The sequence below is a fragment of the Corynebacterium sp. HMSC076D02 genome, from assembly GCF_001813815.1.
GTDB lineage: Bacteria > Actinomycetota > Actinomycetes > Mycobacteriales > Mycobacteriaceae > Corynebacterium > Corynebacterium simulans.
In genome coordinates, this window is record NZ_KV814065.1 from 319,241 (window position 1) to 375,830 (window position 56,590).

The 56,590-nt window shown below is 58.4% G+C and carries 51 protein-coding genes and 1 pseudogene (1 of these 52 only partly in view); 35 read left to right on the plus strand and 17 right to left on the minus strand.

From position 1 onward, the window contains the following. Together glgB and HMPREF2935_RS09385 are read right to left on the minus strand one after the other, a co-directional pair. The coding region (glgB, locus tag HMPREF2935_RS09380; protein ID WP_070732907.1) for a 1,4-alpha-glucan branching protein GlgB at positions 1-1,990 on the minus strand (1,990 nt) is incomplete at its 3' end. A gap of 34 nt (positions 1,991-2,024) precedes the next feature. Continuing rightward, the gene (locus HMPREF2935_RS09385) at positions 2,025-3,992 is read right to left on the minus strand and encodes a maltotransferase domain-containing protein (RefSeq protein ID WP_070732910.1); all 1,968 of its coding nucleotides are present in this window, start codon (positions 3,990-3,992) and stop codon (positions 2,025-2,027) included. A gap of 91 nt (positions 3,993-4,083) precedes the next feature. Here HMPREF2935_RS09385 and HMPREF2935_RS09390 point away from each other — a divergent pair, with 91 nt between their 5' ends. From HMPREF2935_RS09390 to HMPREF2935_RS13725, 9 genes and pseudogenes are all read left to right on the plus strand, one after another. After that, a complete protein-coding gene (locus HMPREF2935_RS09390; protein WP_062041113.1) occupies positions 4,084-4,884 on the plus strand; it encodes an ABC transporter ATP-binding protein in 801 nt (266 codons plus the stop codon). Between the two features lie 12 nt (positions 4,885-4,896). After that, a complete protein-coding gene (locus HMPREF2935_RS09395; protein WP_070732912.1) occupies positions 4,897-5,724 on the plus strand; it encodes an NUDIX hydrolase in 828 nt (275 codons plus the stop codon). Then, positions 5,721-6,860 (plus strand): THUMP-like domain-containing protein, encoded by a 1,140-nt coding sequence (locus tag HMPREF2935_RS09400; protein ID WP_061922025.1) that lies wholly within the window; start codon positions 5,721-5,723, stop codon positions 6,858-6,860. The genes HMPREF2935_RS09395 and HMPREF2935_RS09400 overlap by 4 nt, the downstream gene beginning before the upstream one ends. Before the next feature lie 24 nt (positions 6,861-6,884). Further along, a complete protein-coding gene (locus HMPREF2935_RS09405) occupies positions 6,885-7,661 on the plus strand; it encodes an electron transfer flavoprotein subunit beta/FixA family protein (RefSeq protein WP_062035278.1) in 777 nt (258 codons plus the stop codon). Between the two features lie 9 nt (positions 7,662-7,670). Then, positions 7,671-8,612, plus strand: a complete 942-nt coding sequence (locus tag HMPREF2935_RS09410) for an electron transfer flavoprotein subunit alpha/FixB family protein (RefSeq protein ID WP_070732914.1) — start codon at positions 7,671-7,673, stop codon at positions 8,610-8,612. After that, positions 8,612-9,720, plus strand: a pseudogene (locus HMPREF2935_RS09415) (cysteine desulfurase family protein). The gene HMPREF2935_RS09410 and the pseudogene HMPREF2935_RS09415 overlap by 1 nt, the downstream one beginning before the upstream one ends. A gap of 59 nt (positions 9,721-9,779) precedes the next feature. Further along, entirely contained in the window at positions 9,780-10,982 is a 1,203-nt protein-coding gene (locus HMPREF2935_RS09420) for an alpha/beta hydrolase (protein ID WP_070732916.1), read from the plus strand. Beyond that, entirely contained in the window at positions 10,975-12,963 is a 1,989-nt protein-coding gene (locus HMPREF2935_RS13720; RefSeq protein WP_256380781.1) for a DUF2156 domain-containing protein, read from the plus strand. The genes HMPREF2935_RS09420 and HMPREF2935_RS13720 overlap by 8 nt, the downstream gene beginning before the upstream one ends. Beyond that, complete coding sequence (locus HMPREF2935_RS13725; protein WP_256380782.1) at positions 12,944-13,276, plus strand: phosphatidylglycerol lysyltransferase domain-containing protein; 333 nt, start codon at positions 12,944-12,946, stop codon at positions 13,274-13,276. The genes HMPREF2935_RS13720 and HMPREF2935_RS13725 overlap by 20 nt, the downstream gene beginning before the upstream one ends. Here the strand turns inward: HMPREF2935_RS13725 and HMPREF2935_RS09430 are convergent. Then, entirely contained in the window at positions 13,248-14,429 is a 1,182-nt protein-coding gene (locus HMPREF2935_RS09430) for an HNH endonuclease signature motif containing protein (protein WP_070732918.1), read from the minus strand. The genes HMPREF2935_RS13725 and HMPREF2935_RS09430 overlap by 29 nt on opposite strands. A 194-nt stretch (positions 14,430-14,623) precedes the next feature. On the opposite strand from HMPREF2935_RS09430, the gene HMPREF2935_RS09435 reads away from it, so the two are divergent. After that, positions 14,624-15,724 (plus strand): glycoside hydrolase family 25 protein, encoded by a 1,101-nt coding sequence (locus HMPREF2935_RS09435; protein WP_083313214.1) that lies wholly within the window; start codon positions 14,624-14,626, stop codon positions 15,722-15,724. Here the strand turns inward: HMPREF2935_RS09435 and HMPREF2935_RS09440 are convergent. After that, positions 15,705-16,526, minus strand: a complete 822-nt coding sequence (locus HMPREF2935_RS09440; RefSeq protein WP_070732921.1) for a spermidine synthase — start codon at positions 16,524-16,526, stop codon at positions 15,705-15,707. The two genes, HMPREF2935_RS09435 and HMPREF2935_RS09440, sit on opposite strands and share 20 nt — an antisense overlap. Positions 16,527-16,584: 58 nt before the next feature. On the opposite strand from HMPREF2935_RS09440, the gene mnmA reads away from it, so the two are divergent. Both mnmA and HMPREF2935_RS09450 read left to right on the plus strand, forming a co-directional pair. Beyond that, entirely contained in the window at positions 16,585-17,670 is a 1,086-nt protein-coding gene (gene mnmA, locus HMPREF2935_RS09445; RefSeq protein WP_061922052.1) for a tRNA 2-thiouridine(34) synthase MnmA, read from the plus strand. A 23-nt stretch (positions 17,671-17,693) separates the two neighbouring features. Then, positions 17,694-18,581 carry a uroporphyrinogen decarboxylase/cobalamine-independent methonine synthase family protein gene (locus tag HMPREF2935_RS09450; RefSeq protein WP_070518698.1) on the plus strand — a complete coding sequence of 296 codons (888 nt, stop codon included), beginning with the start codon at positions 17,694-17,696 and terminating at the stop codon, positions 18,579-18,581. On the opposite strand, the gene HMPREF2935_RS09455 is transcribed toward HMPREF2935_RS09450, so the two are convergent. The 4 genes from HMPREF2935_RS09455 to HMPREF2935_RS09470 all read right to left on the minus strand — a co-directional run bounded on the left by HMPREF2935_RS09455 (position 18,582) and on the right by HMPREF2935_RS09470 (position 22,243). Further along, positions 18,582-19,712, minus strand: a complete 1,131-nt coding sequence (locus HMPREF2935_RS09455; protein ID WP_070732923.1) for an ATP-binding protein — start codon at positions 19,710-19,712, stop codon at positions 18,582-18,584. A 301-nt stretch (positions 19,713-20,013) separates the two neighbouring features. Further along, a complete protein-coding gene (locus tag HMPREF2935_RS09460) occupies positions 20,014-21,024 on the minus strand; it encodes a serine hydrolase domain-containing protein (protein WP_141744852.1) in 1,011 nt (336 codons plus the stop codon). After that, positions 21,024-21,533: an ArsR/SmtB family transcription factor gene (locus tag HMPREF2935_RS09465; RefSeq protein WP_061922059.1), complete on the minus strand. Its 510-nt coding sequence runs from the start codon at positions 21,531-21,533 to the stop codon at positions 21,024-21,026. Before HMPREF2935_RS09465 ends, HMPREF2935_RS09460 begins: the two co-directional genes overlap by 1 nt. 38 nt (positions 21,534-21,571) lie before the next feature. Beyond that, positions 21,572-22,243 carry a 3'-5' exonuclease gene (locus HMPREF2935_RS09470; protein WP_061922062.1) on the minus strand — a complete coding sequence of 224 codons (672 nt, stop codon included), beginning with the start codon at positions 22,241-22,243 and terminating at the stop codon, positions 21,572-21,574. A 54-nt stretch (positions 22,244-22,297) separates the two neighbouring features. On the opposite strand from HMPREF2935_RS09470, the gene ligA reads away from it, so the two are divergent. The 3 genes from ligA (at position 22,298) to HMPREF2935_RS09485 (ending at position 25,149) form a co-directional block, all read left to right on the plus strand. After that, a complete protein-coding gene (ligA, locus tag HMPREF2935_RS09475) occupies positions 22,298-24,319 on the plus strand; it encodes an NAD-dependent DNA ligase LigA (RefSeq protein ID WP_070732925.1) in 2,022 nt (673 codons plus the stop codon). A gap of 71 nt (positions 24,320-24,390) precedes the next feature. Continuing rightward, the gene (locus tag HMPREF2935_RS09480; RefSeq protein ID WP_070732928.1) at positions 24,391-24,816 is read left to right on the plus strand and encodes a hypothetical protein; all 426 of its coding nucleotides are present in this window, start codon (positions 24,391-24,393) and stop codon (positions 24,814-24,816) included. Positions 24,817-24,828: 12 nt separating this feature from the next. Further along, complete coding sequence (locus HMPREF2935_RS09485; protein ID WP_070732930.1) at positions 24,829-25,149, plus strand: winged helix-turn-helix domain-containing protein; 321 nt, start codon at positions 24,829-24,831, stop codon at positions 25,147-25,149. Here HMPREF2935_RS09485 and HMPREF2935_RS09490 read toward each other — a convergent pair. Next, positions 25,146-25,805: an ACT domain-containing protein gene (locus HMPREF2935_RS09490; protein ID WP_070732932.1), complete on the minus strand. Its 660-nt coding sequence runs from the start codon at positions 25,803-25,805 to the stop codon at positions 25,146-25,148. The genes HMPREF2935_RS09485 and HMPREF2935_RS09490 overlap by 4 nt on opposite strands. 209 nt (positions 25,806-26,014) lie before the next feature. Here HMPREF2935_RS09490 and gatC point away from each other — a divergent pair, with 209 nt between their 5' ends. Further along, positions 26,015-26,317: an Asp-tRNA(Asn)/Glu-tRNA(Gln) amidotransferase subunit GatC gene (gene gatC / locus HMPREF2935_RS09495; protein ID WP_061922076.1), complete on the plus strand. Its 303-nt coding sequence runs from the start codon at positions 26,015-26,017 to the stop codon at positions 26,315-26,317. Beyond that, positions 26,317-27,801 carry an Asp-tRNA(Asn)/Glu-tRNA(Gln) amidotransferase subunit GatA gene (gene gatA / locus HMPREF2935_RS09500; RefSeq protein WP_070732934.1) on the plus strand — a complete coding sequence of 495 codons (1,485 nt, stop codon included), beginning with the start codon at positions 26,317-26,319 and terminating at the stop codon, positions 27,799-27,801. Before gatC ends, gatA begins: the two co-directional genes overlap by 1 nt. Positions 27,802-27,808: 7 nt before the next feature. Here gatA and HMPREF2935_RS09505 read toward each other — a convergent pair whose 3' ends face one another. Beyond that, on the minus strand, positions 27,809-28,132 hold the full coding sequence (locus HMPREF2935_RS09505; protein WP_062038997.1) for a hypothetical protein: 324 nt from the start codon (positions 28,130-28,132) through the stop codon (positions 27,809-27,811). A gap of 49 nt (positions 28,133-28,181) precedes the next feature. Here HMPREF2935_RS09505 and HMPREF2935_RS09510 point away from each other — a divergent pair, with 49 nt between their 5' ends. Together HMPREF2935_RS09510 and HMPREF2935_RS09515 are read left to right on the plus strand one after the other, a co-directional pair. Then, a complete protein-coding gene (locus tag HMPREF2935_RS09510) occupies positions 28,182-29,570 on the plus strand; it encodes a DHA2 family efflux MFS transporter permease subunit (RefSeq protein ID WP_070732936.1) in 1,389 nt (462 codons plus the stop codon). A gap of 10 nt (positions 29,571-29,580) precedes the next feature. Then, positions 29,581-30,612, plus strand: a complete 1,032-nt coding sequence (locus HMPREF2935_RS09515; RefSeq protein WP_061922085.1) for an ATP-dependent 6-phosphofructokinase — start codon at positions 29,581-29,583, stop codon at positions 30,610-30,612. Positions 30,613-30,668: 56 nt separating this feature from the next. Here HMPREF2935_RS09515 and HMPREF2935_RS09520 read toward each other — a convergent pair whose 3' ends face one another. Next, positions 30,669-31,478: a DUF4261 domain-containing protein gene (locus HMPREF2935_RS09520; protein ID WP_061922088.1), complete on the minus strand. Its 810-nt coding sequence runs from the start codon at positions 31,476-31,478 to the stop codon at positions 30,669-30,671. A gap of 144 nt (positions 31,479-31,622) precedes the next feature. Here HMPREF2935_RS09520 and gatB point away from each other — a divergent pair, with 144 nt between their 5' ends. From gatB to HMPREF2935_RS09535, 3 genes are all read left to right on the plus strand, one after another. Continuing rightward, on the plus strand, positions 31,623-33,131 hold the full coding sequence (gatB, locus tag HMPREF2935_RS09525; RefSeq protein ID WP_061922090.1) for an Asp-tRNA(Asn)/Glu-tRNA(Gln) amidotransferase subunit GatB: 1,509 nt from the start codon (positions 31,623-31,625) through the stop codon (positions 33,129-33,131). A 62-nt stretch (positions 33,132-33,193) separates the two neighbouring features. Then, positions 33,194-34,246 (plus strand): NAD(P)-dependent alcohol dehydrogenase, encoded by a 1,053-nt coding sequence (locus HMPREF2935_RS09530; RefSeq protein ID WP_070456147.1) that lies wholly within the window; start codon positions 33,194-33,196, stop codon positions 34,244-34,246. 166 nt (positions 34,247-34,412) lie between these two features. Next, entirely contained in the window at positions 34,413-35,861 is a 1,449-nt protein-coding gene (locus HMPREF2935_RS09535) for a YkvI family membrane protein (protein ID WP_070732939.1), read from the plus strand. A 9-nt stretch (positions 35,862-35,870) separates the two neighbouring features. Here HMPREF2935_RS09535 and HMPREF2935_RS09540 read toward each other — a convergent pair whose 3' ends face one another. Further along, positions 35,871-36,536, minus strand: a complete 666-nt coding sequence (locus HMPREF2935_RS09540) for a LysE/ArgO family amino acid transporter (protein WP_070456143.1) — start codon at positions 36,534-36,536, stop codon at positions 35,871-35,873. Positions 36,537-36,606: 70 nt separating this feature from the next. Between HMPREF2935_RS09540 and HMPREF2935_RS09545 the strand changes: the two genes are divergently transcribed. Further along, positions 36,607-37,491: a LysR family transcriptional regulator ArgP gene (locus tag HMPREF2935_RS09545; RefSeq protein WP_061922099.1), complete on the plus strand. Its 885-nt coding sequence runs from the start codon at positions 36,607-36,609 to the stop codon at positions 37,489-37,491. Here the strand turns inward: HMPREF2935_RS09545 and HMPREF2935_RS09550 are convergent. Further along, positions 37,445-38,536, minus strand: coding sequence for a glutathione S-transferase family protein (locus tag HMPREF2935_RS09550; protein WP_070732941.1), 1,092 nt, complete (start codon positions 38,534-38,536; stop codon positions 37,445-37,447). The genes HMPREF2935_RS09545 and HMPREF2935_RS09550 overlap by 47 nt on opposite strands. 176 nt (positions 38,537-38,712) lie before the next feature. Between HMPREF2935_RS09550 and HMPREF2935_RS09555 the strand changes: the two genes are divergently transcribed. The 3 genes from HMPREF2935_RS09555 to HMPREF2935_RS09565 all read left to right on the plus strand — a co-directional run bounded on the left by HMPREF2935_RS09555 (position 38,713) and on the right by HMPREF2935_RS09565 (position 40,532). Next, a complete protein-coding gene (locus HMPREF2935_RS09555) occupies positions 38,713-39,666 on the plus strand; it encodes a DoxX family protein (RefSeq protein WP_062041052.1) in 954 nt (317 codons plus the stop codon). A 97-nt stretch (positions 39,667-39,763) separates the two neighbouring features. Next, positions 39,764-40,219, plus strand: a complete 456-nt coding sequence (locus HMPREF2935_RS09560) for a hypothetical protein (protein ID WP_062035225.1) — start codon at positions 39,764-39,766, stop codon at positions 40,217-40,219. Continuing rightward, positions 40,212-40,532: a transcriptional regulator gene (locus HMPREF2935_RS09565; protein WP_062035223.1), complete on the plus strand. Its 321-nt coding sequence runs from the start codon at positions 40,212-40,214 to the stop codon at positions 40,530-40,532. Before HMPREF2935_RS09560 ends, HMPREF2935_RS09565 begins: the two co-directional genes overlap by 8 nt. On the opposite strand, the gene HMPREF2935_RS09570 is transcribed toward HMPREF2935_RS09565, so the two are convergent. The 3 genes from HMPREF2935_RS09570 to HMPREF2935_RS09580 all read right to left on the minus strand — a co-directional run bounded on the left by HMPREF2935_RS09570 (position 40,487) and on the right by HMPREF2935_RS09580 (position 44,277). Beyond that, positions 40,487-41,755, minus strand: a complete 1,269-nt coding sequence (locus HMPREF2935_RS09570) for a glycosyltransferase family 87 protein (RefSeq protein ID WP_062035221.1) — start codon at positions 41,753-41,755, stop codon at positions 40,487-40,489. The two genes, HMPREF2935_RS09565 and HMPREF2935_RS09570, sit on opposite strands and share 46 nt — an antisense overlap. 79 nt (positions 41,756-41,834) lie before the next feature. After that, the gene (gene ilvD / locus HMPREF2935_RS09575) at positions 41,835-43,688 is read right to left on the minus strand and encodes a dihydroxy-acid dehydratase (protein WP_070732943.1); all 1,854 of its coding nucleotides are present in this window, start codon (positions 43,686-43,688) and stop codon (positions 41,835-41,837) included. 16 nt (positions 43,689-43,704) lie between these two features. Beyond that, complete coding sequence (locus tag HMPREF2935_RS09580) at positions 43,705-44,277, minus strand: PH domain-containing protein (protein WP_062041035.1); 573 nt, start codon at positions 44,275-44,277, stop codon at positions 43,705-43,707. Between the two features lie 413 nt (positions 44,278-44,690). Between HMPREF2935_RS09580 and HMPREF2935_RS09585 the strand changes: the two genes are divergently transcribed. The 8 genes from HMPREF2935_RS09585 to HMPREF2935_RS09620 all read left to right on the plus strand — a co-directional run bounded on the left by HMPREF2935_RS09585 (position 44,691) and on the right by HMPREF2935_RS09620 (position 54,546). Further along, the gene (locus HMPREF2935_RS09585) at positions 44,691-46,484 is read left to right on the plus strand and encodes an acetolactate synthase large subunit (RefSeq protein WP_070732945.1); all 1,794 of its coding nucleotides are present in this window, start codon (positions 44,691-44,693) and stop codon (positions 46,482-46,484) included. Beyond that, positions 46,481-47,005 (plus strand): acetolactate synthase small subunit, encoded by a 525-nt coding sequence (gene ilvN / locus HMPREF2935_RS09590; RefSeq protein ID WP_070732947.1) that lies wholly within the window; start codon positions 46,481-46,483, stop codon positions 47,003-47,005. The genes HMPREF2935_RS09585 and ilvN overlap by 4 nt, the downstream gene beginning before the upstream one ends. A 91-nt stretch (positions 47,006-47,096) precedes the next feature. Further along, the gene (gene ilvC, locus HMPREF2935_RS09595; protein ID WP_062041026.1) at positions 47,097-48,110 is read left to right on the plus strand and encodes a ketol-acid reductoisomerase; all 1,014 of its coding nucleotides are present in this window, start codon (positions 47,097-47,099) and stop codon (positions 48,108-48,110) included. 98 nt (positions 48,111-48,208) lie between these two features. Continuing rightward, positions 48,209-50,002 (plus strand): GmrSD restriction endonuclease domain-containing protein, encoded by a 1,794-nt coding sequence (locus tag HMPREF2935_RS09600; protein ID WP_062041023.1) that lies wholly within the window; start codon positions 48,209-48,211, stop codon positions 50,000-50,002. Further along, positions 49,950-50,906 carry a hypothetical protein gene (locus HMPREF2935_RS09605; protein ID WP_061922132.1) on the plus strand — a complete coding sequence of 319 codons (957 nt, stop codon included), beginning with the start codon at positions 49,950-49,952 and terminating at the stop codon, positions 50,904-50,906. Before HMPREF2935_RS09600 ends, HMPREF2935_RS09605 begins: the two co-directional genes overlap by 53 nt. Positions 50,907-50,972: 66 nt before the next feature. Continuing rightward, positions 50,973-52,559 carry a phosphoglycerate dehydrogenase gene (serA, locus tag HMPREF2935_RS09610; RefSeq protein WP_070732949.1) on the plus strand — a complete coding sequence of 529 codons (1,587 nt, stop codon included), beginning with the start codon at positions 50,973-50,975 and terminating at the stop codon, positions 52,557-52,559. Positions 52,560-52,646: 87 nt separating this feature from the next. Next, the gene (locus tag HMPREF2935_RS09615) at positions 52,647-53,663 is read left to right on the plus strand and encodes a 3-isopropylmalate dehydrogenase (RefSeq protein ID WP_070732951.1); all 1,017 of its coding nucleotides are present in this window, start codon (positions 52,647-52,649) and stop codon (positions 53,661-53,663) included. A 73-nt stretch (positions 53,664-53,736) separates the two neighbouring features. Next, entirely contained in the window at positions 53,737-54,546 is an 810-nt protein-coding gene (locus HMPREF2935_RS09620; RefSeq protein ID WP_201040690.1) for a fumarylacetoacetate hydrolase family protein, read from the plus strand. A gap of 67 nt (positions 54,547-54,613) precedes the next feature. Here the strand turns inward: HMPREF2935_RS09620 and HMPREF2935_RS09625 are convergent, their stop codons facing one another. Further along, complete coding sequence (locus HMPREF2935_RS09625) at positions 54,614-55,717, minus strand: isochorismate synthase (RefSeq protein WP_070732953.1); 1,104 nt, start codon at positions 55,715-55,717, stop codon at positions 54,614-54,616. Between the two features lie 118 nt (positions 55,718-55,835). Here HMPREF2935_RS09625 and HMPREF2935_RS09630 point away from each other — a divergent pair, with 118 nt between their 5' ends. After that, on the plus strand, positions 55,836-56,590 hold the 5' portion of the coding sequence (locus HMPREF2935_RS09630; RefSeq protein WP_246817817.1) for a CE1 family esterase. 364 nt of this gene lie beyond the right edge of the window; only the first 755 of its 1,119 coding nucleotides appear in the window; its start codon is at positions 55,836-55,838; the stop codon falls past the right edge of the window.

Below are 56,590 nucleotides of genomic sequence, written 5' to 3' on the forward strand. Positions count from 1 at the left end.
CCATCTCCCACGCGCCATCCCGGGGCAGCCACAAGTGGTAATTCGGAATGGAGTTGCCTGAGAAATTGCACACGGCGAGCAGCGCCGAGCCATCGTTGCCGTAGCGCACGTAACCCAAGACGTTATTGTTCGAGTCATCGGCCTTGACCCACTGGAAACCATCCTGCGTGAAGTCCTGGGACCACAGGGCAGGGGTGTTCTTGTAGACGGCATTGATATCGCGCACCAAGCGCTTGATGCCGCGATGCCATTCACCGCCCCAGCCTTCGAGGTTGGCCCAGTCCACAGAGCTGGATTCGTTCCACTCCGCGACCTGGCCAAACTCTTGCCCCATAAACAGCAGGTTCTTGCCCGGATGCGAGAACATATATCCGTACAGCGCACGCAAGCCTGCGGCCTTGTTCCAATCGTCGCCAGGCATGCGCGTCCACAGCGAGCCCTTGCCATGGACGACCTCGTCGTGACTAAACGGCAGCACGTAGCGTTCCGAATAGGCATAGACCATGGAGAAAGTCAGCTCGCCATGATGATGCTGGCGGTAGATGGGCTCGTGCTTGAAGTACTCGAGGGTGTCATTCATCCAGCCCATATTCCACTTCAGGGAAAAGCCGAGGCCGTCCTCCGAGGTGGGAGCAGTAACGCCCGGCCAAGAGGTCGATTCCTCGGCGATGGTCAGCACGCCGGGATGCAGGCGTTGCAGGGTAGCGTTTGTCTCCTGCAAGAACTGTACCGCTTCCAGGTTTTCGCGTCCGCCGTACTGGTTGGGCAGCCATACTTCACGTGAGTAGTCCAAGTAAAGCATCGAGGCCACCGCATCCACGCGCAGGCCGTCGACGTGGAATTCTTCGGCCCAATACAGCGCATTTGCTACCAAGAAGTTGCGCACCTCGTTGCGGCCAAAGTCAAAGACGTAGGTTCCCCAGTCGGCCTGCTCGCCGCGGCGGGGGTCGGGGTGCTCGTAGAGTGCCTGGCCGTCAAAGCGTCCCAGTGCAAATTCGTCTTTGGGAAAGTGCGCTGGGACCCAGTCGATGAGGACGCCGATGCCGGCGTTATGCAGGGCGTCGATAAGCGCACGCAACTCATCCGGGCAGCCCCAGCGTGCCGACGGAGCGTAGTAGCCCGAGACCTGGTAGCCCCAAGAACCGCCGAAGGGGTGCTCTGCCACCGGAAGCAGCTCGACGTGGGTGAAGCCATGCTCGAGGACGTAATCGATGAGCTCAGCGCGCAGTCTGTTGTAGTCGGCGCCTTGCTTCCAAGAACCCACATGCAGCTCGTAGATGCTCATCGGTACATCGAGATTGCCGTTACGAGCATCCATCCATGCGGAGTCATTCCATTCGTAATCGTTTGCCATGACTACCGAGACTGTCTCCGGCGGAGCAATCGTTTGCTTCGCCATCGGATCAGCCTTATCGATGCGCCGGCCGTCCGCGGTTTGAATCGCGAACTTATAGCGCTCGCCGGGACCGATGCCGGGGACGAAGAGCTCCCAGACCCCGGTTGCGCCCAAACAGCGCATCGGCGACTGCGCGGGATTCCAGCCGTTGAAGTCGCCTACTACGGCAACGCCTTTGGCATTCGGCGCCCACACCGCAAACGAAACACCTTCAACCCGGCCCAAATGCGTGTCGTAGCTGTGCAGATTCGCGCCAAGTACCTCCCAAAGCCGCTCGTGGCGACCTTCCGAAATCAGGTGCAGATCGAAAGTGCTGGCAGTGGGCAAGAACCGGTAGCCGTCGGCCACCTCGACCGGAGCCTGGCCTGGGTAAGTCACCCGGAAACGGTAATCCTGCTCCTGGTCTAGTGCGCTCTCCCATAGGTCGTGGCCTACAGCATTCATCTCGTGCACGGCAGTTTCGGTGACCAGCTCCACCTTCTCGGCGCCGGGGCGACGAGTTAAAACCGTGCCGTCGTGCCAGCCATAAAAGTCATGTGGGGCATGGTGGCGACACTCGTTGAGGCGGGCGAGATCTGCTTCCGGAATGTTCATGTGTTCACGTTACCTAAATCGAAGGAGACAGGACTTAAGGTCGATAATCGTTGACGTCGCGCCAGGCAAGGCGGTCCAAGGAATGCGGGTCAGCCTGCGGCAGCACGAACAGATGGGCGACGTCGCGCATTGGTTCGAGTCGCACGAAGTTGCGGTTGGACCAGTTATAGGCGGCGCCGGTAATGGCATCGTGGACGGTGTAGACGTCACCGTCGGCTCTGCCGATCGCTTCCATTTCTACGGTAACGGTGGCTTCTTGGGCATTGCGCGGATCCAGGTTGATCACGGCCAGGATCACGTTGCCCGTCGCAGGATCTGCCTTGGAGTAGGCAATGATTTTTTCGTTATCGACGTCGTGGAATTTGAGGTTGCGCAGTTGCTGCAGCGCGGGGTTCTCACGGCGGATGAGATTGAGAAGGCGAATATAGGATTCCAGCGATGCGCCACGGGTAGCCGCCTCCTGGAAGTTGCGCGGGCGCAGCTCGTACTTCTCAGAGTCCATGTACTCCTCACTGCCCGGCGCCACGGCCTCGTGCTCATAAAGCTCATAGCCGGAGTACACGCCCCATAGCGGAGACAGAGTCGCGGCCAAAGCCGCGCGGATAGCGAACATGGCCCGCCCGCCGGTCTGCAAAGACTCGTGCAGGATGTCAGGCGTATTCACAAAGAGGTTGGGGCGGCAAATATCCGCCTGCTCCACGTGCATCTTGGCAAACTCGGTCAGCTCGCGCTTCGAGGTTTGCCAGGTGAAATAGGTATAGGACTGGGTAAAGCCTGCCTTCGCCAAGCCGAACAGCCGTGGCGCGCGGGTAAAGGCCTCCGCAAGGAAGATGACCTCCGGATGGGTCACGTGCACCTTGTCTATGAGCCAGGTCCAAAAGTTTGCCGGCTTGGTGTGCGGGTTATCCACGCGGAAGGTGGTTACGCCCGCCTCGATCCAGATCATCACGATGCGGAAGATCTCGTTGTAGATCGCGTCTGGGTTGTTGTCGAAGTTCAGGGGATAGATGTCCTGGTACTTTTTCGGCGGATTCTCCGCATAAGCGATGGTGCCGTCAGCCAAGACAGTGAAAAACTCTGGGTTCGTCTTGGCCCACGGATGATCCGGTGCGGCCTGGAGCGCCAGATCCAGCGCTACCTCGAGCCCCAGGTCCTGCGCGCGAGAAACCAGCTTTTTGAAATCGTCCATCGTGCCCAAGTCTGGGTGAGTGGTGGAATGATCTTGAATTGCCCACGGCGAGCCGACGTCGCCCGGTTCAGCCACCACCGAGTTGTTCTTGCCCTTGCGGTGAACCTTTCCGATGGGGTGAATCGGCGGGAAATACACTGTGTCGAAGCCCATGTCTGCGACTCGCTCCAACGCTTTGGCCGTGGTCTTGAAAGTGCCGTGGACTGGGTTGCCTTCTTCATCCCAACCGCCCGTAGAACGCGGGAAGAGCTCATACCAAGAGTTATAAAGCGCTTCTCGGCGCTCGACCAGTACCTCGTGGACCTCGCCTTCCACGAGCAAATCCCGCAAGGGGTGCGCATGCAGTTTCTTTGCCACGGCGTCGGAAAGCGCTGCCTCGACGCGCGAGGACAGGTCCAAAGACTCATTCGCTAGCGACTTAGCAACATCGGGCATTCCCGCCCGCTCAAAAAGCTCCGCGCCATGGAGGAGATCGTTGGAAAGCTCGGCGGCCGTCTGCCCCGCAGCCATCTTCTTTTCCACCGCATTGCGCCACGTTGCCATCGGGTCTGACCACGCATCGATACGGAAGAACCAGCGCCCACAGGTAAGCGGAGTAAACACACCATGCCTACGGTCAGGGTCAATTGGGTCTTGGTCCATGGTCACCGAGGAAACCGAAGGGGATTCGGTATTCCACACCGAAAGGGTTGCCGACACCGCATCATGGCCTTCCCGCCAGACCAACGCGGTTACCGGAACCACCTCATTAACCACGGCCTTAGTGGGAGAGAAGCTAGGACGGACATCATCGATGGCGAGGCGTGTAGTCATGCCCTTTAGAGTAGTGCAGCTGTGTCAGTTTCACCGGGCAACCAGAATTTCCGCCACAATATAAGACGTGAATGCTGTGAATAACGAAACAATGCCCGTAACCGACGAAGATTGGCTCATCGACTTTCGCGGCGTCGAGCTGCGCCGTGGCGGAAAAACCTTGGTGGGCCCAGTCGATTGGCAAGTAGAGCTCGACGAGCGTTGGGTCATCATCGGCCCAAACGGCGCCGGCAAGACCAGCTTGGTCCGCATGGCTTCTGCGGAAGAGTTTCCTTCTAAAGGAACCGCCTTTTTGATGGGCGAGCAGATCGGCAAGACCGACATGCGCGATCTGCGTGCCGCAATCGGCATTTCTTCCGCCGCAGTACAGCACCGCATTCCCGACGGCGAGCGAGTCGACGACCTCGTTATCTCCGCCGGCTATGCAGTCTTGGGACGCTTCCGCGAGGAATACCAAGACATGGACTTTAGCCGCGCCTTCGAAATTCTTGACCAGGTGGGCGCCCGCCACTTGGCCGAACGCACCTGGGGAACCCTATCGGAGGGTGAGAAGAAGCGTGTCATCTTGGCTCGTGCCCTTATGTCCAACCCTGAGCTACTCATTCTCGACGAGCCTTCCGCTGGCATGGACTTAGGAGGCCGCGAGGATCTCGTGGGCTACTTGGGCGATCTGGCAATGGATGCCGATGCACCGGCAATCGTCATGATTACCCACCACGTTGAGGAAATCCCTTATGGATTTACCCATGCGATGATCCTCGATGAGGGTAAGGTCGTGGCGAAGGGACTAATCAATACGGTCCTTACCTCAGAAAACCTTACGCAGGCTTTCCACCAACCAATTCAGGTGGATCGAATCGGTGAACGTTACTTCGCTCGCCGCATACGCTAAACGGAACTTTGCATGACCCGACCCATTCACGAGAGCCTTGACGCGATCGACCACAGCGAAACCACCGGTTTTAACGGTGGACGCTTGGCCGCTACCGTCCTGCTGCTGCGCGACGGTCAAGAAGGGCTCGAGGTTTGGCTCCAGGAACGGGTCTCCACGATGCGCAATTACCCGGGGCACGCAGTGTTTCCGGGCGGGGGAGTAGACCCCCGCGATTTCCCGCCAAGAATGTGGAGTTCCGGCGATCTCTGGGCGGGCCGCTCCGTTATTTCCTTGGCCCGTCGCATGGGCGTTACCAAATACAAGACCCATGCCTTGGTCTTCGCCGCCATCCGAGAACTCTTCGAGGAATCCGGTACCTTGCTCGCCGTTCGCGATGACGGAATCGTCTCCGACGCCTCGCGCTATCACCGCGAACGCGTCATGCTGGAAACTCACGAGATTTCCTTTACCGAATTCCTCATGAACAACGGCATGCGCGCCGACGCCGACATGCTCATGCCGTGGTCTCGGTGGGCGGGCGAAGACTGCGGACAATGGTTCGATACCTTCTTCTTCATCGCCGTTCTACCGGAAGGCCAAGAGCCCGACGGCGATACCACGGAGGCAGACGACGCCGGATGGTTCCCGCCCCGCCTCGTCCTTGACGGGTGGCGCGCCGGGCTGGTCCGCCTGGCCCTTCCCACCTGGGCGCAAATGCTGCGCCTGAGCAATTACTCCACGGTGCGAGAAGCGCTTGACGACGCCTCCTTCTCCGACCTTCGCCCCATCATCGGCGACCCCGAGCACGACCCGCGCTACCGCGAATTCTTCAGCACTCAACCCGTAGACAGAATATGAGTTATACCCTCGCCGAGATCGACTTCTTAGTCCAGCACCAACCGGAGATAGCGGGCCTTGACCTTGAATTCAGCAAGGCTTCCCAATTAGGCGACGTCGCCAAGCTCCAGCAACAATTCGGTGAGCACGCCCGTGCCGTAGCCGAACTCATCAAAGCCCGAAACAGTAAAAAGCTGCCCAGCGACTGGCTTATGGACTCCGATTCCGTGCAGCAGGCCACCCCGCTCGAGGTAGCCAAACATCGTGCCGCTTTCTTGACAAGCCTGGGGGTCGAACTCGTCCACGATGTCACCTGTTCCATCGGTACCGAAGGGGCTGCGTGGGCTCCAGGAAAATATGTAGGCTCTGACCTCGACCGTTCGCGCATCAAGATGGCGCAGCACAACACCCCGCATCCCTTCTTCTGCGCAGACGCTTTGACGCAGAGCTCAACGGCACCCGTTATCATCGCCGATCCAGCGCGCCGAAGCGGCGGCAAACGCATTACCGATCCCGCAAAGCTCCTGCCGCCGTTGCCCGATCTTCTGGCGGCACACGAGTGCGAACTCGCCGTCAAGTGTGCCCCCGGCCTCGACTTTTCAGATTGGCAAGGTTTGGTATCCGTCGCCAGCGTCGACGGCAACGTCAAAGAGGCCTGCCTGTATACACCTGGTCTGGGCGTTGGCCGCAGCGCAGTCATGATCAAAGGTGGAAAGGCTGATGTTCTCTCCAGCACCGACTTCGACGAGGCCGACCTGCCCGAAGCCGGCGACATTGGCACCTACATCATGGACCCAGACGGCGCGGTTGTACGCGCGGGGCTTGTGCGCCACTACGCCAAGCGCGAAGGCCTCCATCAGCTGGACCCGCGCATCGCTTACCTGACAGGGCAACGCATCCCGGCAGGCACGTCCGGATTTGAATTCATCGAGGCGGTGCCAGTCAAGAAACTCAAAGCCGCACTGCAGTCACACGATGCTGGCTCCCTCGAGATACTGGTCCGCGGTCTAGACGTCGACCCCGATCAGCTGCGGAAGAAGCTTAAGCTCAAGGGAAGCCGTTCCATGGCCGTCATCATGACACGCATCGGAACTAAGGGAATCGCGTTGCTGTGCGGACCACGAGTAGTATCGTCCGAGGATAATTACGCAACATAAATCTATCGGAAAGGGAAGTGTCCAATGCCCGCAATCGTGGCTCTGGTCAAACACGTACCGGATACCTGGTCCACCAAGTCCCTCGAGGAAGACCACACCCTCGACCGCACGAGCGTCGACAACGTCATCGACGAGGTCAACGAGTATTCCGTCGAGCAGGCACTGCGCATCAAGGAAGCAAACCCAGACTTCCGCGTCGTCGCAGTGACCATGGGCCCTGCCGGCGCTGACGAAGCTTTGCGCAAGGCCCTCGCGATGGGCGCAGACGACGCAGTACACGTGCTTGACGACGCCCTTTCCGGCGCCGATGCACTCTCTACCGCCTGGACGCTCAACGCGGCCATCAACACCATCGAGGACGTCCAGATCATCACCCTGGGCAACTACTCTTCGGATGCTTCCACCGGCCTGCTGGCTGGCCTGCTCGCTGAGTACCGCCAGCTTCCGGCGATGACCGAGCTGAAGTCCCTGAGCCTCGAGGGCGGCGTCCTGCGCGGTGTGCGCGAGGACGCTCACGGCCACTGGGAGCTGGAGGCAGCCCTGCCTGCTATCGCGACCTTCACCGATAAGGCCGATAAGCCGCGCTTCCCGAACTTCAAGGGACTCATGGCGGCCAAAAAGGCCGAGATCACCACCCTCGACGTGGCCTCCCTTGGCATCGATGCCGTGGCACCAACCACCACGGTGACAGCCGCCGCCCAGCGTCCTGCCCGCACCGCGGGTGAGGTCATCACCGAGCCGAATCCGCAGGAAGCCGCAAAGCAGATTGCCGACTTCCTCGCCGCGAAGAACCTTATCTAGGAGCCGAAAATGTCTCACGTATACGTACTTGTAGAGCACGAAGATAACGCCCTTAGCCCTGTTACCGGTGAGCTGATTACCGCAGCGCGTGCGCTGGGTACCGTTTCCGCAGTCGTCGTCGGCAAGCAAGCAGATGCCTTCGATTCCGAGCTGGCAGCCCTTGGCGCCGCACAGATCGTGCAGGCAAGCGCTGAGGACTACGAGCACCGCATCATCCTGCCCGAGGTCGATGCCCTGCACGCCCTCGCCGCCGCGAACCCAGCCCCAATCGTGCTAGCTGCGACCCCGACCAACAACGAGATTGCCGGCCGCCTTTCCGCGCGTCTGGCTTCCGGCGCCCTCGTCAACGTCGACGAGATTAATGCCGACGGCTCCGCACACCTGACCATCTTCGGCGGTTCCTACGAGACCACTGCTACAGCGTCTGGCGCGAGCCCGATCTACACCCTGCGCCCAGGCGCAGTCGCCGCGGATCCGCAGCCGGTGGCCGTCGCTCCGGCGCCGATGCCCCTGCCGGCCGCAACTGCCAAGGACGTCACCGTCACCTCCTTTACCCCGCATGAGAAGTCTGCTCGTCCGGAGCTGACTGCCGCGAAGGTAGTTGTCTCTGGTGGCCGCGGCGTCGACGACAACTTCTCCACCATCGTGGAACCGCTTGCCGACGCCCTCGGCGGCGCCGTCGGTGCCACCCGCGATGCAGTCGATCAGGGCTTCTACGACCCAGCACACCAGGTGGGCCAGACCGGCGTCACGGTTTCCCCGGATTTGTACATCGCGCTTGGCATCTCCGGTGCTATCCAGCACACCTCCGGCATGCAGACCTCCGGCACCATCGTTGTGGTTAACCAGGATCAGGACGAGCCTTTCTTCCAGATCGCTGACCTCGGCGTCGTCGGTGACGTCCATGAGATTTCCCCGGCTTTGGTCGCTGAGCTGGAGTCCCGTAAGTAATGTCGCACTACTTTGACTATGCGGCTACTCAGCCGATGCGCCAGGTGGCCATCGATGCGTGGGTGGCCGCCTCTGGCGCGGTAAACTCCGGCGCGCAGTATGCCTCTGGCCGAAAGCCCGTTCCGTGCTTGACGACGCCCGCGAGAAAGTCGCGGAAATTCTTGGCTGCGAGCCGATCGAGGTTATCTTCACCTCTTCCGGCACCGAAGCCGACAACATCGCCATCCAAGGCTTGTACCGTCTGGGCACCACCAACCGCGTGGTTTCGACTCCTATCGAGCACCCAGCCGTGCGCGATAGCGTTGCCCAGCTGCCGGATGCACAGGTCGATCTTCTGCCCGTCGATCGTTATTCCCACGTCAGCGACTTCTCCGCGCTAGATACGCCTGCCGACGTTGCCACCTGCATGTGGGCAAACAACGAGACCGGTGCCATCCAGCCAGTTGCCGAGATCGTGCGCCGCGCAACTTTAGTTGGCACCCCCGTTCACATCGACGCAGTGCAGGTCACAGGCAAGCTGCCCATCGACTTCCACGAGCTCGGTGCTACCACGCTCGCGGCGAGCGCCCACAAGTTCGGCGGCCCACGTGGCATCGGCTTGCTGCTTGCAAAACGCAGCCCAGCCCCGCAGCCCATCGCTTTCGGAGGCGGCCAGGAGCGCGGCATCCGCCCGGGCACCGTGGACGTCGCCAGTGCCTCTGCTCTTGCGGCAGCGCTCGAGGAGTCTGTTTCCGAGATCGATTCCGAGACCAAGCGCGTCGGTGCGCTGCGTGACCAACTGCGTGCCGGCATTCTCTCCAGCATCGACAACGTCATCCTCAATTGCGAGGAACCTATGTTGGCTTCGCACCTGCATGTGTCCTTCCCCGGCACCGATGGCGACAGCCTCATCATGTTGCTCGATTCCTTGGGCATCGAGGCCTCGACCGGCAGCGCCTGCCACTCGGGCGTCAACCGCATGTCGCACGTCCTTGAGGCGATGAATGTGTCCGACTCTGATGGAATCGGTTCGCTGCGTTTTACCCTTGGTAGGAACACAACGCCTGCCGACGTCGAGTACGTCCTGGCGCAGCTTCCCGACGTCGTCAAGCGCGCCCGCAGCGTATAAGTACCGACCTCCCAGGTACTTAACAGCCTATTTGGCCAGCGCAGGCCTATGATTTAGGAGTGAATTTCCTCCTTGGCCTGCCGCTGGCCGAACCCGTAAATGGGGCGATATATGCGGTCATCGTGGTTCTTTCCGCGATAGTTGTTGCATGGGCGCGCAAGATTGTGCCTGTTGTTTTGGCTTTGTTTATATCGGTTGGTGCCTGGTATTTCCTCCAGCATTGGGATATCCCTGCTCATGTCTTCGTCGCCTCTGGTATCTGCCTCGCCGCACTGCTGCGTAAGCCGAAACTTTCCACGTCGCTCGCGGGCATCGCATCACTCGTTGCGGTCGTCGGGCTAGTCAACCTCGAGTACCAGACCTATCCCACGGTCGGTTCCCTCGATCCGCGACCGGTGGCCCAAACTATTCCCGCCTCCGAACTAGCCTCGCACGCGGGCAATTCTGCCGGTCTGGTTCATCTCGACTTACCAAGCCAGGGATTCAAAGCCCGCGAAGCTATTGCCTATTTGCCGCCGGCCTATTGGAGCGGAAAGCGCCTGCCGGTGCTCGTATTGCTCCATGGCAATCCCGGTGGCCCAACCCAGTGGTTTGGATCTGGCGAAGCCGCACAGACCGCCGATGAATTTCAGAAGGCAAACGGGGGAGTATCGCCCATCGTCGTAGCAGTTGATGCCACCGGTTCTGAAACCGCCAACCCTGTTTGCGCGGACTCTCAATCCACCAAGGTAATGACCTATCTGACCAAAGACGTTCCAGCCCAGATCAAAAAGCAATTGCGCGTTGACGAAGACCAGTCGCATTGGACGCTCGGCGGCCTTTCCTACGGCGGTACCTGTACTTTGCAGGTCGCCACCAACCATCCCGAGGCCTTCGGAACTTATTTGGACTTCTCCGGTGAGGCGGAGCCGACCATCGGCAAGCATGCCGATACCGTCCAGAAGTTCTTTGGCGGAAACGAGCAAGCCTTCCAGGCGCAAAATCCGGCCTTCTTGCTGAAGAAAAATCGCTATCCCGGGCTCAGTGTCGTCTTCTTTGCCGGCGACAAGGACAAGCCCGCGATTGCTGCTCAAAACCAACTTGCTGAGCTCGTTCGCGGGGCAGGCGGAAAGACTTATGTCGGTGCTCTAAGCGGTGGCCACTCCTTCGGGGTGTGGCGCCCAGCATTGCGTCAATCCTTCGCTTTTGCTGCGCGCCGCGGGGGACTTACAGCCGTCCATGACCCATTCCGTGGAATCGAGGACAACGATGTTCATGCTTAAGCGATTTCCCGTAACTCTGCTCTTGATTGTGCTCATGTGGGTTCTCCACTTCGTGGACAATGATTGGGTTGAGGCAACCGGTTTGACCACCGTCACAATTGGCGGATCCGTCGTTGTAACCTTCTTCGCCATTCTTTTCGGTGGCCCTGCCGAGCGGGTCTTGGGCAGCAGGAAATACCTCGTCGTTGGCCTTTTCCTTCAGCTTCTTTCGTTACCGATTGCCTTTTTCATCGCGCGAGGCGTCGAAGTATCGGGCCTGAACCGATGGGGCGACGATCTCCTCAACAGCTACCTCTTTACACCAATCGGCTGGATTTTCGGCTCTGCGATGTATGCCTCCGCGAAGATGCCGCGCCTGTGGAAGCGCCGTTTTCGGGTTATCATCCTCGTTCTTGCGTTCACGAACGTCTTTTATGCCGGCTCGATGGCCGACATCTTGGGACTTACTGCCGCGGTATTCGGCCTCTTTTTAGGCCTGTGGCGTCATCCGCGGGAGACCGCAAAGCCCTCGTTGCGCGAGCGGCGCGTGCTCGTAGCTTTCATCCTCATCGCGGTTGCCATTAGCCCGGTGCTGGTTGCTATCAATCCAATCGCCGAAGGCCCATTTTCCCTTCTCACCGAGCTGATGTGGGGGCCTGCGCTTTCCGACGTCGCGGTTGCGGTTCTCTGCACTCTCGACGAAACGTCCAGGGACTGTATATCCGCGGCTGACGTCGCACGCATGCATGGTGTCGGTCCCTTGCTTGCCAACCTCATGCCGCTGCTTATCCAACTTGTATTGTGTTTCGGGCTCGTGCGTGGCCGCCATGCTGCGTGGGTACTTTCGTGCCTCATCCAAGTTGCTTCCTTGGCCTTCCTGCTCGTTCAGCTGTGGGACCTAGACCAAGACGGTTTCTTCATCTACGGGCTTAACCTGTTTGAAGCCCTGTTGCCCTGGTTGTTCTGCCTCGCTGTGCTCATGTACTCCCGCCGGCTCTTCCAAGTTCGTGAAGCGCCGCAGATTATTAAAAAGCACGCGGCTTGGCTGGGCGGGGTATTCCTTATTTGTTCTGCCACCTGGTTGCTTTCTACCTTGTTGTTGAAGTCTGCCTTTGTGGGCGGGGCGTCGCTAAGCGCAGCGTTGGCGGAGTGGCCGTTGCGCTTCTTGCCTGTAGTAATAACGCTCGTCTCTCCCCATGAATTGGTGCCGGCAAGTGGATTTGGCTGGTTTGTCTATTCGTGGGTCGGCAACGTGTGGTGGCTGTGCGTCATTTGGGCGCTGTGGCGGTGCTTCTCCGCGCCCTCGGACCCGCAACGGGAATCGGACCGCTCGCGGGCACGGGAAATCCTGCAGCGCCGAACTGGCGATCACCTATCCTTCATGACCTTGTGGGAGGGAAACAGATATTTCTTCGCTGGCGATTCCTTCGTGGCATATCGCGCTTCCAATGGCGTTGCTTTGACATTGGGTGGACCGGTTGGCGATGACATCTCTCGCGAGTTCGAGGAGTTCGTCAAATCTCAGGGACTAACTCCTGCGTGGTATTCGGTGGCAAGCGATTTCGCGGTTTCTCATCCTGGATTGAAGCGGCTTCAGGTCGCGGACGAGGCGGTGTTGAGCTGTGAAAACACGGAGTTCAAGGGCAAGAAGTTCCAGAATATCCGCACCGCGCGAAATAAGGCAGCAAAAGAAGGCGTGAGAACCGTGTGGACCACGTGGGATCAACTCGATGTTGCTGTTGCCGCCGCTTTGGTCACGCTAAGCGAAGAATGGGTCGGCGAGAAGGCCCTTCCGGAGATGGGCTTTACTCTGGGAGGTATCGACGAGATGCAGGTTTCAGGTACTCGTCTCCTTTTGGCTCTAGACGATGATGGTCTGGTGCACGGCATGACCAGCTGGCTGCCGGTGCGGCGTGATGGGCAGTTGGTGGGCTACACCCTCGATGTGATGCGCCGTAATGAGCGAGGTTTCAAAGGGGGTCATGGAGCTTTTGATTTCTGAGGCACTGGTTATCGCGGCGGGTGAGGGCTGTGAATGGATTTCGCTTTCGGGCGCTCCGTTGGCAGGGACGACCGAAAATCCTTCGACCTTAGATTCACTGCTGATGAAACTCGGCGAGCAGATGGAACCGCTTTACGGCTTTCGGTCTTTAGCCGCAAGCAAGCGCAAGTTCCAGCCGGAGGAGCACAAGTGGTTCCTGTGTTATGAGGATGAGTTATCCCTCCCAGCGATTGGCCTCGCGGTGGTCCATGCTTACCTTCCGAATCTGAAGGCCACCGAGGCGCTTAAGGCACTTCGTCATTCAAACACTTAGCGTGCGCCTCCCTTCGCCGGGATTCAATGGCTTGGGCAAACGTTTGTACCCAGTTGCGCTTCTTGGGCGCTAGCGGGCCGGTCGGTTCGTCATACTCCCAGTGCCCATCGTCGAAGAGCCAGACGATGTCCCCGGTGAGTGGGTCCATGATGTAGTTGGCTCGGCCATCGGTCTTGATGTTGTGATGGTGCTGGCAGAGGCTCGCGAGATTCGAGCCTGCGGTTGGTCCGCCTTCGGCAAAGTTGATGCGGTGATCCTTCTGGCAGTCCTGCGCGGGTCTGTCGCAGTGTGGCATGCGGCAAGTGCCATCGCGGCCTTCGATGAAAGCGCCGATGGTAGAAGGTGTGGTGTAGCTAGGGCTCTCCGCGGTAGCGGCCTTGGCCATGTCACGTACGACCTTTGGCTCGAAGGAATCTGCGATCTCGGGAGAGACCCAGCCGGCACCCTGGATGAAAGCGGGTGCATTGGGAATATCCGAGGCGCGGTACATATTCAGGATGACGATGGTCTCGGAGTTAGCCTCTCCACGGATGAGTTTTTCGAGCGCTTCTGCAGGAGTTATCTCCAGTTTCTCGGCGGTGTCCTTTATGCGTTGGTCGAGCTCATAGGCAGTTGCTGGTTCGTATTCGGCGCTAATGGCTTCTTTTCCACCGGGCACAGGGTAAGTGGAGTAAGAGTTGTTGGCTTCTTCCTCGCCCTTTTCAGGATCTACTTCTGGAGCGAGGAGTTTGATGAGGTCATGGATAAAGGTGCGGATGGCACGGCTAGAGGGCAAGACTTCTGCTGGGCTGGTGGGAGTGAAGAACTCACAAAGGGCTTCATCGACGCGTTGGAGAATCTCGGGAGTGGGTGCGCCTAGCTTGTTAAGGGCGGAGTCGATAGTGCACAGGCGTGTCATATCGAGGAAGTAGGAATCGAGCTGCATCGTACGCAGGCGTGGAAGTTCGCGTAGGCGATAGAGCGCGAAGGCGATGTTTTTAATTTTGGTTTTCCCAAGGCCGGTATGTGTGGCCAAACTATGGATAACTAGTTCGATGTCAGAATCGAGATCGGGGAGGTTATTTTCCCATTGTTCGAACTCGAGCTTACGGATGTTGCGGGCTGAGGTTGCTAATGTGCTGGAAGGGTCATTTACAAGGTAATATGCTTCCAATTTTCCATACCCCCGTTGGAATAAACTGCCTTGAAATCTTCATGCCCTCATTATATCCAGCCCACCGAGCCCAATCAACAGAAAATCGAAAATATGTACGACTGATAAGGGACGGAAAAACTGGGCAAAAATAAAAGCAAAGATACGCGTGTTACTAAAGGGGATTGTGTTGTTTCGTCGGTACAGTAGCGCGCATGACTTCATCTAAGGGAATGCGCAAGGCTATCGTCGCCGTTGTTGGTTCTGTGGCGCTTGCTATCGCAGGCACGATGACAGCCGGCGCCTGGACCTCCGGTGCGACCACGGGTATCGATATCGCAAACCATCAGCACCCGGGCGGGGCTCCGATCAACTGGGGCGAAGTAAAGTCCGACGGCCAGTCCTTTGCGTTCGTTAAGGCGACCGAGGGCTCCGACTGGACGAATCCCCACTTCATCACCGACTCGAACGCTGCCGCAGCGAGCGGTCTGAAGGTTGGTGCTTACCACTACGCGCGCCCGGCGTCGTCAGCCACGCGTCAGGCTGCACACTTCGCTGCACAGCTTGCGCTGGTTCCGAATCAAACGCTGCCGCCCGTGCTTGATATTGAGGTTGATGAAGGTCTTTCTTCGGCACAGCTCGAGCAGTGGATCCGTGATTTCACCACGGAGCTGCGCACGCTAACCGGCCGTACCCCGATGATCTATACCTATAAATACTTCTGGATGGGGCAGATGGGGAACACCACGGAGTTCTCCGACATGCCGCTATGGCTCGCGGCCTACCAGGATGAGGCGCCGGATCCAGTCGGTGGCTGGAATAAGATTTCCTTCTGGCAGCGCTCCGGCTCTGGCCGCGTCAACGGCATTACCGGTCCGGTCGATATGAACGTCTTCAACGGCAACGAGGGCCAGCTGGATTCCTTCAGTAACGGCAACTACCTGGACATCGGTGGCATCCTTGAGGGGCTTGTGCTTGGCGACGACGCGCCAGACCTGAGCTCCAATAGCGCACCGCTGATCGGCGCGATCCTCGCATTGGCAGCAGGCATCATTGCGAGCCCGCAGCTTATCGATGCCGCGCAGCAGGCAGGTTTGGACGGAAACGCAGCACGTGTATTTACCGACTTTGTCAAGCAGCTAACCCAGAACGGTAACCTGCCGATTGAGGACCTGGTTGGCATGGCCTCAGGTGACTTCACCGTCGGTGACCTTGCAATCCTTCTAGACAACGCCGGCCACGTTGCCACCGCCAACGGTGCCAACCCGAACCAGGTCGAGCAAGCACAGGACGCTGTTAATCAGCTCGCGCAGTAGCGCCTTGCATGAAGTTCGCGGTCCACGCCTCGTCCTTATAGTGGGCGGGGACAGCGCCGGATAGCAGTGATTTTGCCAGTTGTGCGGCTTCCACGGAGCCGGCAGCTGGCATTTCGCGATCTGAGGCGAGAAGAACGATGTTGCCGTAACGCCGTCCCTTGAGCATCGGGGGATCCGCGATTACGGCCACGTGCTCGAATACCTCCTTCATTCCGGCCAATTCCGACTTTGCGATTTTGAGATTTCGGTGATCTCCGCAATTGGCAACGTAGAGTCCTCCAGGCGCCAAGGCGCGGTGGACCGATTGAAAGAACTCGCGGGTAGTAAGCGGATGCGGGGTCTTATCGCCAGCGAAGACATCGCGAATAATGACGTCGCGGCTAGCGGGTGCGAAGCCATCGGTGACCGCGCGAGCTTCGCCGGCGCGGATTTTGACGGTGGGGGAACGGGGGACGTCGAAAAGCGTGCGTACTAATTCGCCGAGCTTGGCATCGAGTTCCACTACGGTATGGCGGGACTTGGGCCAAATGCTGGCGAAATAGCGAGGGAGCGAGCAGCCTGCACCACCCAGATGTGTCATGCGGAGGGCATCGGGTGCCACTGGCAGAAGCGTTTCGACTGCGGCGGCAATCCAGCGCATGTATTCAAACTCGAGGATTTCCGGTGCGCCCAACACGATGTGGCTTGAAGGTACTCCATTGACCATAAGTGTGTATCCGCTATCGTGGTACTCGTCCGCCACCACCTCCGCGGTGCCCGTAGAAATTTCGTAGGTGCCAACGAGATCGTCCTTTTTGCGCATGCATTTAAGCTTAATGGGTTGGAAGAGTAAGCTTGGCCGCCGAAGAAAAGGAGTTTAAGTGCGAGTTCTCGTAGCGATGTCAGGCGGAGTCGATTCCTCTGTGGCCGCGGCCCGCGCCGTGGAAGCAGGCCACGATGTGGTGGGAGTGCATTTGGCACTGCATAAAGACGCACAACAAACCCGCGAAAAGGCCAGGGGTTGCTGTTCCTTGGAGGACTCTGCAGACGCGCGTCGCATCTGTGACAAGCTGGGTATTCCTTTCTACGTTTGGGATTTTTCCGAGCAGTTTAAGGAAGAGGTCATCGGGGACTTCGTGGATTCTTATGCCCGCGGCGAGACTCCGAATCCGTGCCTGCGCTGCAACGAGAAGATCAAGTTTCGCGCGCTACTCCAAAAAGGTATGGCGTTGGGCTTCGATGCCGTAGCAACGGGCCATTACGCCACGCTTGACGACGCTGGCTATATGCGCCGTTCCAAGGATGAAAACAAGGATCAGTCCTATGTTTTGGGCGTTATTTCCGCGGAGGAACTAGAGCATTGTTATTTCCCGATCGGCGATACCCCAAAGCCGCAGATTCGCGAGGAAGCGGCGCGGCATGGCTTTTCCACGGCCAAAAAGCCTGACTCCTATGACATCTGCTTTATTCCGGATGGCAATACGCAGGCATTTTTGGGCTCGCGGATCGGGCTGCGTCCGGGCATGGTCGTGGACCAGGAGGGCCAGGAGCTCAAACAACATGACGGTGCATGGAACTACACCATCGGTCAGCGCAAGGGCCTTGACATCAAGGAGCCTACGGCGGATGGTCGCCCGCGCTATGTCACCGACATCGATGCAGCGAGCGGCACTGTGACCGTGGGTTCGCGCGAGGACTTGGCGGTGACGAGGATTCAGGCAGATCGCCTGAAGTATCTGCACCCGGCCATGGACGGCGAGCTGGAATGCGAGGTTCAGGTTCGCGCGCACGGATCGGTTGTTCCCTGCAAGGCGTTTGTGGACCGCGATGGCGACAAGATGACGCTGGAGCTAAAAGAACCGCTCTCCGGTGTGGCACGCGGCCAAGCCGCAGTGCTGTACCTGCCAAGCCCCGATGAGCTGGGGGATATCGTCCTCGGTTCCGGCACCATCTGCGGGACGGCATAGTGACGGGATTTTCGCTGGGTCCGATGCGTGGGGTTTCCATGACGGAGGCCGCCGACATCGTGATGGGCGAGTCTGGACATCTGCCGGCGATTCCGCAGCTTTCCGAGCGCGGGCTTGGTGCGGATGCCGTGGGTTCTACGGCCGCGCTTTTAGAAGCGGTCAACGTTGACCGCGGCCCACGCGCGTGGCAGATGACCCAGCGCCCACAGTTGATGATGCGACGCACATGGGATCTATGGGAGCGTGACTTGGACGCCATCCAAGAGGTATGGGGCGAGTCTGTTCCCGTCTTAAAGTTGCAGGTTTTGGGGCCGTGGAGCTTAGCAGCGGCGGTAGAGCTTGCGAATGGGCACCGCGTGCTTTCCGACGCCGGTGCTACCCGCGATCTGCATGAAGCCCTGCAGATGGGCATCGCGGATCACGTGAAGAAGCTGGTGCGTCGCTTCCACGGTGAGGTGCGGGTGCAGGTGGACGAGCCTTTACTTGGCGACGTCCTCGCCGGCAAGGTTCCCGGTACCACCGACTTTGACGAGATTCGCGCGGTCCCAGCGGAGGTTGCTCGGGAGAAGCTGAAGGAGCTGGGCGCGGATTACCTAGTCGCGGGACCGCATTGGGAAATCGCCGATGCCGCGGAAACATTCGTGACTGACTTCGTTGGGCTCGACACGGCAAAGAACATCGATGGACTTGGCGAGTTCTTAAGCGAAGGCAAGCGAATCGGTTTCGCAATCGCGGGCGTCGATGCGCGGGCAGAAGCCGTGGCTGTGGCCCGGCACTTTGACCGCATGGGAATGCCACGGCAGCTCCTGGTGGATGCGGTGGACGTGGTGCCAAGGGAGGCGTCGGCAAGCACGCTGCGCTCGGCTGTGGAGACGGCGGGCATGTTGGTGCGCGACGCCGGTGATCTATAGCTAGTCGACCCTGCCGAGCTTGTCGGTGGAGTTGAAGAAGAGCTCCATGTAGGGGATGACGAATTGCAGCTCACCGTGGGCGGCGGGCTCGATGAGGTCAGCGTCTATGAGTCTTTGGCGCGTTGCCGAAAGCGAGCGGACCGTGCGGCCTTGGCTTTCTGCAATTTCCGTAATCGTGGCGATGCCATCAACGGAAGCGCTAGACATCGAGTCAAGGAACTGGCGCTGAGCAGGAGGCAGCGAGGACGCGGCGGGCAAGTGCACTTGAGTGCACAGAATGGAAATGGCCTCGTCGGCGATGCTGTCTACGTCTGAAGCTGCAATCTTGGTCTCGTCGCGTGCGTTTGCGCGCTCCCAAGCCAAGGAACCCACCAACTGAACGAGGTATGGGTAGCCCTTCGACAGCTCGACGGCCTTGCTGATGGCCTCCGATGAGAAAATAAGGCCCGAGTCAGCTGCGGTGGCAGTAAAGGCTTCGGCGGCGTTGCCTGCAGAAAGCGGACCTAGAACGAATCTTTGGGCGCGGCGCAGGAAAGTAACGCCTGGGAGATCGAGCAGGCGGTTGACGCCTTGCGGCAATCCAGCGGCGACAAAGGAAATGTCGAGCTCATCGCGCAAGAGATCCTGGTAGGCCACTGCGATAGAAGTGAGATCTTCTACTGAGGCGTCTTGCACTTCGTCGATGCTGAGCAGAATTCCGACCCCGGATAGTTGGGCGAGGAGATCGCGGAGGCGGGTATTCAACGTGGGCTTATAAGGCTCATCCGTGTTGTGCTCCAGGCCGATTGAGCCGACCCCGCCGATTCCGATTCGGTTGATTTTCCGCTTATCTCGGGGCGCGAGTTGCTCGATCAACCGCGGAATGGTGGTCTCGACGAGCTCCTCGACCATGTTGGTGCGCCCAGAAGCCCGAATGCATATCCAGCCTTGTGTTTTCGCAGAATCTTCCAGTTCATTGAGCAGAACCGTCTTCCCGATACCGCGTGCACCGCTGACGATCATCGTGCGAGCGGAGGCGCCGGCTGGGGACTGCAGGGCATTGCGGAATGCATCGAGCACAGCAGTACGGCCCACCCAATAAAGAGGCGGAACTCCGAAGGTTGGGCGAAAAGGATTACTGCGGATGCTCATAGACGGCAAGGCTACCTCAAACAAGGAGATTTGGGAGATTTGGGAGACTTTTTGGCGGCCGGAGATTTGGGAGACTTTCCGTGAAAGGCCACCTTTCCAGCATAAAGTGCCGTCATGGCTACCAAAGCGTACCACCAGAACACGCTGAGATCGGAGTTCCAAGGCAGGGTTCGCCCGAGGAGAGCAACGACAATGCAGGTTATGCAAACGTCGACTATGCGATTTGTGGATACTGTTTTAGTTCTCACGAGGTGCCACGCAATGTTCAGCAGAAGACCGATAATTACTACAAGTGAAAACATCAATCTAGCTCCCCAAAAATAGTGCGTGCGAGTTCTTCAGTGCCCTTCTCAGTGTCGTTTGAGACGAAGGCTACTTTTGAACTCTGCGGATCGATAATGAGCATTGTCGAATATCCGTAAGTGCCTCCGTTGTGCCAGTAACCAGCGGGAACTGGGGCCTCGTTGTCTTGCCAGCCATGCTGGAAGTCGCCATGTTCGATGAGCCAATTGGCGAACAGGCTCATGTCTTTGGGTGTTGACCGAATACCGCCGGCGGCGCCGCTTGCTGGAAATTCCCAGGGTTGAGCCTTTTGTCCGCGACTGGTGTAGCCACGCGGGGCATCGGAAGGAACGCTGCCTGGGGTCATGAGGTAAGTCTCCTGCATTCCAATCGGTGCAAAGATTTTCTCTTGCAGCAGTTGTTCGAAAGGCTTACCGGAAGCCTCTTCCAAGATGAGCCCGAGAAGTCCGTAGCCGAGGTTGGAATAATTCTCTTCGCCGCGACCTGCGAGGTCGGAGGAAGTGGCGGCATCGATGAGTTGCTCTTTAGTTTCTTTCGCGTAGGGGTTGCCTCCTGTGAGCATGGTGGAGATTCCGGTAAAGGGATTAGTTGCAGCGAGTCTTGGTAGCCCAGATGTGTGCTCCATTAGCTCTTCGATGCGCACATCGCTGATAGGGGAATCGCCGGTATCAAGAAACTGACCAACCCTAGCGTCGTATTTGAGGTTGCCTTCAGAGACCTCTTGGCGGATGAGTTCCGCGGTGAACATCTTGGTTACCGAACCGATTTCGACCTCGGTATGTTCGTCGGCACCAAGGCCTGCGAAGGAGGTCTCGCCGTTCGCCAGTGTAAAGGTCGTCAGATTGTGGTGTCCGCGCTGCGCATTGTCACGCAGCTTCTGGGCTAGGTCGGTCGAGCCAGTGGCCTCGGTTGCCAGGGCAATGCGGTGAGGGCCTACCAGGACAAGGCCGGATGCTACGAGAGCAGTGACCAGGAATCCGATTGCGAGTTTGCCAATGGAAAAGTTCATTAGTGCGCCTCCGTCGCGGTGATGATTGTCATGAGGGGGATGACGCGGGTCGGCCGGATTTCGAAGGTGCCGGACTTGGATTTGGCGATCCACCCGGCGCTGCTGAGTTCGTTGAGGTGGTGATATGCGGTTCCTGTGGAGCTAGCCAGCCTCTCCTGTACAAGGTCGCTGGCGCTGGCGGGTGCACACAGGAGGCGACGCAGGATCTCCGCGCGGGTGGGATGTGCGATGGCGGTAAGACGCTTGATGTTTTCTTCCCAAGACTCGTCGGTGACGAATTGGGTGGGGCGCTGCCATTGGTATTTGTACTCGCGATTGCCGATGGTGACGTCGCCGCCAAAGATGACGGAGCCGTCGGGAATGCCGGGCCCTTCTTCGAGGGCCTCGACGAGCCAGTAGCGGGAATCGGATTGTGTTTCTACATGCGTATTGCCTTCAAGAGTGGCGACTCGCTGTTCAAGAGATGCGAGTCGCTGCTCAAGAAGGTTCGAAGAGGTACTGGAATTCATATTTCTAGAATTCCAGAATTGTAAAAAATCTGCAATGTTTAGCTAATCATCGGCCACGCTGTGGAGACGTCGCTTGCGTTCTTACCTTGACCTTCCAGGTATTTCTTGAAGGATTCACGGTCCTTGTACCACTCGACTGCTTGGTACTCCATGAGCTCGTCGGTGCTCATTTGGGACAGCTCGGGGTAACGCTGGCGGACCTGCATCCACGCGATACGAGCTGCGGCAAGGGCGTCGGAAGTTGCTTCGTGCGCGTTTTCGAGGGTGACGCCGTAGTGTGCGGAAACGTCGCCAAGCGTGCGCTTGCCCTTGCGCCACTTGTCCTTGACGCGATCAACTACGAAAGGATCGAAAACAGGGCCGGTGACGGTGAAGTCACCGGTGAGCGCGCGCAGGACGGAGAGATCGTAGGCGGCGTTGTAGACGATGAGGGTGAGGCCATCTTCCCATGCCTGCTTGATGGAGCGGACGGTCTCTTCGAGGACTTCGTCATGCGGTTGGCCCTCGGCGCGGGCCTTCTCAGTGGTGATGCCGTGGACCTTTGCAGCGGCCTCAGGGATTTCAACGCCTGGGTCGGCGAGCATTTCGCGTTTGTCCACTTCACGGCCATCAATACGGACCAATGCGGAGGTGACGATTCGTGCTTCTTTTGGGTTTACGGAGGTGGTTTCGAGGTCGAAGGAGAGCATGCGGCTGGCGTCGAAGTTCATGTGGAACACTCTAGCGCTTCGGCCAGACATGGAGTCTGGCTAGACTGTTTCACTGTGACTAATCCAGTAGATATCCAACGCGAATGGTCCGAACTAGCGCAGGAAGTGCGCAAGCACCGGGAGCTTTATTACAACGGTGAGCCCGCGATTCCAGATGCAGATTTCGACAAGCTTTTCCAAAAGCTTCTGCAGCTAGAGGCAGAGCATCCGGAGTTGGCGGTTCCGGATTCTCCGACCCAGCAGGTCGGCGCGACCCCAGCCGAGGGCGTGGATATTGAGCACCTGGAGCGCCTCTACAGCTTGGACAATGTCTTCGATGAGGCAGAGATGCAGGATTGGCTGGATAGGACTCCGGCGAAGTCCTATCTGACTGAGCTGAAGATTGACGGACTTTCCATTGATTTGGTTTACCGCGGCGGCAAGCTTGTTACGGCTGCAACGCGTGGCGACGGCCGCATTGGCGAGGATATCACTGCGAATGCGCGGGTTATTCCGGATATCCCGCATGAACTCAGCGGCAGGGATGGATATCCCGTTCCGGAGTTGGTGGAAATCCGCGGTGAGGTCTACATGCGCCCGGACGAGTTTGAGGAGATTAACGCGGCACGCCGCGAAGACGGCAGGCCGACCTTTGCTAATCCGCGCAATGCGGCAGCGGGCGGATTGCGCATGAAGGATCCGAATGAGGTGAAGAAGCGTCGCCTGCACATGGTCTGCCATGGCATCGGTGCCCGTGAGGGTTTCGAGCCGACCTCCCAGCATGATGCGTACAAGGCGCTGGAGGCCTGGGGTTTACCGGTTTCGCCATATACAAAGAAGGTTAGCTCGGCTGCAGCCGTGCAAAAGGAAGTGAAGTATTGGGCGGAGCATCGTCATGATGCTTACTTCGAGATGGATGGTCTCGTGGTCAAGGTCGATGACTTGGCTTCACAAAGGGCGCTGGGCGCGACGTCGCGTGCGCCGCGCTGGGCCATCGCGTACAAGTACCCTCCGGAGGAAGTGACCACGAAGCTACTGGACATCGAGGTCGGTGTGGGACGTACCGGCAGGATAACGCCGTTTGCAGTGATGGAACCGGTATTCGTGTCTGGTTCGACGGTGTCGAAGGCAACCTTGCACAACCAGTTCGAGGTCAAGAACAAGGGCGTGATGATTGGCGATACCATCGTCATCCGCAAGGCCGGTGAAATCATTCCTGAGGTGCTGGGGCCCGTTCTTGAACTGCGCGACGATAGCGTGCATGAGTGGGTGTTCCCGGAAAACTGCCCATCCTGTGGCACGAAGTTGGCACCGCAAAAAGATGGCGATCAAGACTGGCGTTGTCCCAATACGCGCAGCTGCCCGGCGCAGCTTTCCGCCCGCCTGGAGTATTTGGCTTCCCGCAAAGGCATGGACATTGAGGCCTTGGGTGAGAAGGCCGCCATTGACCTCATCGAGTCGGGCGTGCTTGTCGACGAAGCGGAACTCTTCGATTTGGATGAGGAAAAGCTGCTGCAGTCTTCTGCCTATACGACCAAAGCGGGCAAGCTCAACGCGCAAGGCAAGAAGCTGCTGAAGAACTTGGAAAGCGCGCGGCAGACTGACTTTTGGCGCGTGCTGGTGAGCCTTTCGATCCGCCACGTTGGCCCGATTGCCGCGCGTGCACTGGCGACGAGGTTCGGGTCTATGGAGGCGCTGCGCGCGGCGTCGGAAAGCGAGCTGGCGGACACCGACGGTGTGGGCGGGATTATCGCGGCGTCGTTTAAGGCGTGGTTCGAAATCGACTGGCACCGCAACATTGTGGAAAAGTGGGCTGCCGCAGGCGTAACCATGGAGGATACCGCTACGGAGCAACACGAGCAGACCTTGGAAGGCTTGACCATCGTGGTGACGGGCACGCTGGAGGACTTCTCCCGCGACTCGGCCAAGGAGGCCATCATCGCAAGGGGAGGAAAGGCTTCTGGCTCGGTGTCGAAGAAGACCGATTACGTCGTGGTTGGTGAGAATGCCGGCTCGAAGGAGACGAAGGCACGCGATCTGGGCCTGACCATCTTGGATGAGGAGGGCTTTAAGGAGCTGCTGGAAGCTGGGGCGTAAACCACTTTACGTTTTGTAAGGTGGTTGCTACTCTGATGAATGTCAGGTTAGGAGTAGTGAAGGAGCACGCCATGACACAGCGTTTTAGTGGTAGGAAATTGGGTCTTCCAAGTGGCCTGAGCGAAGCTGAGGGGTGGGGCTTCGTGAAGATTGGGTTAGCGACCGCAATTTTCCTAGTGGTGAATTTTCTTATAGACACGCAGGGGTGGGGAGCCTTAGTGCGTGTGATTTTGCTGTTTATATGGCTCGCTTGGGTGTGGCGCTTTCGCGATGAGCAAACCAAGAACCGTCGTGTTCACCCTCGGGGATTCGGGCGCATCTACGCATTGAGTGCAATCCCTCCGCTAGCGTTAGCCATTTTCGGGGGTTGGCTGTGGAATGGAGAGACAAACGATCTGGCTGATGTGGTTGTAGTCGTGATTGCCAGTGCTTTGTCCGTAGCTCCAATCACGCTTTTGGGTCTATGGTTTGTAAACCAGGCTCGTAAAAACGCATAGGGGGATAAAGCGATGGACTTATCGCAAGCGCGAAATGGCCTTGATGGAACGCTGCATTCTCCAGTGCGGTTGAGCATCCTTGGGGCGCTGAATTCAGTTGACTCGGTTGACTATCAGACGCTAAAGGATGCCCTTTGCGTCAGCTATTCGCTTTTGACAAAGCACGTTGGAGTCTTGGAACAGGCCGGCTTGGTAAAAGTGGATAAGCAATTTGTTTCCCGCACGCCGGTAACCAATCTAAAACTTACGAAACAGGGCAGGCAGCAATTTGAGGACTACCTGCTCTGTTTGGATAGGATTGTTCAGGGCTTGACGGCTGAGCCGATAGATTAGCGGAGGAAAGCACCCAAAATCGTGCCGAGATTGCCCAAGTGATCCACTTCGGAGGCTAGGTAATCCGGCCCGCCGACGCGGCCCATGACGATGACGTAGTTGGTGCCAACCAGTGGTGCTGCGGCCAGCGCAGAATCGAGAAGTGACCAAGACTCGGGGATCCACTCCTCGCGGTCTGGGTTCAAGATTCGGGCGGTGTCGACGTCAATGCTTTCGGGGATGGTGCCGTCGTCGGCGGGAGCGGCATCGGAGCCAACCACGCGGCTGATGGGGGCATTGTTGTTGATTACGATGGCCCAGTTAGAGGTAAGTGCCTTCGGGATTGCGGCGCATACTTCCTGCATAGCGGCGGTGACGTTCTTCTTGGAAGCGACGTCGGCAAGCAAGCTAATCTGGCCGCGGCGATCGACGCGGCCGCTGAAGGGGCGGATCGAATCGATATCGACGCCGTCGACGCCTTGGGCGGCGGTGATGATTTCATCGGCCATTGCGCCCTTGGGTAGCTCAATCACGATGTCATCCATGACTGAACCATCAGGGAAGTTTTCCACGATGTCGACGGATTCGATATTGGCGTCGACGTTGCCTAAAGCGTCCGCTAACTTGCCTAAGCTACCGGGGGTATCGGGAAGGAGGACACGGACGAGGAAGGACATTTTTAACTTTCGGTCGTAAGAATAGTTTTCACTATCGTACAAGCCCAATTCCACAGTGTTCAATAGAAATTTTCTGGAAAACCGGAATTAAATTCGCGCGTAGGTGATCGGGGACCGGTGCTGTGTCGGAACCTGTTCGTGCAGTACCATGGTGCGATAGCTACAAGCATGTAACCAATCACGTCTGTGTATTAAAGGATGGAGAACGCGTGTCTGAGATTTCGCGTGAAGAGGTCGCGCACCTGGCTAAGCTGTCGCGCCTTGCGCTAAGCGACGAAGAGCTGGAGCAGTTTGCGACGCAGATCGACAAGATTGTCGATTCCGTGTCTGCCGTGGGCAAGGTCGACGCCGAGGGCGTCGAGCCGATGTCCCACCCGCACTCCGTGGTCGCTCCGATGCGTGAGGACGTCATCGTGCGCACCCTGACCGCCGAGCAGGCCTTGGATCAGGCTCCGGCTGCCGAGGATGATCGTTTCGTAGTACCGCAGATTTTGGGTGGAGGAGAAGAATAATGTCGACTTTCATTGCACCTAAAGAAGGAATTTTAAGCCTTTCCGCTGCGGAGCTGGCGGATAAGATCCATTCCCGTGAGCTGACCTCCCGCGAGGTGACGCAGGCATTCTTGGATCGCATCGCGGAGACCAACGACGAGCTCAACGCATTCCTCTACGTCGGTGCGGAGCAGGCACTGGCTACTGCCGACGCCGTCGATAAGGCGCTCGATGCGGGCGAAAAGCCGGCCTCCGGACTGGCTGGCGTCCCTCTAGCTCTGAAGGACCTACTGGTTACTACCGACGCCCCGACTACCGCAGCTTCCAAGATGCTGGAAGGCTGGATGTCTCCTTATGACGCAACCTTGGTCACCAAGCTGCGTGAGGCGGGCATCCCGATTCTGGGCAAGACCAACTTGGACGAGTTTGCAATGGGTTCCTCCAATGAGAACTCCGCGTATGGCCCGGCACATAACCCGTACGACACCGAGCGCACCCCGGGTGGCTCCGGTGGCGGTACTGCTGCGGCTCTTGCGGCAGGCCAGGCGCCGTTGGGCATCGGTACCGATACTGGCGGATCGATCCGTCAGCCGGCAGCTCTGACCAATACCGTCGGCGTGAAGCCGACCTACGGCACGGTTTCTCGTTATGGCCTCATCGCTGCTGCTTCTTCTCTGGATCAGGCTGGCCCCACCGCCCGCACGGTTCTGGATACCGCGCTGCTGCATGAGGTTATCGCTGGCCACGACGCATTCGACGCAACCTCCGTGGATAAGCCGGTCGCGCCGGTCGTGGAGGCTGCGCGCGAAGGAGCAAAGGGCGATCTTACTGGCGTCAAGGTCGGCCTCATTAAGCAATTTGAGCGCGACGGCTGGCAGCCGGGCGTCATGGAGGCTTACCACGCAGCGGTAGAGCAGCTTAAAGAACAGGGCGCGGAGATTGTCGAGGTGGACTGCCCGCACTTTGATGATGCGCTGGCCGCTTACTACCTGATTATGCCGTGTGAGGTTTCCTCTAACCTGGCGCGCTTCGACGGCATGCGCTATGGCCTGCGCGAGGGCGACGATGGATCGCACTCCGCAGAAGAGGTTATGTCCTTGTCCCGTGCGGCGGGTTTTGGTCCTGAGGTCAAGCGCCGCATCATGCTGGGCACCTATGCGTTGTCCGTGGGCTACTACGATGCGTACTACCTGCAGGCACAGCGCGTGCGTACGCTGATTGCGCAGGACTTTGAGAAGGCCTTCGAGAAGGTCGATGTCTTGGTTTCCCCGACCACCCCGACCACCGCATTCAAGCTGGGCGAGAAGGTTGAGGATCCGATGGCCATGTACAACTTCGACCTGTGCACGCTGCCATTGAACCTCGCGGGTGTGTGCGGCATGTCCGTGCCCGCCGGCATGGCATCTGATACCAACCTGCCGACGGGCCTGCAGATCATGGCCCCGGCCTTCGCAGATGACCGCCTGTACAAGGTCGGCGCTGCCTACGAAGCTGGCCGTAAGTAGCTAGCTTTTACTTCGCGTCTGAGAGGACGTAGGAAGCACCCGCGGAGGCCGCTGTTACGCTCAGCACGGCGGGCCACGCGCCAATCTTCTTGGCCAGCGGGTGCGAGGCGCCAAATGCGCCTACATAGAGAGCGGACAGGGCAGCGGTGGTAGCTGGGTTGGTCTTTTCCAACCAGCTGCGGCCGGCCCAGATTCCCGCTGCACCGAGGATGACGCCGCCCAACGGGCGAATGCCGGTCTCCTTGGCGCTGAGCCAGCCACCGATGAGGCCAAAGGTCACGGTGGTGGCGGTGGATACTTGCTGAGGTTTCTTGATATCGATCATTGCCATGACGGCCAGTTTAGGCCCGTGTCCGTGGCTGTCGCTAGACTTCGCAGTCATGAATGTGCCCACTTTTGAAGCTGAAGGATTGCCACCAGAGCGGCAGGCGTGGCGGGCGATGTTCGCCTTGTCGCTGGGCTTTTTCGTGTCATTGCTCGATCAGTCAATGATCGCAGTTGCTTTGCCCAGCATCCAGAAAGGGCTAGGTGCCTCTATCAACGAGGTGCTGTGGGTCTCGGCTATTTATTTGTTGGGCGTGGTCGTTCCATTGCTGTGCACGGGCCGCCTGGGAGACATCTTCGGGCAAAAGCGAATGTTCCAACTGGGCGTGAGTGTATTCGGTTTGGGTGCGCTGGCCTGTGCTTTAGCGCCCAATATTTCGGCTCTGATTGCCGCCCGTGCGGTGCAGGGTGTGGGCGCCTCGTTGCAGATGCCGCAGTCGATGGCTGTCATCAATCGCGTCTTTGCCCGCGAGCGGCGGGGACGTGCGCTTGGCGTGTGGGGAGTTATTGGTTCGGTCGCTTCACTTTTGGGACCTTTGCTGGGCGGATTCCTTGTTGGTGGCTTTGGCTGGCCGGCAGTGTTTTGGGCGCACGTTCCTTTCGTGGTTGCGGCAGTGGTGCTTTCGGCCATGTGGGTTCCGGCGCTTAAGACCACAGCGCGCAAGGTCGACGGCGTTTCGGTGGCGGTGTCCTTTATTGCTTTGAGCGCCCTCGTGTTCGGCATTCAGCAAGGCCCTGAGACTGGCTGGGATGGCTGGATTTGGGCACTGTTGGCTGTAGGACTCGCAGGTCTGGGAGCCTTTGTGTGGCTGCAATCTCGAGCTGGCAGCGAGGCTTTGGTGCCGCTGCGGCTTTTCGACGACCGCAATTACTCCGCGGGCAGCTTCGCAATCGTTGCCATGGGGTTTATGGCCGCGTCGATGATGCTGCCCATCATGTTGTGGCTGCAGCAAGACAAGGGGGTTGGGGCGGCAACTGCAGGAGTCATCGTGGCGCCGATGGCCGTGGTGTCTTTACTGATTTCACCGGTGGCTGGAATCTTGGCGGATCGCCTGGACCCGCGGCGGTTGGCGATTACCGGTTTCGTGATTATGACGGCGTCGTTTAGCGCGGCGCTCGTGGTGATTAACCTAGATTTCGGCGCGTGGTGGATGTGTGCGCCGATTGCTGTGCTGGGCTGCGGGCAATCCTTCATCTGGGGCTCGAATGCAGCGACCACTATGCGCGACGTACCGCCGGATCTAATGGGGGCTGCTTCGGGCGTGTACAACACCTCGCGCCAGGTGGGCTCGGTCCTCGGCGTCGCGGCAGTCTCGGCCGCACTTCAGGTGGCGGGTATTTCTGCTGCACTTTTCGTCATCATAGCGGTGCTTGTAGTCGGTGGGCTGGCTTCCTTAAGCTTTCGGGACACCCTGCACGGTGCGAGCGAAATTATGAGCGGGTAAGTTGGAACTCATGCGCCTTGCTGTACTTACCTCCGGCGGCGATTGCCCCGGCCTGAATGCTGTTATCCGCGCGGTTGTTCGCACCGCTTCCAACGAATTCGGTTCCACAGTCGTGGGCTACGAAGACGGTTGGGTAGGCCTGATGGAAGATCGCCGGCGAGATCTTTATGACGACGCCGAAATCGATCGCATCCTGTTGCGTGGCGGAACCATTCTGGGTACTGGCCGTCTGCACCCCGATAAGTTCAAGGCTGGTCTGGATACCATCAAGGCAAATATGGAAGACGCTGGCGTTGACGCGCTCATTGCCATCGGTGGCGAGGGCACGCTAAAGGGCGCGAAGTGGCTGTCCGACAATGGAATTCCGGTCATTGGTGTACCAAAAACTATTGACAACGACGTTAACGCCACCGACTACACCTTCGGTTTCGATACGGCAGTTTCCGTCGCGACCGATGCAATTGACCGTCTGCACACCACCGCAGAGTCGCATGACCGCATCCTCATCGTGGAGGTCATGGGCCGTCACGTGGGCTGGATTGCACTGCACGCGGGCATGGCCGGCGGCGCGCACTATACGGTCATTCCCGAGGTGCCTTTCGATATCGCCGACATCACCAAGGCGATGGAACGCCGTTTCCAGATGGGCGAGAAGTACGGAATCATCTGTGTGGCTGAGGGGGCGTTGCCGAAGGAAGGCACCATGGACTTTGAAGAGGGCGGAGTTGATCAGTTCGGTCACCAGACCTTCAACGGTATTGGCCAGGTTATCGGTGACGAGATTAAGAAGCGCACCGGCTACGACGTGCGTACCACGGTGCTAGGGCACATCCAGCGTGGCGGTACGCCGACTGCTTATGACCGTGTGCTTGCAACGCGCTACGGAGTCCATGCCGCTCGCGCCGCTCACGATGGCAAGTCGGGCATGTGCGTGGCTCTGCATGGCGAGAGCATCGACCTGGTTCCGCTGGAAGAAGCCGTGGGCAAGCTGAAGGTTGTTCCGCCGAAGCGTTATGCCAACGCCCAAGCGTTGTTTGGCTAGATAGGACGCATATAAAAAATGTCACCTCGCCTGTGAGGTGACATTTTTCGTTTTGCCTAGAAATGGATGCGAAGGGCGGGCACGTCGGCGTCGACAATCCACGGCTCCGCAGTGATGCGAATCGGGGGTTCGCCCTCCGCGAAGGCCATGGTGTCGCCATCCTTTAAGGTCGCGCCTTGTTGGGCGTAGTCAGCAATGTTGGCAAGCATGGAGTACAGCTCGTCGGGGCTGCCCTGGAAGTCGCGGATCTGGAGTTCTGGGTGGCCGAGCATGGGCATGCCCAAAGTGTAGGCCTGAAGGCCGTTGTCGTCCTGTGCCACCCAAGTGGACGCGAGGTAGTGCGCGGGCAGCTTATCGGCCACAGCTTCAACGTAGTTTTCCGTGCTCTCGGCCACGCGGCCCACGGAGTTAAGGACCGCAATTGCGCCGGGAGTCTGGGCAATTGCCGACGTCGCAAGGCCTAACGTGACCAGCTGGTGCAGACGGGCCTCGCGGGTGTTCTTGATGAGTTCGAGGCGCTCGTTAGAGGGGAAGACGTTGATAAGGACCATGCACGCGATGTCCTCCCAGCCTGCAGGATCGCCGGACAGAATTGGGTGCTGATGGAAGGATGGATCACCTTCAAGGTCTGCTCGAGTTGCTGCGGCCGGAGTAAACGCGAGGGCATACTCGTCGTTGATTTCTACGACCATGGACTTCTCCGATTTCTCCAGCGGTCCGAGGTTCTTGCCGAAGGCTTGTGTAATCATGGACTTCATCGCTTCGGTATCGGGCGCGCTGTCGAAGAACACGAGGGAGGTGGCCAGAGACGTGACGAGGCCATAGTCAACAGCGTGTGGGGTTCCTTGTGGGGAAGCGGTGGTCATTGAGGGCTCCTTAGCTGTTTGTGGCTTGCTTTCGCTGTAGTTTCGCTTTAGTTATGCGGTGGTTTCGGGCGCACGCCGCGTAACCGTATCGGCCATCATAGGGGAATGCATGCGCGTTCGTGGCTTCATACTAAGATGGCACCCATGACTGCTGCGATTTATGACCTGATGGACTACGACGAGGTCCTAGAGAAGTTCGAACCAGTAATGGGTATGGAAGTTCACGTCGAGCTCAATACCCAAACCAAGATGTTTTCCACATCGCCGACGAACTTCAACGCAGCGCCGAACTCGAACGTCGACCCAGTGTCCTTGGGCCTGCCAGGCGCACTGCCGGTAGTCAACTCTGCCGGCGTCGAGGGCGCAATCAAGATTGGTCTTGCGCTCAACTGCAAGATCGCTGAGTCTTCTCGGTTCGCGCGCAAAAACTACTTCTACCCAGACCAGCCGAAGAACTACCAGATCTCTCAGTACGACGAGCCGATCGCGTACGACGGTTACCTGGATGTCGTTCTGGAGGATGGCACCGAGTGGCGCGTTGAGATCGAGCGAGCACACATGGAGGAAGACACCGGCAAGCTGACTCACATCGGTGGCGCTACCGGCCGTATCCATGGTGCGACGAGCTCCCTGGTGGACTGTAACCGCGCCGGCATCCCGCTCATCGAGATCGTTACTAAGCCGATCATCGGCGCTGGCGAGCGCGCTCCTGAGGTTGCCAAGGCTTATGTTTCCGCTTTGCGCGAGCTGGTTGCAGCCCTCGGTGTTTCTGATGCTCGCATGGACCAGGGCTCTATGCGCGTTGACTCCAACCTCTCCCTGCGCCCGGTGGGCCAGGAGGAGTTTGGTACCCGTACCGAGACCAAGAATATTAACTCCCTGAAGTCCGTGGAGCAGGCAGTGCGCTTCGAAATGCAGCGCCAGGCCCAGGTCATCACCGATGGCGGCGAGATCGTCCAGGAGACCCGCCACTACCAGGAGGCGGATGGTTCTACCTCCAAGGGACGTCCAAAGGAGACCGCTGAGGATTACCGCTACTTCAACGACCCGGATCTGCCGCCGGTTATCGTTTCCCGCGAGTGGGTGGAAGAGATCCGCAAGACCTTGCCGGAGATGCCATGGATCCGCCGCGCTCGCATCCAGGAAGAGTGGGGCTTGAAGGATGAAGAAATGCGTGACCTCGTCAATGCTGGCGCGCTTGATCTCATCGTCGCTACCGCTGAAGCTGGCGCGAAGCCGGATGAGGCACGTTCCTGGTGGGTTTCTTACCTGGCGGGTAAGGCGAACGAGGCCGGCGTGGAGCTTAGCGCTCTCGATATCAGCCCGGAGCAGGTCGCGCGCGTTATCGCATTGATTAACGAGGGCAAGCTGACCAACAAGTTGGCGCGCCAGGCGGTCGACGGCGTCTTGGCGGGCGAGGGTGACGTTGACGAGGTCGTCGCTAAGCGCGGGCTCGAGGTTGTGCGTGACGACGGCGCGATTGAAGCTGCTGTTGACGAGGCTCTTGCCGCTAACCCGGACATCGTGGAGAAGTACAAGGCTGGCAACACGAAGGTCACCGGCGCCATCGTGGGTGCCGTCATGAAGGCCACCCGCGGCAAGGCAGACCCAGCGCAGGTTAACAAGCTGATTGCGGAGAAACTGCAGGGTTAATTGAGTTTTGGGAGCCATTTTCATTAGGCGCCGGTAATGAAAACAGGCGTAGGGTGGTTCTCATGCCAATTAAGACTAAAGCACTTCAGAAGACCTCTCCCGATGCACCATTCAAGGTCGTGGAAATCGAGCGCCGCGACCCGCGCGAGGATGATGTAGTTATCGACATCAAGGCCGCGGGTATCTGCCACTCTGATATCCACACCATTCGTAATGAGTGGGGAGAGGCTCATTTCCCGCTGACCGTCGGTCACGAGATCGCCGGAGTTGTCTCCGCGGTGGGCGAGAACGTCACCCAGTTCAAGGTTGGTGACCGCGTCGGCGTCGGCTGCCTCGTCAACTCCTGCGGAGAGTGCGAGCAGTGCCAGGCCGCTATGGAGCAGAACTGCTTGAACGGCAACGTTGGCACCTATAACTCTAAAGACGTCGACGGGACCATCACGCAGGGTGGCTACGCGCAAAAGGTCGTTGTTAACGAGAATTTTGTTCTGCGCATTCCAGACGGACTCGACTTCGACGTTGCCGCACCGCTGCTGTGCGCAGGCATCACCACCTACTCACCCCTAGCGCGTTGGAACGTCCAGGAGGGGGATAAAGTAGCCATCGTCGGTCTCGGCGGCCTGGGCCACATGGGCGTCCAGATTGCTGCGGCAAAGGGCGCAGACGTCACCGTGCTCTCCCGTACCTCACGCAAGGCGGAGGAAGCGAAGAAGCTTGGCGCACACCGCACGCTCGCAACCTCTGAGGAAGAGGACTTCTTCAAGAACCACCGTGGTGAGTTCGATTTCATCCTCTCCACGATTTCGGCGCAGTACGATCTTGAGGGCTACCTTGGGCTGCTGAAGCCACGCGGCATTATGTCCGTGGTTGGCCTGCCTCCGGAGGCAATGTCGCTGAAGCTCAGCCGAATTGTTGGCGGCGGTAAGGTCCTCACGGGCAACAATATCGGCGGCATCGCCGAGACTCAGGAGATGCTCGACTTCTGTGCGGAGCATGGTTTGGGTGCAGTCATCGAGAAGGTGGACGTAGACGAGGTTGACGCAGCTTACGATCGCGTGGTCGAAGGTGACGTCAAGTTCCGATTTGTAATTGATACCGAATCGTTTAATAACTAAATACTTCTCGGGTTTCCACAGGTCCGGGCGCTTTTCTATCGAGCCTAGTTTTCAGGTTTTAAAGGATTGGCGCTCGGGCGTTTGTGATTTGCGGGCTAGGCTTGCGTACTCTTGATCGAGGCTATCGTTTATTAAATCGTCTAATAAGTAAGGCAATCAGACACACGTGTCTACCAAAAATATTCTGTCCATTTCTTTGTCCTTCGTGGGACTGCTCGTCGGTGCCGGCTTTGCAACCGGCCAGGAAGTCGTGCAGTACTTCACGTCCTTTGGCCTATCTGGCGTGTGGGGAATCATCGTTGCTGGCATCGTAATGACGCTGGCCGGCACAGTCTTCCTGCAGTTGGGTAGCTACTTCCATGCCTCAGAGCACAACCAGGTATTCCGTGAGGTCACCCACCCAATCGTTTCCAAGTGCCTCGATGTGGCCGTTATCTTGACCTTGTTTGCGGTCGGCTTCGTGATGTTGGCAGGCGCAGGTTCCAACCTAGAGCAGCAGTTCGGCTGGTCGGCTTGGGTGGGCTCACTGCTCATGCTCGTCATGGTCATGGGTGTGGGCATGCTCGACGTCAACAAGGTCTCGCAGGTCATCGGTATGCTCACGCCAACCATCATCATCGCGGTTTTGGGCGTTGGCATCTACACGTTGATGAACATGCCCGCTGATCCGGGTGCCGCTATCGCAGCTTCTGCTGAGATCGAGTCTCCGATCTCCAACTGGTTGGTTTCAGCGCTCAACTACAACGGCCTAGCTCTGATTCTCGCGGTGTCCATGTCCCTGGTTATCGGTGGCGATAACATCAGCCCGCGCGAAGCAGGCTGGGGCGGCGTTGTCGGCGGCTCTCTCTATGCGGTCCTGATGGGAATCGCAGGCTTTACGCTGCTGATGAACACCGATATGCTCGGTGACTCTGACATTCCGATGCTGACCTTGGTTGACTCCATCCACCCAGTACTGGGCGTCATCATGGCAATTATCATCTACCTGATGATCTTCAATACCGCTATCGGCATGTTCTACGCGCTGGGCAAGCGTCTGTCCGCTGGCCATGAAGACCGTTACCGTCCGATCTTCCTGGCGGGCTGCCTGGCAGGCTTTGCGGTTTCTTTCGCCGGCTTCAAGACTCTGATGCAGTACGTTTACCCGGTTCTGGGTTACATTGGCTTCATTCTGGTGGTCATCTTGGCCGTTGCGTGGCTGCGTTCCCTTGGCCAGATCCGGGATGAGGGCATGCGCCGCGAGCGCATCCGTGCCCTGATGCACCTGAAGCTGCACCCAGATAAGGAATACGACGCTGCTCGTTACGATGACGAAATCGGCCAACACATCGTTGACTCCAACATGGAGGACGAGACACTGTACGAGGATCTGGCGACCGAAGTTGCAGAGAGTCTAGACGGTGACGAGGAGGTCGACTTCGATAAGGGCGAGTGGGAAGAAAACCGCAACGAAGCGACCTACTACACCGAGCGCGATGCAGTCGAGACTGACCGCTCTGAAGAAGAAATCAAGGCGTGGATTGAGGAAACCGGCGCTACCGGTGACCCAGAAGAGGACGAGGAGCTTCCTGCCGAATTTGGCGAGGCCAAGCCCTTCACGCCAAACAGCAAGTAAAAATACTCGCTAATGAAGAAGTAGCTTCGCTGTCAGAACCATCATCACGCAACCGATAGCGAAGTTCACATAACGCCATGTGGTGGGCTTTGCAAGCACAGGCGAAAGCTTGAATGCTCCATAGCCCAGGGTGGGGAACCACACGGCACTGGCCAGCAGCGCGCCGGCGGCAAAAAGCCAGCGCTGCTGGCCATATTGCTGTGCAATGCCGCCAAGCATGACCAATACGTCAACGTATGTCAGGGGGTTGAGCCAGGTCAGTGCCATCGCTCCCATAACGGGCTTTAGCCAGGTGCGTGACTTAAGGCGGGGCGCGGTTATGACGGCAGTAGAGCCGTGGACTGACTGTGGCTGCACCGTGGGCTGAGTGTTTTCGACGACGAGTGCCTCTTGTTCCTTCTTGAAGGCATCGCGGAAGCAGCTAAAGCCAAAGTAAAGCAGGTAGGCCGCACCTAGGTACTTCATGATGACTAGGCCGGTAGGGAACTTTTCCACGAGGACGCCCATGCCGCCGACACCGGCATTGATCAGGATGACGTCGCTAAGCAAGCAGGCGAGGATGATGGCGCTAATGTGATCGCGTTTAACACCCATCTTGATGATGTACGCATTTTGGGGGCCAATGGCGATGATCAGAGATAGACCGAGAAGGAAGCCTGCGAGCAGAATTGACATGAGATTTAGTGTGCCTGAGCAGTGTTCTGAAGTCTAGTTAATGATTCTAAAGCTGATTTAGAATAGCTTCATGAACCCGGTGCATTTGGAAACTTTGCTGGTGATTTTAGAAGAGGGCAGCTTTGAAGTTGCGGCCGCAGTGTTGGGAATCACTCCTTCGGCGGTTAGTCAGCGCATCAAGGCGCTTGAGCAGAAGACGGGCCGTATTCTTCTGCATCGCTCCACGCCTGTTACGGCAACCGAGGCGGGGGAGATTTTGCTGCAGTCGGCCCGGCGCATGGCGTTGTTGCAGGCGGAGACAGACGCCCGTCTGCAGGCCCGGCTAGCTCGCGTGCCGCTTACCGTAGCGGTCAATTCTGATTCCTTGGCCACGTGGTTCAAGCAGGTGGTGCGCGACGTCGCCAAGCGCGGCGAGGTGGCGCTGCGCATCCGCATTGAAGATGAAGCGCGCAGCCTGGCCATGCTGCATCGCGGCGACGTGCTGGGTGCGATCACCCGCGAGCATGCGCCGGTCTCCGGCTGCGAGTCGACCTACTTGGGTTCGCTGCGTTATTTCGCGGTGGCGGCCCCGAACCTGGCTGAAGGGTTTGAGTCATGGGAGACAATGCCGCTGGTGGGTTATGGCCCCAATGATCAGATTTTGGACGATGCGATGCGGGAGCGATTTATTGATTCGCATGTCATCCGCGCGCGGGTCTCACAGATTCCTTCTTCCGAGGGCTATCTCGACGCTGTGCGTTACGGCTTGGGGTGGGGCCTAGTCAGTGAGCTGCAGGCGCGGCCGCTTATCGACGCCGGGGAGCTAAAGGTCTTGGATGATAAGCCGATGGACATCGATCTCTACTGGCAGCGCTGGCGCCTGGAGTCAGAGATGCTCGAGCATCTCACCGAGACAGTGATTGCTGCCTCTAGTGTTTTGCGGCAAGTTGGCGCTGGAAGGGCTCAGGATTCTTAATCTCCTCGCCAGCAGGGAGTGGTCCTGGAAGCTGGGTGCCTGCAGCAAAAGGCTGACCGCTAAATCGCCCGCGGTCATGTGGCTGCATGAGCCAGTCCATATTGGGGCCAACCGGGACAATCTTGGTGGGGTTGATCTCGGTGTGGACCATGAAATAGTGCTGCTTGATCTCAGTGAAGTCGGTGGTATCACCGAAGCCCGGAAGCTGGAAGAGCTCCTGCAGGTAGCCGCGGATGTTGGGCATTTCCGCCATCTTGGCCCGCGAGCACTTGAAATGGGAGTAGTAGACGGGATCAAATCGGATCAGCGTGACGAAAAGGCGGATATCGGTCTCGGTGATGTGGTCACCGACCATGTAACGCTGGGTGCCCAAGCGCTTTTCAACCCAATCGAGCGCCTCCCAGAGGTCTGCGTATGCCTTTTCGTAGGCATCCTGGGAGCTGGCGAAACCGCAACGGTACACGCCGTTGTTGATGTTGTGGAAGATATAGTCGTTTAGCTCTTCAATTTCGGCAGCGTGCTCGTCAGGGTAAAGATTCGGCGCACTGGCGCGCTGGAATGGCATCCACTCCTTGATGAAGTCGCGCACCATGGAAGAATAGTCATTGGTGACTACGCGCTTCGTTGACTCTTCGACGAGCGCAGGGACCGTGATTCCACGTGGGTAGTCGGGGTAGCGGTTGAAGTATGCCTCCTGAAGGCGCGCGATGCCGAGGACCGGATCTACTTCGCCCGGATCAAGGTCGAAGGTCCAGGAGCGGATGTCATGGGTGGGGCCGGCCAGGCCTAGGGAGATGGCATCCTCGAGCCCCATGAGGCGACGGGTAATGACGGCGCGGTGTGCCCATGGGCAGGCGCGAGCGGCAATCAGGCGGTATCGTCCGGACTCTAGTGGCCAGTGGAAGGTGCCGTTATCTTGGGCGGTCACCTCGCTAACCCGGCCGGAGATCCTGTCTTCGATGTAGTTGGTATCGCGGATAAATTCGCCGTCGGGTGAGGCATTTTTAGCGTCGCCGGCCCAGTCGGGGTTTGAATTGGTGCTCATTTCGGGTGGCCCTCCAGTGGTCTGCGTAGTTTTGTATACGTGTCAACAAAGTTTATTTCTCGATGGTACATCCTTTAAATGGAAGTGGCCAAGACGGCAATAAAAATCTATGGCTAGCCCGCGCCGCGCCGTGTGATGTGCAACATTTGCGCTGGGTGCTGCCCTAAGTTTGAAGTATGAGCGATAAGAACGTACCCGATAAAGCAACGAGCTTCGACGACGATCTCGATATCCCGACCTATAACGCCGACGCGAAAGCTGAAGAAAAGCCCACCCGGTCCCGCTTGTTTAAGCGTGCCGGCCGCGCCGAGCCGCAGGAAATTAAGCCGAACGCGCAGACTGAGCCAGAGGCGCCCCTTGGGGAGGAAGAGGCTGAGGAAGAGGCTACTGAAACCCGGCAGTTTGAGACGCTGCGTGCGGAGGAGCCAAAGACGGAGAAGGTGGAGAAGGCAGAAGAGATGCCGGCGCCTGCCTACGATGACGAGGACTTTGCTACCACTGCGATGCCGGCTAGCGCGGCTGATCTCGATGAGGATGAAGAAGCGGTCGGTGAGGCTGCGGTCGAGACCAACGAAGATGAGCAGGTGCGCCGTGATGGCTACCGCGAGTATGGGCGCCGCGGAACCATTGACTTTGGTCTGCTCTTCGTGCGTATCGCGCTGAGCGCTTACCTGCTTATCGCCGGTGCAACCACCTTCTTCAAGCTCGGTGGTGGCGAGGGGCTTTCCGGTCTGGAAACGGACTTTGCTGATTACGCTTTCGCATCCCCGCTGGCTATCGCGGTTCCGACGATGCAGCTTATCGCTGGCGCCTTCTTGCTGCTCGGACTAGTGACTCCTTTCGCGGCAATGATTGGCCTCGTTGTTACCGGCTTTATGGCACTGCACGAGCTGGCTGCCTCCGGCGCTGGCCTGGATATCTTCAACTGGCCGGATTCCGTCTGGTTGTCGCTGGTGCTGTTCGTTATTGCGGTGGCACTGCAGTTTACCGGCCCGGGCTTTATCTCCTTCGATGCAAAGCGTTCTTGGGCGCGTCGCCCACTGGCTACCTCGTGGATCTTCGTGGTCATCGGTATCGCCGTGCTGGTAGCGCTGTGGTGGTTCGGCGCCGCTGTTAATCCACTGGCCTAAATCGCTCTTTAGTTTAGGAATCCGCTGGCTCGCATTGGGCTGGCGGATTTTTTAGATCCCCTTGATTTCCATAGTGGAAAGTGTCATAGTTTCTTATATGGAAAACAAACAGACCTCGGATGATGTGCTCGAAGCATTGAACTTCGAAGCGCAGATAAACGAGCGGGCGAGCCGCAAACAAACTTTTCTCTATTTTCTGATTGCGATTTTTGGAGCCGGTTCGATCGTCGCGATGAATCTTCTCCCCAAAGGAGCACCCTCGACAGCTTTTTTGGTGGTCTTTTTGGTTGTAATATGCGCCATTGCGATTGTTGTGGAGCGTAAAAAGAAGACGCGCCCCGCTCTGCGCCAAGATCCCTTTAACCAGCCCAAGGCGGATAAGCGCTATTGGTTGGGCGTGTTCATTATGCTAAGCCCGATTCTTTTCAACCCGTTTATTAAGGGCAATGTCGTTGCGGTGGTCGTTGTGGCCGCGGCCTGGGCGTGCGGAGCTTTTTGGGCACTGCAAAGCGGTGCGCTTGATCTGCAGAAGCGAGCAGTGGGCAATGCCTGAGCTTAACCCCGTTATTCACCCGATTAACCGCTTTAAGATTTGCGCCACGCTCAATGCTTATGGCGCGGCGGATGCCACGATGCGCATGGAGATGCGCTTTTCCTCGCTGCGTGATGAGACGGGGCTTTCCGACGCCACGCTGTCCAAGCAGTTGAATACGCTAGAGGAGGCAGGGTTGGTCAGCCGCTTTAGGGAATATGGTTCCTCGCGGTCGAAGGACACCGTGTGGGTGATGCTGACTGCCGAAGGCCGCGAGGCCTTTGCAAATCATTTGGAGGCTCTGCGCGAGATGGCAGGCGAGGCCGCAACGTAGCGCAGGCAGTAGGCAAAGAGCGCTACTGCGATGAAGGTGAGCCAGACGAAGTCGTCGACCAAGAACTTCTGATAATAGGGCTGGCTGTGAACGTCGATGGAATCGCCGAACCACCACTTCGGCGGGACGGACACAACCATGGCGATCCACGCCGTCATTACCGCGAGGAGAAAGCCCGCAACCCAAGTGTGGTTGCGCCAAGTCCATGCGCGGTAGGTAAAGACCGGGATGATAAGTGCCAGCCAGATCCAGTGGTGTGACCACGAGACGGGGGAAATCAGCAGCATGACGAGGGCGGTGACCAACTGGGCGTCGACAAGCATGTTGCGTTTCAAAAGAGCCAGGATAAGGCGTGCGCCAATCACAACCACCGCGAGGGAGCCGACCAACCAGATGAGGTTGATCAGGGTGCTGTTGTTTTCCATTGCCTCCGTGGAGGTATAAAGGCGCTGGACCACCGCCTTGAGCGAGCTATTGGACTGATAATCCGTGGCCACGCCGAAATCCGCGCCGGAGCCCATGTCGAGCAGCTTAGAGGTGAAAAACTCCTCGAAGGCCTGCCAGCGCACTGCGCCGGCGATGAGGGTGGCCGCGGTTGCTGTGCCGATCGCAACGAAGATCGGCTTCAGTTCTTTGCGCAGCAAGAAATAAAGGAGCATCGCCAGCGGAGTAATCTTGATGGCGGCAGCCAAGCCGATGAGGATGCCCTGCGGCAGAAAACGCTTGCGGGGCACCAGATCGAGGACGACCAATGCCATCACCACGATGTTGACCTGGGCAAAGCCATTGTTGAGGCGAATCGGCTCAAAGGCCAGGGCAGCCGCCCAACACAGCGCAACGACGGGCAGCAACAGGTCTTGACGCTTTAAAATCGCGCGGAATACAAAATAGAGGCAGACCAGAAGCAGCAGGTCTGACAGGACGTTCATGATGTCGCCGGCTAGATCGTGGGTGATCCAGTCGGGCGCAGTAAGCGGTACCATCGCGAGCGCGCCGAAAGGTGGGTAGATAAAAGGCAGCGCAATGTCACCGGCCATCATTGGCTCGGAGTAGAGCGAACGTCCCTCGATGTATGCCTTGACGCCTTCGCGGTAGATCACCATGTCGATGGGGAAATCGGTCATACGCGTGTGCTTGACCATTCCAATGGTTCCGGCAATTAGTCCGAAGAGGGTCAGCGCCCATTTGGCCGCCGATGCAGTCGTAGTATTCGCGGATTTCATCGGAATCAACAATAGGACACTTTCGCCCATGCGCTGCGTAGGACGTGGCGCATGGGCGAAGTTAGTGTGATGATTTGGGCTAATTCACGTGTCCATCGACCACGCGGACCGCGCCGCGGTCGGCCGAGGTGGCCATCGCCGCGTAGGCACGCAGTGCCTTGGTCACGGGGCGATTGCGGGAGACGGGCGTCCAGGGTTTTTCGCGGGACAGCTGCGCTTGGCGACGGCGCTCAATTTCTGCCTCATCAATGTCCAGGGTGAGCTTGCGCGCGTGGATGTCGATGGAAATCTGATCGCCATCTTCGACCAAGCCGATGAGTCCACCGTGTGCGGCCTCCGGGGAGATGTGTCCGATGGAGAGTCCGGAGGTGCCGCCAGAAAAACGACCGTCGGTAATCAGCGCGCATGCCTTGCCGAGACCCGAGCCCTTGAGGAAGGACGTCGGGTGCAGCATCTCCTGCATGCCGGGGCCACCGGAGGGGCCTTCGTAGCGGATGACGATGACATCGCCAGCCTTGATCTCGCGGCGCAGGATGATGGAGACGGCTTCTTCTTGAGACTCCACCACGCGGGCCGGGCCGCTGAACTTCCACAGTTCTTCCTCGACACCCGCTGCCTTGACGATGGCGCCATTCGGAGCGAGGTTGCCGCGCAGGACCACGAGGCCGCCGTCGGAGGAGTAAGCGTGCTCTGCATCATGGATGCAGCCATTGGCTTGGTCGGTATCCAGCGACTCCCAGCGGTTGGATTGGGAGAAAGGTTCGGTGGTGCGCACGCCACCCGGTGCGGCGTAGAAGAGCTCGCGCGCCTTGTCTAGAGCCTTGTCGTTACGGATGTCCCAGTCGTCGAGCCACTGTTCAGCGTTGTCGTAGAGCGCGGTGTGCACCTTCAGGTTGAGGTGGCCAGCGCGACGCAGCTCACCAAGGATGGCGGGGATGCCGCCGGCACGGTGGACGTCCTCGATGTGGTAGGTGCCGTTAGGCGCGACCTTGGACAGGCACGGTACGCGGTAGGAGATCTCGTTGATGTCCTCCAAAGTGAAGTCCACCTCGCCCTCCTGTGCTGCGGCCAAGGTGTGGAGGACGGTGTTGGTGGACCCACCCATCGCCATGTCCAGTGCCATGGCGTTGCTAAAGGCTTCCTTCGTTGCGATGGCGCGCGGCAGCACGGAATCGTCCTCTTCGCCGTAGTAACGGCGACACATGTCGACGATGGTGGTGCCTGCCTTTGTGAAAAGCTCCTTGCGCGCGGTGTGGGTTGCCAGAGTGGTCCCGTTTCCGGGCAGTGCCAGACCTAAAGCTTCGGTAAGGCAATTCATCGAGTTGGCGGTGAACATGCCAGAGCATGAGCCGCACGTCGGGCATGCGGATTCCTCGATGGTGCGTAGGTCGGAGTCTGAAACTGCCTCGGATGCCGAGGCGGTGATGGCGGTGATGAGATCCGTCGGCGCGTGCGCAATGCCGTCGACGACGACTGCTTTGCCTGCCTCCATGGGGCCACCGGAGACGAAGATGGTGGGGATATTGAGGCGAAGCGCGGCATTGAGCATGCCCGGGGTGATTTTGTCGCAATTGGAGATGCATACCAAGGCGTCGGCAGTATGCGCGTTTACCATGTACTCGATGGAATCGGAGATGATCTCGCGCGAAGGCAGGGAGTAGAGCATGCCTCCGTGGCCCATGGCGATGCCGTCATCGACCGCGATGGTGTTGAATTCCTTGGGCACGCCACCAGCGGCGCGGATTGCATCCGCTACGATGTCGCCGACGTTTTTAAGGTGAACGTGTCCGGGCACAAATTGTGTATAGGAGTTTGCGATCGCCACGATGGGTTTGCCGAACTCATGTTCTTGGGTGCCGGTAGCGCGCCAGAGTGCTCTGGCGCCAGAGGCTTGCCTGCCTACGGTTGTAACTTTAGAGCGCAGCGGATACATGGGGAGTGGGTCATCCTTACTTCTTAGTGTGACCAGCGTCTTTCTTGAGCTCCGGGTGCTTTGCTAGATGGCGGGCGTACTCTTCTTTGCTCATCAAGACTTGTTGGCCGTCGCGGTGGACCACCACGACTTTCTCGTCGGCCGCCTCGCGCCCGGCAGTCAGGGCGTCGGGAATGCGGCCACGCGAGGCCTTAGAAAGCTCGGGTAGAGAATTGAAGGTGATGCCGGGAAGGGAGTACTGCTTGCCCGACTTCGTGCGCGCAAAGGCGCGTGCACGCTGGAAGCCGATACCAGAGAACTCTTCCCAAGGGATGGTCTTGGAGCCTTTGAACGCGTAGCTAATGGCGATGCCTTTTTCGCTCACGCGGGTGCGAGACTTGAGAACCCACCAGATTCCGAGGATGGGGATGATGAGCAGCCATCCCAGGTATTTTGGGGCCCAACCGATGCTGAGCAAAGCGATGGCGGAGAGGAAGATAATTCCTAAGATGTGGTCGCGGGCGGGTGTGAATACCTTTGCCTGGGCGTGGGTGGCCTGGGCGTCCGCAGTAGATGCGGAGTCAGCTTTCCGTGGGTGAGATGGCGTCATAGCTGCCTATGCTAATTCACATGGATAGTGCTGTGTAAACCGCCTCACCAGAACAATCCCATTTCATGGGATGCACATCCCAAAAATGGGGGTATTTGCCGCATCCTGAATACCTGTATGTGTATAGTAATTGCCATGATCATTATTCGACTTCAGCTAGTAGTACCGGCGCGGCGTTTGCCGCATCGAGTCGCCGAGCAACTTCTTTAGCGACGTCGAAAAGCAAACGCCCTCGCCAACTACCTACCAGGTAGTTGGAACGGGGGCTTTTGTTATTTCTGGTCAGCTTGTAAGCCTCGTCGCCGCACCCTGGGCGCCGAAAGCTTAAGGACTCCTCGCCACCCATTGGGGAGAAAACGCAAAAGATACCGAGACCTAGTAAAAGGAGCGTTTTGGAAGTGGCTACTACAAAAATGCCGACACCGGCAACGGTAGCCTCTGCAATGCAGGGGAAGCCGGCAACGCTAAGCGGCGCTGAGGCCATTGTTCGGACCCTAGAGGATCTTGGTACTGAGATCGTTTTTGGCATCCCAGGCGGCGCAGTTCTGCCACTCTACGATGCGTTGAACCGTTCTGCGAAGCTGCGGCACGTGCTCACGCGTCATGAACAGGGTGCGGGTCATGCCGCTGAGGGATACGCGCAAGCTTCAGGGAAAGTGGGCGTTATGATCGCAACGTCTGGCCCTGGGGCGACCAACTTGGTGACGCCGCTTGCCGACGCCAACCTTGACTCCGTGCCGGTGGTGGCCATTACGGGGCAGGTGGGCACTGGGCTCCTTGGCACCGACGCCTTTCAGGAAGCGGATATCAGGGGTGTGACGATGCCGATTACCAAGCACAACTTCATCGTCACCGATCCGCAGGAGATCCCCACTGCCATTGTTGCGGCCTTTCATTTGGCGTCCACAGGCCGGCCTGGTCCGGTGCTGGTTGATATCCCTAAGGACGTGCAAAATGCGCGGGTGGCGTACAAGTTTCCGCCGGAAATTGATCTGCCAGGATACAAGCCCAACACCATTCCACACCCGCGGCAGATTGCGCAGGCCGCCCAGCTGATTGCTTCGGCGAAGGCGCCGGTGCTGTACGTCGGCGGTGGCGTAATCAAGGCCAATGCTGCGCAGGAGCTAAGGGAGTTTGCGGAGCTTACGGGTGTCCCCGTGGTTACTACCCTCATGGCCTTGGGAGCATTCCCGTCTACGCACCCGCAATTTTTCGGTATGCCCGGTATGCACGGAACTGTATCTGCGGTTGCCGCCCTGCAACGAGCGGATCTTCTGATAGCGGTCGGTGCGCGCTTTGATGATCGAGTTACGGGAGAAGTGGCAACCTTTGCTCCGCGTGCGCAGGTGATCCACGCTGATATTGATCCAGCCGAAATAGGCAAGATTCGTGCGGCCGAGGTACCCATCGTTGGCGATGCTAAAGAGGTGCTTATCCAGTTGCGGAAGGCTTTCGTTCGGGATGATCAACTAGCCGTGCCCGAGATTGGGGAGTGGATGAGTTATCTGGCGGGGCTGCGCGAGCAGTTCCCGCGCGGCTACGAGCCGACCCCGGATGGGTCGATGAATCCGCAATATGTGATTGGGCAACTCAGCGAGCTTGTTGGACCTGAAGCCATTTACTGCTCGGGAGTCGGTCAGCATCAGATGTGGTCGGCTCAGTTTATTGATTTTGAGCATCCACGTACGTGGCTGAATTCTGGTGGCGCGGGAACGATGGGCTATTCGGTCCCCGCGGCGCTGGGGGCAAAGGCTGCCTGTCCAGATAAAGAAGTGTGGGCAATTGATGGTGATGGATGCTTTCAGATGACCAACCAGGAATTGGTCACTGCCGCCATCGAGGGGCTGCCATTTAAGGTGGCCGTCATAAACAACGGCAACCTGGGTATGGTGCGCCAATGGCAGACCCTTTTCTATGACCGGAACTACTCGCACGCCAAGCTGCGCGAGCCTGACGAGTATCTGCCGGACTTTGTCCAACTGGCCAAGGCTCTTGGATGCGAAGCGATTCGGGTGACCACTCCGGAAGAGGTGGCACCTGCCATACGCAGGGCGCGGGAGATAACTGACCGACCGGTGGTCATCGACTTCATCGTGGGGCACGATGCGCAAGTGTGGCCCATGATTGGCGGTGGCGCTTCCAATGAACAAATTGAATACGCGCGGGGTCTGCGCCCATTGTTTGAGAAAGCTGGGGAAGAAAAGTGAGTCAGGTAGCAACGAATGAAGTTACTCGCCATACCCTGTCGGTATTGGTCCAGGACATTGAGGGAATAGCCTCGCGCGTGACCGGTATGTTCACCAGGCGCGGCTACAGCTTAGTTTCCCTCGTCTCGGCGCGCACCGAAGTGGAGGGGATAAACCGGCTTACCATCGTGGTTGATGCCTGCGACGTCATTATCGAGCAGGTGACCAAGCAGCTGAATAAGATCGTGCCGGTTCTCAAGGTGGTGGAGCTGGAAGAAGAGGCAAGCATCGCCCGCGCGATCATGCTGGTGAAGGTCAATGCTGACAACACGAACCGCCCGCAGGTTGTGGATGCGGTGAATATTTTTAGGGCCCGCATAGTCGACGTCGCGCAAGAGTCGGTTGTCGTCGAGGCAACCGGTACGCCGGGTAAGCTACGAGCATTGCTCGACGTCTTGGAGCCGTTTGGCATCCGGGAACTAGCGCAGTCTGGCCACGTGGCGCTGGGGCGCGGGCCTAAGACTCTGGCCCCCTCCAAATAAGAATCTCACAACACGAACATTCAATCTCACAGTGTGGTACAAGTGGACTTAGGTTCCACACCCACCATTGACACAGTAAGGAATTAAAGAAATGGCAATCGAGACTTTTTACGAAGCCGACGCTGACCTGTCCATTATCCAGAATCGAAAAGTCGCCGTCATTGGTTATGGCTCTCAAGGCCATGCGCACGCGCAGAACCTGCGCGACTCCGGCGTGGAGGTTGCTATCGGCTTGCGCGAGGAGTCTGCATCCCGAGAGCAGGCTGAAGAAGCTGGCTTCCAGGTTATGAGCAACGCTGAGGCTGCGCAGTGGGCCGACATCGTCATGCTGCTTGCTCCGGATACCTCGCAAGCGCAGATTTTTGCCGAGGATATTGCACCCAACCTGGAGCCTGGCAACGCGATCTTCTTCGGCCACGGACTCAATATTCACTTCGGTCTCATCAAGCCGGATGAGTCCATCACGGTCGGCATGGTTGCGCCGAAGGGGCCGGGCCATCTGGTGCGCCGCCAGTTTATCGACGGCAAGGGCGTGCCTTGCTTGATTGCAACGCAGCAGGACCCGCGTGGGGAAGGCCGCGATCTGACGCTTTCCTACGCTGCCGCTATTGGCGGTGCTCGTGCCGGCGTCATTCCAACGACGTTTAAGGCCGAGACCGAAACCGATCTCTTCGGCGAGCAGGCGGTTCTGTGTGGCTCCCTCGAGCAGTTAATTATGTATGGCTTCGAGACGCTGACTGAGGCTGGCTACGAGCCGGAAATGGCTTATTTTGAAGTCCTGCACGAGATCAAGCTCATCGTGGACCTCATTTACGAAGGTGGCCTGAGCGCCATGAATCATTCCATTTCTGATACGGCTGAGTTTGGCGGTTACCTGGCGGGTCCTCGCATCATCGACGCTTCCGTGAAGGCACGCATGAAGGATGTGCTGACTGACATTCAGAACGGCACCTTTGTGCGACGCTTGGTCGCGAACGTTGAAGGCGGCAACAAGGAACTGGAAGATATGCGCGCCAAGGTTGCCCAGCACCCAGTGGAGGAGACCGGTACGAAGCTGCGTGAGCTCATGAGCTGGGTGCAGACGCCGGCGCAGGGCGGGTTCTAGAACGCCATCGGTGTGGCTTTGATGTCTGAATGATTGCGAATATGTGAGATATATTTCTGGACGGGCAATGCCGTGTGAGCGAGGGTACTGTCGAAGTTATGGGTTTTACGACGCCAAGCTACGACCTCAACGACCTCTTCGCACGCATTGACCGCGGCGATATTCAGCTTCCTGACTTTCAGCGCTCATATTCCTGGGACGAGGATCGCATCCGTTCCCTCATCGTTACGGTGTTGCGTGGATATCCCATAGGCGCGCTCATGGCGCTGGATACGCGCAACGAACCCATGCGCTTTAAGCCCCGGGCGCTTGCGGGCGCTCCCGATACCGGCGTCAACCCGGGACTTTTATTGTTGGATGGTCAACAGCGTCTGACCACGCTCTATCATTGCTTCCGCGGCAACGGCTCGGTTGCCACTACCGACTTCCGTTCGAAGAAGGTCACCCGCACCTTCTATATGGACTTGCGCAAGGCCATCTCGCATGAAGTTATGCCGGATGAAGCTGTCTTCGCCGTCGATGAACGCGGTGAGGTTTGCTCCCACTTTGCGCCGGCTATTGAAGGCACCATCGTGGACCGTGAATCTGCGCTAAGTGCTTGCTGCATTCCGGTATCGGCGCTGCTGAGCGAAGAGGGCACCAGCATGCTCTTCGAGCTGGCCGCAGTCGGCGACGGCGTCAATCGCGAGGTTGTCGCGGCCTTTAACAACCGCATCCTGCGTCCGCTTTCTGGCTATAACGTGCCGATGATTCGTCTTTCCCGCGAGACAGCGCAGGCGGGCATTGGCTCAATCTTTGCGCAGGCAAACTCCGCCGGCCTGCAGATGGACGTATTCGATTTGCTCACCGCAGTCTTTGCCTCCGAGGATCCAAAGTTCCATTTGGCGGATGATTGGGCGCTGGTCGAGGCCGATCTGCGCAAGTGCGCGGCGCTTGACGGAATCGGGCGCACCGAGTTTCTTTCTGCGGTCTCGCTATATGTTTCCGGGCAGAAGGGAGCAGCCGGCGGGCAGCGTGAGGATATACTGCAGCTGTCACTGGACGAGTATAAGAATGCCTCGGCAACATTGCGCATCACCTTCCGCGAGGTCGCAGAGTTCTTGGCGGATCGCTGCATCTTGAGCCTGGAGCAGGTGCCTTATAACGAGCAGATCATTCCGTTGGCCGTGATTCTGGCTCGCCTGGCCGGTCGCCGTGGCGTCTTGGCGGATAAGAAGTCCTGGGACCGTTTGAACCGTTGGTTCTGGAGTGGCGTATTTGGTGAGCTTTATGGCTCCTCAGCAGTTATGCTGCGCGCGGCACGCGACGTCGACGAGGTCACCGCCTGGGTTGCTGGCGATACCGAGGAGATGCCGAAGACCGTGAAAGATGCTTCCTTCCGCGAGTCCCGCCTGCTTTCGGTGGGTGAGCACGACGGAGTCTGGCACGGTCTCTATGCGCTGCTCATGGCCCGCGGTGCACGCGATTGGCGCACGGGTACCGAATTTAGCCGCAAGACTTTCGAGGAGCTCAAGCCGGGCTTTTATCCGGTCTTCCCGCTGAACTGGTGCAAGCGCCATGGCATCAGTGACGTTCTTGCCAACTCCGTTTTGAACCGCACGCCGATGGGCAAGCGCACCGAGGTGGTTCTGGATGGCTATGCGCCGGAGCGCTACCTGCCGCGTGTACAGTCCAAGTCGATCATGGAAGATGCCGAGTTCGACGCCGTACTTTCCTCGCACGAGCTCAACATCGACCTTTTCCGTTCGACTAAGGCCGAGCAATTCTTCGTGGATCGACGTGAACGCTTCGTCGGCATCGTTGAATATGCGCTCGACAAGGAGGTAATCCGCGACGTTGATGAAGCCAACCTCTCTGGCGGTGAGGAAGGCCCGCGAGCTTTTGGGCGTTAAGAAGGTTCTCGCGGCGTCGTTAACCGCGCTTATGCTTCCCACGCTTTATGCATGCTCTGACATAGGGCGTGGGGAAAAGCTCGTCACGCCTGCGTTGGCGGAGATGTCAGAAGAAGACATCGATTTGATGCGTGCACATGCGGAGAATACGAACCAGCTTATTGACCCGAAATTCGTCGATAAAGTGACGGTGGTTCAGGACGAATGGGGTATTGAATCAGCGCGGCTTTTCTTTAATAAGTCGCATACCTTGTTCGTGGCGGAAAATTCCGACGCGGCAAAACTGCGCGCGGCATCAATTGCTATCGCGCAACGTGCGCCGATGGTGGTCTACGACGATTCCAACCGCAGCGAGATTCTGCGCTTGGTCGACGACATCGGTGCGGGCCTCGTGGTGACTGTGGGAGATGTTCCCTTCGCCGATACTTTCCATCCGGGCCATGAGCACGAACATCAATTTGTCCATGACCCGGGAAACACTAAGGCGCTGGGAGAATACACGGCCTATTCATTTACCTCGAAGGTGATCGCGAATCCTGCACGCATGGTCGAGGAAGTAGCGAGACTGGATGCAAACGACCGCTTCGAGCTGAAGGCAGCATGGCAGCCGCTGCCGCAGGAGATAACCCACGAGAAGATGCCGGCTATTCCTGGCCAGACCCGCAGGGACGGGCAGATGGCGCCGAACATCGTTGCCACGGCGCAGACTCCGCTGGTCAATGTTGCCAACGCCAACGCATATGGCGGCACCATTCTGATGATGCCGGACCCGGATCCCACGGCAACCAAGGTGGGCGCGGCCATGGTTATCGGTCTCGAAAACGGGCCAGTAGTGGCCCTCGGCCCCGAATTCGGTCAACCGAAAGAATTTAGCGAAAAAATCGCTCAAGGCTGGCAGGGATAAACTACACTTCCTTGCAACGTATGCACGGTTCATGCGTTTGCCCAATACAACCTAACTAAGGAAGTCATGTCGAAGCCGGTCGTATTAATCGCCGATAAGCTTGCCCAGTCCACCGTTGCAGCATTGGGAGATGGGGTGGAAGTCCGCTGGGTCGATGGGCCAAACCGCGCCGAGCTGCTCGCTGCGGTGCCGGAAGCGGATGCCTTGCTCGTGCGTTCCGCCACGCAAGTCGACGCCGAGGTGCTCGCCGCAGCTCGGCGCCTCAAGATTGTCGGGCGTGCGGGCGTGGGGCTCGACAACGTTGATATCCCTGCTGCCACCGAGCGTGGCGTCATGGTGGTCAACGCGCCAACCAGCAATATTCACAGTGCCTGCGAACAGGCGATTGCCCTGCTGCTTGCTACCGCCCGGCAAATTCCTGCAGCCGATAAGTCCTTGCGCGACGGCGAATGGAAGCGCTCCTCGTTCAAGGGCGTGGAAATCTACGGCAAGACCGTCGGAATCGTTGGCTTTGGCCACATTGGCCAACTGTTTGCCCAGCGCTTGAAGGCCTTTGAAACCACCATCATCGCCCATGATCCTTATGCCAATCCAGCGCGTGCTGCCGCTCTGGGAGTCGAGCTCGTGGAGCTTGAGGAGCTTATGCGCCGCGCTGACTTCGTAACCATTCACCTGCCTAAGACGAGAGAGACCGCGGGGATGTTCGACGGGGAGCTGCTTGCTAAGGCGAAGGAGGGCCAAATCCTTATCAACGCCGCACGCGGCGGCTTGGTAGATGAAAGTGCGCTGGCGGAATCCATTAAGGCGGGCAGGCATAGGGGAGCAGGATTCGATGTATTCGAAACCGAGCCGTGCACTGATTCGCCATTATTTCAGCTGCCGCAGGTGACCGCTTCGCCGCACCTAGGCGCCTCGACGGTGGAAGCGCAAGACCGGGCGGGCACGGATGTGGCGGCCTCTGTTCTAAAGGCGCTCTCCGGCGAATTCGTTGCCGATGCAGTTAACGTGTCTGCGGGACACGTGGGCGAGGAAGTGGCCGGTTGGCTGGATCTCGCACGAAAGCTGGGGCTTGCCGCAGGAAAGTTGCTGGGCCAGGCACCGGTTGCCATCGAGGTAGAGGCGCGCGGCGAACTCGCTAACGAGGACGTCTCGGCGCTGGGCCTTTCGGCTGTGCGCGGCTTGTTCAGTGGCGTCGTCGACGAGCCTGTGACCTTTGTTAACGCCATGCAGATTGCACATGCGCGCGGTGTCGACGTGGACGTGCGGACCCAGGCTGAATCGAAGGGGCAGCGTTCCTCACTCGTGGTGATGGTGATTGGCGCGGATGGCTCGACCTCCCAGCTGACTGGCGCCATCACGGGCATCGACGGCGTGGAGAAGATCATCCGCATCAATGCTCGTGGCGTCGACATGCGGGCAACGGGCCGCAACCTCTTCTTTAGCTACGATGACGCCCCCGGTGCGCTCGGCACGGTGGGCACCAAGCTGGGGGCCGCCGGGATCAACATCGTGGCGGCTGCACTGACGCAGGGCAAGACGCCAAGCGACGCCGTTCTCATTCTTCGCGTCGAGCAAGAGGTGCCAGACGAGATGGTTGATGACATTAAGGCGGCTCTCGGTGCGGAGTGCGTGCAGCTGGATCTCGACGCTTAAAGAGGGAGGCGGAAATTCGAGAAATAGCGTTGAAGGGTCTGCTAACCTGATTCCCATATCCATTATGTGAGAAAGGAATCCCGCATCATGAAACTGGCGGTTATTGGTGGAGACGGCATCGGGCCTGAGGTTACTGCGGAAGCGCTCAAGGTATTGCGTGCCGTGCGTGACGATATCGCGGTGACTGAATTTGACCTCGGTAGCCGCCGTTACCTGCGCAATGGCGAGCTTCTCACTGCTGCCGACCTTGAGTCGCTGCGTGAGCATGATGCGATTTTGCTCGGTGCCATCGGCGCGCCCGATAAGGTTGCGCCCGGCATCTTGGAGCGGGGCCTGCTGTTAAAGCTGCGCTTCGAGCTTGACCATCACGTCAATCTGCGCCCTGCCAAGCTCCATCCCACGGCAACCTCGCCTTTGGCAAACCCGGGAGAGATTGACTTCGTGGTGGTCCGCGAGGGTACCGAAGGTCTCTATTGCGGCAACGGTGGAACTTTGCGGGAAGGCACCAAATATGAGGTGGCTTCGGAGGTTTCCCAAAACACCCGCTTTGGTGTCGAGCGCGTTGTGCGTGACGCATTCGAGCGGGCGGCGAGCCGCCGTAAGCATTTGACTCTGGTGCACAAGACCAACGTCTTGGTCAACGCGGGTGGGCTGTGGCAGCGCACCGTCGACGAGTTATCCGCGGAGTATCCCGACGTAACCGTGGATTATCAACACATCGATGCTGCGACCATTTTTATGGTGACGGATCCTTCGCGCTATGACGTCATTGTTACCGATAACCTCTTCGGCGATATCCTTACGGATTTGGCCGGTGCCATCACGGGCGGTATCGGGCTCGCAGCCTCTGGAAACATCGACGCCTCAGGCGTGAATCCTTCCATGTTTGAACCGGTGCATGGCTCGGCGCCGGACATTGCGGGTAAGGGGATCGCCGACCCGACTGCGGCCATTTTGTCGGCGGCGATGCTCCTGCGGCATCTCGGAGACGATGCAAATGCGGTGCGGATTGAAGCCGCTGTGGAAGGCGACGTCGCCAAGCGGGGCAATGAAACGATCCATACCGCAGAAGTCGGCGACAGGATTGCGGCCGCGCTAGCCTAAGCTCGGGTGTGAAAAGAATTTACATGCACCCTTAGCTAACGAGTGAAGAACGCAAATTGGTAGCATGGCCGTTATGCGTTTAGGACGAATAGCTCACCCAGAAGGAATCTGCTTTGCCATCATTGACGGGCCGAAGGATGCCCCACTCGAGGAACTAACGGCAAAGGAGATTGCCGGTACTCCGTTTACCACTCCAGAACCGACTGGCCGCGAGTGGAAGCTGAGCGAAGTTCGCCTGCTAGCTCCGACCCTGCCAACCAAGGTTGTAGCGCTTGGCCGAAATTATGCAGACCATGTTGCGGAGGTCTTCAACGAGTCCGCCGAGCACCTCCCGCCGACAATTTTTATCAAGCCTTCCACCGCAGTCGTCGGCCCGAACGTGCCAATCAAGATCCCAGACTTTGCCACCAAGGTGGAGTTCGAGGGTGAGCTGGCCGTTGTGATTTCCAAGGTTTCGAAGAATATCAAGGCTGAGAACTGGAAGGATCACGTTTTGGGTTACGTCATCTGCAATGACGTCTCTTCCCGTGATCTGCAGTTCAAGGATGGTCAATGGGCGCGTGCGAAGGGCATCGATACCTTCTGCCCGCTGGGTCCATGGATTGAAACTGACTTGGACTCATTGAATCTGGATGATCAGAAGATCAATGCTTACCTGACTCACGATGGTAAGCGCGAGCAGAAGCAGGACTCCAACACTGACCAGATGATTGTGAAGATGGGCGGAATTCTCGAGGAAATTTCCGCCTCCTATACTTTGCTGCCTGGTGATGTCATCACAACCGGATCTCCGGCAGGTACCGCGCCGATGTTCCCTGGCGATACGATTGAAATCGAGATTCCGGGACTTGGCACGCTTAAGAACCCGATTGAAAAGGCTTAAAGCTAAAAGTCTTCGTTGCCTACTCGCGAGGAATTCGAGGAGCGTTACTCACAACGCGGACGTGGTTTTAAAGGCCCAACGCCCGCAGAATGGTGCGTAGCTTTGCGGTGGTCTCAGCCAGTTCCTCCTGCGAATTAGAGGACTCGACAATTCCGCCGCCGGCCCAGGCGCGGGCGCTAAGGCCGTTGCCGGCTACTTCGGCGCAACGGATGGCGACCATGTATTCGCCATCGCCGTTGTTGTCGCACCACCCTACGGTGCCCGCGTAGAAGCCGCGATCGGTTTCTGTGGTTTCGATGAGTGCCTGGGCGGCCTCGGTGGGCGTGCCACAGATTGCCGGGGTGGGGTGAACCAGCATGGCAAGCTCCAGTGCGGTCAGCTCGGGTTCCTTCAAGGTGCCGGCGATAGGCGTGCCCAAGTGCCACATCTCATTGGTGTTGATCAGTTCCGGGGTGCTCGGTGCATCGAGAGTGGTGCACAGCGGACTGAGGATGCGGCGCAGGTGATCGACCACAAAGGAGTGTTCGTGGAGATCTTTTGCTGAACGTAGCAGGTCCTGTCCCGCAAGATGGTCGCGGGCTTTGTCAGCTTGGCGTGGCGCAGAGCCTGCTAGCGGGAAAGCGGTGACAGTCGAGCCCTGCTTCTTGACTAGCACCTCGGGGGAGGCACCGACCAGCATTGCGCCGTGGCGGCCCGCCGGGGTGAGATCGGCGATGAAGCCGTCATGGTTCGTGGAGAGATCAATAAGGCGCGCAGCTACCAAACGTGGGTCTACGGCTTCAGTGAATTCGATATCGACGGCCCGCGCTAAAACCACCTTGTCAAGCTTGGAAGTTTGAATTGTAGCGATTGCGGCGTCGACGCGGCGCAGGTGCTCCTCGGGTTCCGGGTCGAATCCAGTAACTCGTGCGTTGAGTTTTCCTTGGCGGTAATAGGCTGGCGGCTCGAGCGGGCCGTCCTCGCGAATAATAGATTTCGGCTCGGTGAGTGCGGCTGGCTCGTCTGTGTTGAATGGCAGCGCGCCCACAATCATTTCTGCAGACTTATCGCGGAGTGCGCCTATTGCTTTCTCGACGTCGGTAAAGGTGCGTTGAGAACCCTGTGTGCGTACCGATCCCGTGGCTCGGGAGAGCAAAAAGTCAGGTGCGGTGGCTGGTCTGTTCTCGTGCATGAGAATCAAGCATACTTCCTTGGAGAAATTTGACAGAATCCCGTGTGTTGAATGAGGTCTGTGTGAAAAGGGTGATTACTGTGTCAACAGCGATCTTTTCCCTACCAAAGGAGTCCAGGTGCTTAGCCCTCAAAACTGGATGAATAAGCTTAAACGCTCAGCGGTATCCCTCGCCGCCGCGGCCATCGTCGTCAGTACGCCTGGTTTCGCTGCCGCTCAGGAAGCGCCTGCTCCGGCACCAGCTCCCGCGCCCGTTCCGGCCCCTGCGCCAGCCCCGGTATCAGCACCTGCACCTGCACCTGCTCCTACGGCTGATGGCTCTCATCTGATTCCTGAAGGCGTTAAGGAATCGACCCCGGCGGTATCGCCTGAGCCGGCAACTCAGCCGCAGCTGCCGCCAGAAAATGTCAATCCTGCCGCACCAGCCGAGCCGGTAGTCCCAGCGGACCCGACCGTGAACCCAATTCAGCCGATTCCAAACGGCCAGATGCGTTCTATCAACATGGAGCACGAGGGCAAGACTCGCCGCTACCTGCTGCGGATTCCGAACAACTACAACCCAGACGTGGCAGCACCGGTACTCTACGGCTTCGGCGGTTGGGAGGATTCCCCAGAGAACTTCTCCGGCTACAACCGCATGGGAAATACTGGCGCCACTAAGGAAGCGATCATCGTTTACCCTGAGGGCTTCGAGCGCGCTTGGGAGGCTGCGCCGTATGCAAAGACTCACGACGGCGAGGATATTCGCTTCATTCAGCGCATCTTGGACGACGTCGACAAGGATTACCGCGTTGACCGCTCCCGCGTTTATGCGATGGGAATGTCCAATGGCGGCGGCTTTACCTCTGTTCTGGGCTGCCACGCGCAGGAGAC

Coding starts and splice junctions, on each gene's coding strand:
- HMPREF2935_RS09385 (WP_070732910.1), bottom strand. CDS start 3,992: ATGACTACACGCCTCGCCATCGATGATGTCCGTCCTAGCTTCTCTCCC.
- ilvD (WP_070732943.1), bottom strand. CDS start 43,688: ATGTATCCGCTGCGCTCTAAAGTTACAACCGTAGGCAGGCAAGCCTCT.
- HMPREF2935_RS09510 (WP_070732936.1), top strand. CDS start 28,182: ATGAATGTGCCCACTTTTGAAGCTGAAGGATTGCCACCAGAGCGGCAG.
- HMPREF2935_RS09465 (WP_061922059.1), bottom strand. CDS start 21,533: ATGAATTCCAGTACCTCTTCGAACCTTCTTGAGCAGCGACTCGCATCT.
- HMPREF2935_RS09480 (WP_070732928.1), top strand. CDS start 24,391: ATGACACAGCGTTTTAGTGGTAGGAAATTGGGTCTTCCAAGTGGCCTG.
- HMPREF2935_RS09460 (WP_141744852.1), bottom strand. CDS start 21,024: ATGAACTTTTCCATTGGCAAACTCGCAATCGGATTCCTGGTCACTGCT.
- HMPREF2935_RS09490 (WP_070732932.1), bottom strand. CDS start 25,805: ATGTCCTTCCTCGTCCGTGTCCTCCTTCCCGATACCCCCGGTAGCTTA.
- HMPREF2935_RS09515 (WP_061922085.1), top strand. CDS start 29,581: ATGCGCCTTGCTGTACTTACCTCCGGCGGCGATTGCCCCGGCCTGAAT.
- HMPREF2935_RS09625 (WP_070732953.1), bottom strand. CDS start 55,717: ATGCACGAGAACAGACCAGCCACCGCACCTGACTTTTTGCTCTCCCGA.
- HMPREF2935_RS09390 (WP_062041113.1), top strand. CDS start 4,084: ATGCCCGTAACCGACGAAGATTGGCTCATCGACTTTCGCGGCGTCGAG.
- HMPREF2935_RS09555 (WP_062041052.1), top strand. CDS start 38,713: ATGAGCGATAAGAACGTACCCGATAAAGCAACGAGCTTCGACGACGAT.
- gatA (WP_070732934.1), top strand. CDS start 26,317: ATGTCGACTTTCATTGCACCTAAAGAAGGAATTTTAAGCCTTTCCGCT.
- HMPREF2935_RS09545 (WP_061922099.1), top strand. CDS start 36,607: ATGAACCCGGTGCATTTGGAAACTTTGCTGGTGATTTTAGAAGAGGGC.
- HMPREF2935_RS09550 (WP_070732941.1), bottom strand. CDS start 38,536: ATGAGCACCAATTCAAACCCCGACTGGGCCGGCGACGCTAAAAATGCC.
- HMPREF2935_RS09605 (WP_061922132.1), top strand. CDS start 49,950: ATGAAGCCAACCTCTCTGGCGGTGAGGAAGGCCCGCGAGCTTTTGGGC.
- HMPREF2935_RS09620 (WP_201040690.1), top strand. CDS start 53,737: ATGCGTTTAGGACGAATAGCTCACCCAGAAGGAATCTGCTTTGCCATC.
- HMPREF2935_RS09615 (WP_070732951.1), top strand. CDS start 52,647: ATGAAACTGGCGGTTATTGGTGGAGACGGCATCGGGCCTGAGGTTACT.
- HMPREF2935_RS09570 (WP_062035221.1), bottom strand. CDS start 41,755: ATGAAATCCGCGAATACTACGACTGCATCGGCGGCCAAATGGGCGCTG.
- HMPREF2935_RS09530 (WP_070456147.1), top strand. CDS start 33,194: ATGCCAATTAAGACTAAAGCACTTCAGAAGACCTCTCCCGATGCACCA.
- HMPREF2935_RS09520 (WP_061922088.1), bottom strand. CDS start 31,478: ATGACCACCGCTTCCCCACAAGGAACCCCACACGCTGTTGACTATGGC.
- HMPREF2935_RS09540 (WP_070456143.1), bottom strand. CDS start 36,536: ATGTCAATTCTGCTCGCAGGCTTCCTTCTCGGTCTATCTCTGATCATC.
- HMPREF2935_RS09400 (WP_061922025.1), top strand. CDS start 5,721: ATGAGTTATACCCTCGCCGAGATCGACTTCTTAGTCCAGCACCAACCG.
- HMPREF2935_RS09580 (WP_062041035.1), bottom strand. CDS start 44,277: ATGACGCCATCTCACCCACGGAAAGCTGACTCCGCATCTACTGCGGAC.
- HMPREF2935_RS13725 (WP_256380782.1), top strand. CDS start 12,944: ATGGAGCTTTTGATTTCTGAGGCACTGGTTATCGCGGCGGGTGAGGGC.
- HMPREF2935_RS09455 (WP_070732923.1), bottom strand. CDS start 19,712: ATGAGCATCCGCAGTAATCCTTTTCGCCCAACCTTCGGAGTTCCGCCT.
- HMPREF2935_RS09405 (WP_062035278.1), top strand. CDS start 6,885: ATGCCCGCAATCGTGGCTCTGGTCAAACACGTACCGGATACCTGGTCC.
- HMPREF2935_RS13720 (WP_256380781.1), top strand. CDS start 10,975: ATGCTTAAGCGATTTCCCGTAACTCTGCTCTTGATTGTGCTCATGTGG.
- HMPREF2935_RS09450 (WP_070518698.1), top strand. CDS start 17,694: ATGCGTGGGGTTTCCATGACGGAGGCCGCCGACATCGTGATGGGCGAG.
- HMPREF2935_RS09395 (WP_070732912.1), top strand. CDS start 4,897: ATGACCCGACCCATTCACGAGAGCCTTGACGCGATCGACCACAGCGAA.
- ilvC (WP_062041026.1), top strand. CDS start 47,097: ATGGCAATCGAGACTTTTTACGAAGCCGACGCTGACCTGTCCATTATC.
- HMPREF2935_RS09505 (WP_062038997.1), bottom strand. CDS start 28,132: ATGGCAATGATCGATATCAAGAAACCTCAGCAAGTATCCACCGCCACC.
- HMPREF2935_RS09470 (WP_061922062.1), bottom strand. CDS start 22,243: ATGAACTTCGACGCCAGCCGCATGCTCTCCTTCGACCTCGAAACCACC.
- HMPREF2935_RS09600 (WP_062041023.1), top strand. CDS start 48,209: ATGGGTTTTACGACGCCAAGCTACGACCTCAACGACCTCTTCGCACGC.
- HMPREF2935_RS09435 (WP_083313214.1), top strand. CDS start 14,624: ATGACTTCATCTAAGGGAATGCGCAAGGCTATCGTCGCCGTTGTTGGT.
- HMPREF2935_RS09585 (WP_070732945.1), top strand. CDS start 44,691: ATGCCGACACCGGCAACGGTAGCCTCTGCAATGCAGGGGAAGCCGGCA.
- gatB (WP_061922090.1), top strand. CDS start 31,623: ATGACTGCTGCGATTTATGACCTGATGGACTACGACGAGGTCCTAGAG.
- HMPREF2935_RS09440 (WP_070732921.1), bottom strand. CDS start 16,526: ATGCGCAAAAAGGACGATCTCGTTGGCACCTACGAAATTTCTACGGGC.
- serA (WP_070732949.1), top strand. CDS start 50,973: ATGTCGAAGCCGGTCGTATTAATCGCCGATAAGCTTGCCCAGTCCACC.
- HMPREF2935_RS09560 (WP_062035225.1), top strand. CDS start 39,764: ATGGAAAACAAACAGACCTCGGATGATGTGCTCGAAGCATTGAACTTC.
- HMPREF2935_RS09410 (WP_070732914.1), top strand. CDS start 7,671: ATGTCTCACGTATACGTACTTGTAGAGCACGAAGATAACGCCCTTAGC.
- HMPREF2935_RS09565 (WP_062035223.1), top strand. CDS start 40,212: ATGCCTGAGCTTAACCCCGTTATTCACCCGATTAACCGCTTTAAGATT.
- HMPREF2935_RS09485 (WP_070732930.1), top strand. CDS start 24,829: ATGGACTTATCGCAAGCGCGAAATGGCCTTGATGGAACGCTGCATTCT.